Here is a 55,844-nt window from a genome sequence, read left to right as displayed (position 1 = left end):
GCGCGGTAACCGCGCAGGTTTCCGATCTTTGGCACTTCGCGTTTCGCCCCTTCCTGCAGGCTCTCGGCGAACTGCCACGTGACCCATTCCAGCACAACAAAGTCATCGCGGAACCGGTCGACACCGCGCATTGCATACTCGACGGTGTTGATCCAGTTCTCCTCCAGATAACCGAGACGGTAGCCGTAAGGCTGGGCCGCCGTCCCGTCTCCGCCCGAAAAGGCGAGCAGCCCGAAGGCGTCACGCGGATAATTCGGAATCGGAGAACCTGTCAGCACGTATCGACGTCGCGCCGAAAGCTGCCAGAGCGCCCTGCTTTGATCGCTTGTCGGATTGGCCAACCGCTCGCCTTCGTCCGCGACCAGCAGACCGATGCGGCGCCGAAGTCGGTGGGCATACGTCACACGCTTTGACAGCGCCTTGTCGACCGGCATGCGCAAGCGCTCGTACGAGATCAGGTTGATACGTCGCAGATCATTGAGATCCGCAGCGCAACTGATGACCTTCACGTCGCCGGCGTCGATCGGCAATAGCGCGATCTCCTTCATCATTTCGTCGATCAGGCGGGACTCAACAACGATGAGACCGTGCCTGACGCCCGAGACGAGAATGAGCGCGAGCGCAAGACGGGACTTGCCGCAACCCTGCTCCCATGCAATCACGCAACCCGATGGCTTCATGAGCGTCTCGACCAGATCCTCGGTCTGAAACTCCCAGGTGAGCCATTGATCGACGCCTGAAGCGCTCACTCTTGCCCGAAGCGCTGCGGCCTGCTGCGGATACTTTGCCGCAAGCCCCTCATGCACCACTTCCCAGCCCTCAGCGACGTTATCGACCGCAAACCGCGCGTTCAACTCGTCGACTGACAGATGATAGGTAGCGCCTTTGACCTCGTAGCGGTATCGGCCATCGTCTTCCCGTGTGAAGCAGACGTCCTCGCCCGCCATGACAAGCGGACCGGCCCAGCGCGTCGCATCGACCTTGTGAGTCTCGCGAGCCTTGCCGGTGACAACATCCGAAGATCCGGCGCCTGTGGTCCACGCAACATGCCTGAGCGGCATCGCCTGGCGCCGACTGCGTCTCGCACGACGCTCGAGGTGTTCGAGGAAGCCTGGCGCGAACCGCGGCTCACCACCAACGCTACGGATGCGATCGAGCAGCCTGTCCAGCGCCGCACGCGGATCAGCCTGCATCAGATACGTTTCCAGATCGAGCAGACCCTGACCCGCATAGCGGAAGCCTCGCGGCAACCGGTGGCCGTCGCGCGAATAGATGCGCTCAACGAAAACCCGGTTAAGCACCATTGCCTCGTTGAAACCACACGCGAAGCCGAAACGGATGAGTCGGCCGTCATGCGAGATGACGACAGACTTGTCGCCCGTTACAGGCCGAGTGATGGCCGGTACGCTGTCATCGAGCTTCTGGAAGCACAAGCGCGGTTCGCCAAAGCTTCGATCCTCGTAATGCAAACCGAGGTCGGGCCCCGGCAGCGCGAGGTTTTCGACTTTCGTTCGAACGAAGTCTGAAGGCCTTGAGCGGTAGCGGTCGAACACCACAACAGCCGTCCGTACATTCGCGCCTTCCGACCTGAACGCATCGGGCGGCAACTCGAACAGACCCGCTGCGCGGCGTCGCGCCGAGTCACCCAACCCGCCGGTCATTACAGCTTCCGCCGTCGTGATTGGCAGCAACGCAACAACGATGTGCGCCGCGTTCAGCGCCTGATGCACCGAATACTCATGACTCAGTGCGCTGGTGTTGGCCCCGTATCTGCCCCACGTGGTGCAGGGAAAAGGCTTCAGATGCGGCGACTCCAGATGAACTGAAAACGGCGGATTGATGATCGCGATGTCGAAGTTCGTGGGCTGGATGTCCTCCATGCCTGCGTGCCTGAATTCGCAGTCGAACCCTGCGTCCTCAAACACCTTCTGACATTGCGTGATCACCTCCGCATGGACGTCGACGCCATACACCGCATATCGTTCCGGGTCAGCGTACTGAAAAAGCCGACCAGAGCCGACCGAGTTATCGAGCAGACGGATGCGACGGTTGAGACGCCAGCCACTGATGAAACTCCACATGAAGGCGGCGATCGCGTCCGGCGTGAAAAACTGGCCGAGGTGCTGCCGTCGCGCCGCGGCCAGTTCGCCTTGGTGAGCGACCGGTGCAGCCTGTGAGCCGAGACTGATGAGCGAGCGCAAAGGCTCGTACCAGTCGGGCTCGAAAGAAAACAGATCTCTCTGCATGATTGCATCCATAAAAAGAAAAAGGCCCGCGTAAAAGCGAGCCGAAGAGAGAACGCCGACGTACTGCGCGGCGGGACGAAAACTACAACTGATAGAACCTGCGAACAGCTCGCCGGCGTGCGGCGAACGGCTGGCCGCCCGTCACGTGCAACGGAGCCTGCAGCACAAGGTGACGCAACGCCGCGGCGCGAAACATCGGTGAATAGCAGTCACGCGCGCGCACGATGGTGATGAGATGTTCGGAAGGCACGCCGTACGTCCGGGCGACATAGCGTGAGAACAGATAGATGCGTTGACGAGACATGTCGCCCCCGATCAGTAACGGTCACGGGAGGCGAGGTACTCAGCGCCAAACTCGCTGATGAACAGCGACAGCGCGTCGCCCACCTGATGTGAGAACTTGAACAGCCATTTCTCGCTGTACATCACGATGTCAAGGCCATTGAGACAGACCTTTTCGCGAGTCTCGAACTGGTAGTCCACCAGTCGCCCGTGGGCCAACTCCGACGCAAGTACGTCGAAGCCAGCATGTCCCGCGAAAGCAGCCAGACCGCGCGTTATGTTCACGACGGTCTGCTGTGAGTGGTAGGTCGGCTTCCGGGCGCTTGACCGATGGCACGGCTCGCTCCAGATGCGCCCCTCAAGCACGATTGCGCTCGACGTCCGCTTGATCTCGGAGTTCGGACGAATGTTGAACCCGTCAATGATCAGCTTCGCGGCCTGGATCAAAGCGATACGCTTTCCAGCGTCGCCGCTGTACGTGCGTTCGAGATGGGCCCAGAAAGCATCGAAGTCAGGACACTTCCCTGCTTCGAGCGCCCCGCTAATATCGACGGAAGCCTTCTGGAGTTCCTTGCTGTCGTCGATCTCCAGCCGTCCTCCGGGCGGCGAAAAGCGTCGCACCGCCTCTCTGACGAGTACATGCGACAGTCGATTGCAGAAGTCGCTCAGTTCGCGATCCGTTTTGTATTCGGACCGCGTCTCCGCGGCGCGGTAGCAGTACTGACCGTCGCCCGGGAAAAGCGCGGTTTCTGCTGCCCTTACGTCAAGATAGGCAGCGGCCGCCTTCGTTTGTGCGTCCTTGAACTGCTGAACAAGTGCTGTGTACATGGTGTTTCCCTCGATGAAATTGACGGGACACACCACGCCAGAGCGGGATGGTTCCCGTCTGGTTGAATGAGCGGCCTAAGAGCGGCCGTCAGGTGAATTTGCGCATATGCGCAGTCAGTCGATGCGCGTATGCGCGGGTGATGGGTAAACAATACGACGCGCGAAGCTGTCGGCACGGTCGAATGACGGCAATTTCGCCTCGCCTCTTTCCGCGGCCCGCCCAGAGTTATCCCCACTTTCGGGGGACAAACTTGTGGATAACTGCGACTCTGGGCTAGACCGAGGCCCATACCTCTGACGCTGCGGAGCAACCGCCATGAGATGACAGGTCCGCCGCCCATTAACGCGTTACGGACCAATCCCGAGAATGGTGGCGGTTTTGCTATCTCTTTCCGGCCACGCACTTACATGACGCTTTCGAACTATCGCCACTGAAAAGGGGAATGCTCCAGTTTTTCCGCTCTCTTTGTGCGCCCATGAGAAAGGTGTTCGCTCGAAAATAGGGAGCAGCGCTTCCCTTGCGGCCAACAACATCGGTCAACATGAAATTTAGTCAACGCGCCACGCTGTCCATCCTCGCCATCGCCGTGCTCACGTCGACGGTCACGATCGGCCTTGCTGGAATCCAGTTGCAACCACAACGCGCAGCCGTCGGTGTCGTGATCGACACCGCAATCGTCTCGGAACTGACGGGTGTCTCGGATGCGATCAAAGACTTGCCGCCTGACCTTCGCTCCGGCGTTCTGGCACGTCACGGAGTGCACTCTGAAGATGCGCTGAGCCAATCACTAAGCGCGCAGCGCGCCAATCTTGCGATCGCCGAGCGGGAGCGCGCTCAAGAGATCGCGGCGCACGACCGGCGCGCAGCGTGGCTGATAGCCCTAGCCCTGTTCAACGCGTTTGCTACAGCGATCGGTGCAATTTCACTCCTCGATGCTTATCGGCTAAAGCACAAGCCCCCGCGGCCCTGAGCGCAATGCAACAGGCTACCGAACAACTATTGCCCGCTACGGGCTACTGCATTGAGACACGCGCGATCGCGCTGTCTAACGGTTATTTCCCCGGTTTTTTGCTGGAACGCACTTTCATCGGCAAGCACGTCGTTGACGGCCTGACCTTCCTCGAGTTTCAGAATGCAACAGGCGCGCGCCACGTCATCGACGCCTCGACCATCGAGCGCATCATCCCGCTCGGGAGGATGGCCAGGCTCGGCGACGCGCTCCGTACCGCAAAGGTCCAAGCTTGATCACGATCGTCTTTGAATTCCTCGATACAACGCGTGAGCAAGGCGCCAGCAGCGCCGCCGCATTAGGACTTCCGGACTGCTGGATGGACGCCCTGATTGGCGACGGCTATATCGAACAGCGGGACTACATCGCTCCCGGCATACTGCGACGCATCGTTGCACGCTTCCCAACACAACACCACCTCGACCAGTTTGCCATTAGCGTTCGCCAGGTGAGCAAGCTACTCGGGACGTATGCGTTTCGCGCGAGCAACGGCATTTCGATAGCAGACTTCCTACGGAACTGACCGATGACAAACGTCCGCTTCGATGGCCTGGTGACGTCCCTCGAAGACGTGCAGGACAATCCCGCGCGTTTCGCGACACGGCTCGAACGGGCGAAGCGCTCGCCCGGCTATGCCGAGTGTCTCTGCCAGAGCGCCGGCGGCGGCAAGCCACTACGACTCGTCGTTCGCCGCTATGGCGCACTCTTCCATCTCGCGCGCTGGCCCGACGAAGGGATGCATCACAATCGGGACCTCTGCTCTTTCTTCGCCGATACCACCGACGCTGGCTCGTCTTCCGTCACAGGGCAGGAAGCTATACGGAACACGGCAGCGGGCCTCGATGCGCGGCTGGACGTCTCTCTAACTGTGCGCACCGTCGAGAAGGCACGCCGCGAAAACTCAGAGAACGCCACTCTGCGCGCCGAGTCACGCCGGTCCGCCCCCCTTCTTGGATTTCTGCGACGCGTATGGCAGGACGCTCGCCTTAACCATTGGTCTGCAGAAGCGCAGCGCAACTGGGGCACGTGCAGCGCGCGGATCCTTGCTGTGCTCGGCGATGGGAAGATGAACGGGAAGCAGATTCAGGATGTCGTTCACGTCATGCGGCGTTACGAAGAGAGTGAGCTCCCGATAATCAAGGCCGAGTTCGACGCCTTCCTCGGCCGCATTCACACGACGCCCACAACCTCGGATCGCGGAGTGATCATCGCGGAGATCAAGGCGATCGACCCATCGAAATACGGTTTCGTCATTCGTCTGCGCCAGACGTTTGAAACGTTCTACGCATCGAAGACGTTGATCGAGAACGCGGCCCGGTCTTTCCGGCATGCGTGGCCGATGATCGGCAAGCCGGAAGCACGCATCGTCGCTGTGCTCGTCGTTGAACGCACGAAGGACGGCAATCTGCGGGCGATCGATCTCGCGCTGCAGCTTTGCAGCCGCTCGTTCATCGCCTGCGACTCGAGCTACGAGGTCGAGATGGCGAATCGTCTCGTCGGAGAACGCCGGCGGTTCGACAAACCACTACGCCGCGACCAGTCGGACGACATGCTGCCAGACTTTCGCCTGACTGACACGGCGCGCCCAACCGCCATCGAGGTCTACGGCATGGAATCAAACGATGCCTACCGTGCGCGCAAGTCGGAGAAGCAGGCGCTGTACGCTTCACGCAATGAGCCATGTGTTGAATGGATACCGCCGTCGCCGCTCTCCTCGGTCGCGCTGCCGTCGCCGACTTGACTTGCTGGCAATGTCGATAGGGTGAGCAGACATAGCTCAAAACAGGACCGTCACAGTGGAATCCAACTCTTTCTTTCTTCAACGCGCAGTTGCGCGTGGTGCAGACTGGCACGTCAGTTACCCGGCACTCTGCATGGCAAGCTCGACGGACCCCGTCGACGAACGGCGCAAACAGATCGTCGTCGCGGCCGCGGACGACAATGGCGTGCGGATGGCCTTCTTCAGCTCACTCGGCGCCATTCTCGACTTTCAGGCGTCCTGGGTAGAAATGGATGCGGCCACGCGCGGCTGGTTGAACTTCACGACGCGCTGGAATCGCTGGTGGTTACCGGATGTGGCGGCACTTGGCAGCATCGAGCGCCACGCCAACGCGCCAACCGACGTGCGGTTCGCTGCGAGCAACGGGCGCGTCGCTCCTCTCGAAACGGACGGGTTCCGTCGTTACCTCGACATCATCGAGCAGCATTACCGCCGCGACGAAACGATCTCCCGCATCCTTTTTCCACCCGACGCCGCTTCCGCGGTACAGTCGCGGCCCACCGCCCCATAAACCACTACCTTTGCCAACCGGACGTGCATGAGCAGTGTCATACCGTTCGCGCGCCTGCGCGTCACCACCGACGAACGCACTCACCGGCCCGGTGAGTGCGATCATCACAACATCCGCCTGGACCCTCGCGGCGGAATCGTCACCTGCCGGGATTGCTCGGCCGCGCTCACGCCGTTTTGGGCGCTCACTATGCTCGCCGACCAGTACGCCGTCGCTCTGGCTCACATAGAGCGGCTGGAAAGACGGCTCGCTGGTGCAGACGCGCGCATTCTCGACCTGTCGGCCGAGCTCGACAGCAATCACGCGAAAGAGCCATTAAAACCAGCTCCAACCTTCCCTTGACTGCGAGAGCCTTCATGGTCGAATGGTGTATCAGCTATCCCAAGGACGACACCACCATGAAGCGCAATTTCCCCTGCGGCCACTCGGGCAAAGGCAAGTACTGCCATACCTGCGCCGCCACCTCCAAAGCCAAAGAAGCCGAGATGCTCGCAAGGCAGCATAAGCGTCTCGCCAAGGCAGAACTATCCGCCGCCGATCCGATCGACCTGTCGTGCGTTGCGCATCTTCCATCGATTCAGAAAGAGGCTCGAATGGTCCTGGCGAAGGTGCGGGACGGCACCCACCCCTGTGCGCTGAAGGGGAAACAGATCCGGTCCTCAAATGGCCAGGTCCTCTCTGTGCCCGTTGGATATGCCTACCGCCTGATGTTCGACTGCGAATCGTTGCGCCCGATACGTCTGCTATCTCACGAGGCATACAACCGGGCCGCTGACGCCCTGCGATTGTGATCTGGCCGCAATTGGTGCTTTTTCCTGTCGTTTTGTGCAGTGACGCCCGTCGGCGAATATTACAATCCAATACAAATACACTGACCTGCGGAAGGCGCCATGACTGATGAACTATTCCCCTGCGCACACTGCGGCGGCAACTGGGCGTTCGGCTGGTCCCAACGAGTGATTGGGGACCGCATTAGGCCTTCCACGGATTTCCTGCAAATCAACTCCAGCACCGCCCCCGTGATGAACGATATGGAGGCGCGATCGCTATCGGAGCCGCCAACCGAGAAGCTCTGCTGCATCTTGTGTGAAGACTGTGGAATGCAGACGCCGTGGATCCCCTTCACCGACAACAAGCACGCCGCGCTCGATGAAGCCGGAAAAATCTGGAACACGAGATTGAATCGACCAGCCGCTACGGAAGGCGACCTGCTTGATCTTGTCCGCAAGGAGATCTCGCCGGTCGACGCGCCGTACGTTCTTGATCTGCTCGCGCGGACAGCGGAGGACTGGGAGAAGCGCGGCCCGGTCTTTTCAATGCTCGCTCAGAAGATCGTCGACGGGAAAATCACAACGCGCGACTTCTGGCCGGTCGACCCGGTGCTGGAGGATGCCGCGCGTTACCGCACGCTGCAGCAGATGGCGCGCTTCGTCTACATCGATGGTGTGGCGTCCGTGCAGTTTCCGCGCATTCCGGCGACCGGCGATGACGAGGAGTGCTCGTTCGAGACACGCGTCTCGGCGGCCGTCGACGATCTCCCGGATCGCAACCGCTGGTGACTTGACTTCATGAGAGCGGCGTCATACTGGAATCAACTCTCGCCGCACCGGTGAGCGAACGACCTTCCGGAAAAAATATGTCACCTGTCGATTACATCCGCGCCGCGTACCGCCACCGTGAGAAGCTGATGCCTCAACTGCTTACGCTTCTCGCGATCAGCGTAATCATTACCTACCATGCGCTGACCAGCCCGCTTCTGAAGTGGCTTTTCTAGCGGCAACTCTCCTCCTGAGCTTCACGTACACGTAAAACGCGTTAAATTTCGCGCGTTAGTAAACCTTTGATTTTCCAAGGTTTGCAAGTGTGACGTTTATAGACCACCCCAATAAACGTCACACTTACGTGTACGTCCTTCTACATCTGCGGGGAGGTAGCCCACCGAAAGTATCGGCGTCGCGAGCACTTGCCGGCCTGCCAGTGAGATCGCCGCTCGCCCTTTAACGCTCGAGGAGCCGGTAGAGCGCCTGTCGTGAAACTCCTAAAGCTGCGGCCGCCCGAGACTTTATACCGCCGGCCTGAGCGAGCGCTTCCACTGCCATTTCCCGCGTGATCGAGCGTTTCTTTCGCGCATCCCTCGCCGCATGCGTTGACAGATAAGCGTTCGCCTTAGTCGCGCGGCTGTGTCCAGCTGCCTGAACAATGCGCTGCATCGCAGCCTTGTGCGCCTCACGGTCTACCCGTTCCGTGGGTTGCTTGATCGGAGCCTGGACGCCAGTGATCCGCTCGTACATTTGCTGTAGGTACTGATGGCGGAGACCGTGGCTCGTTACGCCTATACCCGCCTGCGTGACGCCGTGCTTTTTGAGCACGTGATAGTAGTGTTCACGCCATTGTTTTTTCGTGTATCCATGCGGGATTGTTGACCCGGTATAAGGGTTTGCAAGCGTCGCCGCTTCCTCTAGCACGGTGAGTTTGATTTCTATCGGCACGATGCGCTCCCGGCCGCCTTTCGTGCCGCGGGTGACATTGAGCAAACTATCGTCACGCACAGCTTCCTCGGGCCGAAGAAGGAAGCTCTCTTCAACGCGCAGACCAAACGCCGCCTGGAGTTTCAGTTGCACCGCCACGTTCGGGTGAGTGACGGCGATCTCGTTGATCTTGGCTTCAGCGTCGATTCCATTTCCTTCCCACGATTTGTCTTGCAGCGCGACGTACGAGCGCACGAGGTTGTGCTGCTCGCGGTCGACATAATCGGCCAGCGTGCCGATCAGATTCGGCTTCTTCATCCACTCGCAGAGCGCCCGCAGATAGGTCAGCTTGTTCTCGATTGTCCCCCCGGTCTGTTTCGCATCGACCCAGAACTTGACGAGAAACTCGACATGCTTGTGCTTCAATGAGTACGGGGATTGCAGCGCGAAGCCATTCCGGCGCAACTCTTCAAACGACTTGCAAATCGCCAATGTCCGGCGCTCCTGCGTTTTTATCGAAAGCGGCTTCGCGCTGATTCTCGTCCGGCTATGGACGCGATTCACGTTATCCAGAAGCAGCTGTTCCAATGCAGCCTTGAAGTCGGCAGCCAACCAGTAGTCGCGCAGCACCGCGCGCACGTTCAATATCGCTGACACCCTGATGTCCCCATGCATATAGCGCCGTGCAGCCATCGTTGCACAGCTACCTGTCCGCAAGCCGCGGCGCCGGATACCGTTTTCGACCTGACCGCTTCTCACGGTCGTCGTCGTTCGCACTGCGGGCGGGACGCCGGGAGCCTATCCCCTGCATCAACCTGACCGCGCTGCGCGTTGCGTTCCCCGCCGGGTACTGCCTTCCTTTCCTTTAGCGATTCCATTCGATCAGCCCCGCACGTGGAAGAGACGTGCATCGACCGTCCATCTGCTGCCTGCTGCGAGACGCCGCGCTCGCGCGCGATGCCTGCCTGCGATACCTGCTTACCCTGCCATCACCGCACCGGATCTGCCTTTGCAGAGTCCATCGTCGTTGATCGGGGCCGCTGTCTCACAGGTCGGGCCGCAGCGCTCTTTCGTTCCGCGATCCCGACTCCGCCGACTGCTCTGGCTACCGTGCCGGCCTATGACACGCTTCGCGTGCCCGTGTGCGTCTGTCTATCGACTCGCACGACTCTGGCCAAATGCCCGGCAATACTTTTTGCGCGCTTCTTTCTCCGGCTGCGCCCGCCGTTCGTCTTCCGTACAGGGATGTGTTCGCTTTGACCGCGACTACATACCCCCACCCCCAAGTCCGTTCAATCTGCCGCTTTGTGTCGGGCTTCATGTAACGGTCCCAGCTCCGTGTGCTGAAAGGGTGTGTCCATGCGTGTCTGAGTCGTCGCGCGCAGTGTCGGTAGTGTCCGACTGTCCGCTTTACACGTCGCCTCATCGCGCAAATCTGGGCAAAACCGCCCGCTAACCCAATGGATATCGCGTGTCCGGGGTCCTCAGTGTGGACCATGGTGCACTTGATTTGATTCAGAAAAAGGCCGCGTCAGAATGCGGCCTGTGACAGGAGGGGTTTTCGCCAGGCAAAGCGATCCCTTCAATGGTGAAACTCGGAGGTCGATGCGCTGATCGCGCGGTGGGTAACAAAGAGAATAGCTGCGCTCGCCGCTCCCGGAATTGCTAAAGCTCCCTAAATGTTGCGAGCTTTAGCTTCCTTGACTTTGATCCTCAGCCGATAGAGTTGGAACGTCACTCGCGGTTTTTGGGGCCAACGTTGGCCCCAACTCGGCCCCAAGGGCAGAAGACGTCATTGCGGCAGCGACCCTTCGGCCCGTACTTGGCCCCTGCTGGGGCCGAACGCGCAGTGAACATTGATAAACAACTCTGGAGAGAGCCCAATGAAGGTATCGGTATTTGCAGTCGACGTCGGTTACGGCAATACGAAAAGCGCATTCCGTATGGGGTCGGACATTGCCACCCAAATGTTTCCCTCGGTGACGCCGATTGCGGTGAGCGAGGCAGTTTCGAGCTATGGACAAGGCGTGCTGCACGCGCGCAAGGTATTGCCGATTGAAGTGGACGGCGCGACATACGAGATTGGCCCAGGCGTTGAACTGTCCTCCGCATACGGCAATGCAGGTCGAACGCTATCGGAAGACTTCTGCCTCACGTCGAACTATGCGGCGCTACTCGGGGGATCTCTCCAATTCGCGGGCGTCACCGAGGTCGACCGCATGGTGCTGGGGCTACCTGTTCACACCATCAACAAATATTCGGCGCATCTGCGCGATGCGTTCACCGGGACGCTCAACTTTGGCCATGGCGATATCCGTGTCCACTCCGTAAAGGTAGTGCCGCAACCCCTAGGGTCGCTCGTATCGTTTTCCGAGTACGGCGGTAGCCGCTTCGATCGCGAAAACGCCCATCTGGTGATCGATGTGGGCTACTTCACGACTGACTGGGTGGTCGCTCACGGCTTCACGATGAATGACCGCCGCAGCGGCGGCGCTCCGGGCGGTGCGTCACAGGTCTACAAGAGCATTGCGTCGTTGATCGCAAAGAGCGAGAAGGAACCGGTCGATGATATCGAACGTATCGACAAATGCCTGCGCGAGAAAAAGCCGCTCCTGTTCTACGGGAAAGATGTTGACCTTATCCCCTATCTGGAACAGTCGCAGGCCATCATCAATGCAACGGTCAAGGAAATGCAAAACCGTGTCGGCCGGACAGCGGATTTGCGCTCGATCGTCCTCACCGGTGGTGGCGCAGCTCTGTACGAAGCCTCGATACGCGCCGCGTTTCCGCGCGTCCAACTCGACGTGCTCGACGCTCCCTGCTATGCCAACGCAAAGGGCTTCCTGATCGTTGGTGAGGCAACGCTTGCTCGCGAACGCAAACCGGTGGGAGTCGCTGCATGATTGGAAAGGCCGTGGTCAAAGTCACGCTCAATGAAGCGACGGACCCTGATCTTTTCGCCTTCATCAAACAGTTCGACAACGAGCGCATGCGCGCGGGCGCACTCAGGGCGCTCGCGCGAGCGGCGCTCAACGGGGGCGAGGCCGCGAAACGTGTTGCATCCGGCGTTTCCGTGGAGCCGGTCATGCGCATGACTGAACCGGCGACGCCCCAGCCGAAAACAGAAGTAGCAGATATGGTTGAGAGCGATCCCACACCGATCTTCTCTATCGATGCTGCCCCGGCCACGGCGCCAGAACCGCTCGAGTCGCGCGCTGCCGAGCCGGCGATCACCGGCACACGGCGTTTTAACACGGACGCTATCGCCGACCAGTTCGCCGACTTCTAGTCGCGGCCGATGTCCTTGACTTCGCGCCACATTTGCGAAGATAGGTCATCGGCCCGCAATAGAGGGCTTCACTAACGGAGTAGAAACGATGGATCTCCTGCACGTACTCACTAACGCGGACTGGACTCGGGCCGCGCGCTTTTGGCTCCTCGTCGCAGTCGGTGTTGCCCTGTGGGAATCGGCGTATCACCTTCGCAGCGCGGTGCTTTTGTGGCTTCGAAAGGATCGCGACCATGCTTGAGAGATTCTGGGCTCTCGATCCGCTCGCACGGCGCGCGGTTATCGCCGTCGGCCTTTCGGGATTGATGTTTATCGACCTTCTCTTTCCGACCTGCGATGTCACGGTATGGGTCTTTTTCACCTGCGGCACCGCCTTTCTTTGGGCGATCGGAATTCTTCGCCCATTCCTTATCATGATGTACTACCTTCTGCGGACGGTTATCCGAGTCAAGACGCGGCCGTGGTGGTGGTGATAGAAGGACGAGCGTCCGTACAGGCCAAAAAAAACCCGGCCATCGGCCGGGTTTGTCTTTATCGGGTTGAGTCAATGCAACAAGGCAATAGCGTGAGCTCGACCCTGATGGCGAACGCAATAGGTCCACGCGTCATCCAGATCCAGGCCGACCTTTTCAGGTTTCGTATTCACTGCTTGACGCCGGTCGATCACATCGTAGGCCTGCGCCTGCGACTTGCCGACCCGCACCGAACCGTTTTCAACACCCGAGTAGCGACAATCTCAAACCGGCCAACAATCATCTTGAACATGCTTCTCTCCATGAGAAAGGCCCAGACGGATTGCGGCCCCGGCGGGGACGAATCCCCACTGGGCGGTTAAGAACAACTACTGAGCGGACAAAGCCGCTGTCAATCAGATGTGCAGCGCCTCGCGCGTGCTGCCGAGCCGCACAGGGACGGCTGGACCGCGAGGCTTGTTACATGACGTCATCCATTCGTCCGCGAAGTCAGTCCCGCGAACCTTCGGGCGGTGAACGATGGCGGTATAGCCGTCGGCGCGAAGCCGTTTCGCAAGCGCCAGCGCATCAGCCATCCCAGGAGACTTTCGCGTCTTCGGATCAACCGCATCAAAATCCGCGAAGATGTGCACTACGCGAATTCCATAGCCTTCAGGAACAACGAAGTCGGAAAGCAGCACACGGTTGAGGCAGTACCACACCGGCACGCCGAAAAGCATGTGCGCGCCGAGCACCGATTCCAGCCCTTCTCCCACGCCGATCTCGCCGTTGACCGGATCCATCAGCCGGACTGCGCCGCCGTTGAGTTTGTGCAGCGTCACGTCATTCATCTTTGAAGGCAGGACTTCGCCATCGTTAGTGATGATCGTTGCCTTCGCAGGCTTAGACCGATCAAGGAACGTCCGGTGAAGTGTGCCGAGGCGTCCATCAGGCAACGTGAATCTGGCGAGAATGCCGGGCCATTTTCCAATGACCTTTTTTTCGTGCCGACATTCGAGCATTGCCAGACGCAGCGCCGGCGACGACGGAAGGTCGAGACCGGGCACTCGCGCACGTAGATACCTCGACACGAGATCGTCGTGCCCGTGCACCACGGCGCTGTTCCACATCGACTCCAGCCGCTTTCGGGCCCATGCCGGATCGGCCTTTCGACCGGGCGAAGGCGCAGTACCAGAAAATCGCGGCGTATCGCGCGCCGTCAGCGGACCGCCCTCGAGCTCAAGCATCAACTCTCGAAAAGTGATCCCCGCTGCCTTGCAGATTAGCTCGAAGCCGTCGCCGGCCTTCATGCTTCCTTCATTGCACTTGCGGCACACCCAGTCGCCGCGGCCGCGCTTGTTGTCATATGTGAAGCGGTCGTTACCGCCGCAGATCGGACAAGGCGCGCCTTTTCCGGTCAATGAGGTTGCGGGCACTCCGTACTTCTGGAGCAACGCTACCCACTGTTCCGGGGACAGCTTCAGGTCCTTAACATTCATATGTCACTCCAGTAGTGGTGTGGTTGAGGTCGATGCCTTTACAGGCGGTGAAACCGTTGCTCAGAAAAGCCGTCCGTTACGCGTACGTCACGCGGAACGGCTTTTCTCAGCAAGGACGGGCGCTGCCGGTTGGAGTTACTGAAGAATGCGAGGAAGAAAAACCCACACTTCGCGCCCGGCCATCCGTGAGGGATGGTCAAGGCAGCGAAGGTGAGCAGATACAGGAACAAAGGTGAGAGAGTTCGGGATCACAAGTGCTGGATGTTCACCACGACTTCTTTTTGATAGACCACAGCCACTTGTCCCACAGGACCTGAGCGCCCGTTCCGTCAAGAATGGGCTCCCCGCGCGAATTGACTGCGGGCACTTTCGTCTTGCCAAGTCGCCGGACTTCGACGCGATCACCAATGCGGCAGTGCGTCTCGGCGATTGCGTCACGCAGGCCTTCGCCCTGCAACAGGCGGGTCTGTCCACGGTTCTCCAGCGTCAGGCAGAACGACTCGTAGGTCTTGCCGGGACGCTTTCCATCGGGGAACTCGCGCTCGCCCCACTCCGTTACGACGCCGTAGTGCGAACGCTCCGTGCGATGCGGCCCCGACGCTTTCGTGGACGACGCCAACGCTGGCGCCGCATTCTCGATCACGACCGGCCTGGTAGCTGGCTTGACTTGCACAGGTGCACGAGGACGCTCTGCCTCTGCGGCCTCACGCTCCCGGGCGACCGGCGATGCCGCTGCCTTGATCGCCGCAGCGATCGCGTCCCTCAGCGGGCCGGGATGTTCGTCAACGACGGCCCAGTGAGGTTCGAGTGACGGTACGAGCTTCATGCCGACAGGCGTGTCGCGCAACTGGTAATCGAAGGCCGGGCGAAACTGAACGACTACATCGCCTTCGTCGCGGAACAGCCGCACCTCGCCTGCGATAACGACCTGACGCTCATTGCGGCCCCCTTGCCCTACCACTACCGGTGCGGGCGCTGCCGCCTCTGATACTGGCTCCCGAAGGCCAAAGAGTCCGCTCAGGACTTTGCCGAATGTCGTTGCTGTCATCTCCGGCTCTCCTACAGCAAGGAGCCGAAGCAGCTACGACGAACCTCTTCCATGTCCCGCCTGAGCAGCGGATTTTCCATGATGATGTCCTGCAGCGTATCGGCAGGGTAACCACTGATCTCACATACGTAACGGTACGGCAGGGCGCCGTCCCAGAATTCCATCACCCAGCCAAGGGTTGCGCGATAGTCCTCCAAGTCGATCTTTTTACAGTTTCGAATTCTCTCGCTGATCAGCGCACAGCAGTCCACCAATGACTCGGGCATGTTGTCGCCCCGACGGCTGTCCCTCGCAAGGCTTACCAGTGCATCGACCATCTTCTCGCGCACCGCTTCGCTCCAAAACTGTGGATCGGGCAACGGATCGGGCTTGAGGGGCGATCTAACAATGACCGGCAATTCGCCGCCGAACATGTCGAGCTGCCATGCCGCGATTTCTGTTTCCATGGGATTTCTCCGAGAAGCGGGAAACCCATGCCCCGCAACGGGAAGGGTTCCCGTTGGGGTGAATTGCAAAGACGCCCTGGAGGGGCGTCCGTGCTGTTGAGGCGACTCGACTATTCGTCGGTGCCGGTCTTAAGAGGAACAACGACAGGCGATTTCGCGTACTGTCGTTTGATAGGTGTTACAGCCGCCGTCGGGACCGCTTCGGCCTGAGGCTTGGCAGTCGCCGGCGTTGCCGGTGTTGTATCGCTCGTCTCGTTCTCGTCTTTCAACGCGTCGCGAATCGCTGATCTGATCCATTTAATCGCGAGGAAGCCGACAAAGAGTGCAGCGAAAAATGAATGTGCCGCGAGCCAAAGCGCAAAGCACACAGCGAGAAACGATATGGGCGAACGAGTCGCCTTCATCAAGAACTGCTTCGGCATTTTTCTCTCCAGAAAAATTAACGCACTAGGGGATGTCCAGGCTGGAAGGCACTGGACCGTTTCGATGCTCTTGTGAGCAGGGAAATCGGGCGCGCGGAGAGACGCTTTCCTCACGGCTCGGTTAAGACGTGACAAAAGCAGCTATCGGCGGAAGCGAACAGGGGATAGAGCGCGGCCGCATTACGTCACAGGGCCAACAGACTCGAGTCGATGCGTCCAAGACGCGGGGATAAGAGTGACTTTACGCATCGCCAGTCGACCCGGCGGCGGAAAAGCTTCAGAAAACAGGTGTGCTTTCGGCTTTGAAATACGAATCTGGCGTCTTTCGCTTCCTTGACTTCGAAATAGCCATGTCAAGCTGATCTCATCATCAACGCATGGGGCAGCAATGTTTCTTGAGATTCTTCTGGGAGTAGCCGCGTGGCAATTCATCGCTCGAAAAAAACGTCCGTCGTTTGGCGACCTGTTCCGGCGAAAACCCGCGGACCGCAGCTCGGCGCTCGGAGAAGCAGGCGAAGCGAAAGCGCAGGCCGCGTTGCGTAACAGCCTGACCGCTCTCTGCGGCGCTGACTACCATCTTTTCAACGGGCCGATCATTATTGAGCACGCGCCTGGCGCGGACTTCCCCACCGCCGAGATTGATCACCTCGCCGTTACCCCGTTCGGCATCTTCGTGTTCGAGACCAAGAATTGGTCGGGCTATATCAGCCCTGCCGAGGTTCCCGGCTTCCTGACGAGGACAGATCGCGACGGCAAGGCAGAGGACCGCCGATCGCCGCTGGAGCAGAACCGGACGAAGGTTGCCTTTTTCCGCAGCCGCCTTCCCTCGCTATGGCTCGTCGCCGGTGCAGGTTTGCTCGTCTCTGACGATGCACATCTCAGCCCCGCGCTCCATTCCGACCTTTTGTCCCTCAGCGACTTGCCGCACTGGCTGCGCGCGCGACGCGACAGCTACGCTGGGATGCAATCCGTCGACGTGCAGAAGGCTGCCGAGGGAATCGCGATTTTGATCGAAACGTCCCCTGCTGCAATGGACGCCCACCGCGCTCGGGTTGCGAGCTAACAATTACCGCTTGTTCGGCAATAGAGTAATCGTTTTACAAATATCACTAAATGTTTCCGAAATGTGACCGATATTTATGTCTTCGGTTCCTGAAAACAGGGAGAGCCTGACCCGCACTCCGGCAAAAGACGGTATGAAAACGCCGCCTTTTACAGTTTGAGCGCGAATCCAACGCGTTACTCTCTCTTACAAATTGCATCAACGGGTGGTCTATGCGCGCAGCAAACGACGACGAGTTCAAGGCCATTTATGCACTGCTCGAGGCCCGTGACGCGGATCGCTTGTCACGCCCTACGAAAGCAGAAGAACTGGTGCGTCTTGGCGAAAACCTCCAGCAAATGATGAAGAAGTCCATTGAGCTCCAGGTTAGCCGGCTTGGTGATACACCGGGCAATAGACGAGCTGCCGTCTCTTTCTGTTACCGGTTTTTTCGGGAAGCGATGGGCATTTCGACGGCGAGCGCCAGAGCATATATCCGCTGCTATGAAAAGTTCGGCGACAACTTTGCGGCGACACGGATTCTGACGTATGGAGAGCTAAACGCCCTCGCCGGAAAGAATGTCAGTGCGGACCATATCAACGCAATTGTTCGTGCAAAGGAGGAAAACCCCGACATGACGCGCGAAGAATTGATGGTCCTCTTCCGGTCCCTCACAAAGAGTGACCGCGAGGACGGATGTGACGAGCCGTAACAGCGGCAAGGCCCCGGCAACCGGCTCGGGAAAACAACAGTCCGAGCGATAGCGTCAATAAGTGAGGTAGCGAAGCCACGCTTTGATTTTGGGGCGAAAGCTCTTTTCAACGACGACAACGAGGGTGGTCGTCCTTTCAACTTCTGGAGAGAAGAATGCAAAATGGCAAGACTTCCAGAACTGACCTGAGGCTTTCGAGCCGGGCTCCAGTTCACAGGATGGTTCCGACAAACACGTACCAGGACGATGACACGGCCTCAGCCGCGGATCTGGTCTCGTTCGATCCGATGACTGAGTTTGTCTTCAGTGTGCAAGACCCGAACGCGGTGACGCGCGACAGGATCGCGGCGGCCGCGCGCGAGATCTTTGGCACGGCGGAAGGCAGCGACTTCATCGCGAAGCTCGTTGAGCACATGCTGTCGGTTGCAGAGTCACGCGCGAAGATCGTTCAGGAACTGATCATCCTCGGCGGCAACCTTCAGCAAATGGTCAACATGGCCATCACTCATCACACCGGTAAGGTCGGTGACACACTCACTGCGCGCCGGAAGGCAGCGCAACTCTGCTTTGACTTCTTCAAGGCGGTGCTGGGTATCACACAGCCCAGCGCTCGTGGCTACATTCGCTGCCACCAACGATTTGCGGACGATGCTGAAGCGATCCGTATCTTCAGCTATGGGGAACTGAACCTGCTAGCCGCCAAAGACGTTACGGACGAGCAGATCGACGCCATCAAGCTCAAGAAACGGGAAGCCGAAGAGCTTAAGGACCCCAGCAAGAAGATGACACGGGATGACGTCGAAAGGCTGCTGCGAGAGTTGCAGCTCAAGGACGAGCAAGTCGAAGACGCCAACCGCGAACTGGAGAACATCCACGAAATACTTGAGGACCACAAGACGCAACTTGAGGTCACTGAGCGCGAGAGCCAGCACCTCAGGGAGCAGCTTGCCACTTACGAGCGTCATCTTGCCGAAAAAGAAAGCAGCATCGCCAACCTTCGCACCGCACTGACCGAGCGCACTTCCGGCTATCCGGCGATGGAGCAGGAACTGGCTGCCAAAAACAAAAAGCTCGAGGAGCTTTCGCAGCAACTTGTTGCTGCCCAGAATGCGCCAGCGAAAGTGGAAAAGGTCGAAGTTCCCGTTGAAACGCTTCCCGCAGGCTATCAAACAACCAAGCAAGCGGTGATGGCAGCGCTCGAGGAACTCGAAGAGGCAAAGAGCAGGACGCAGGCTCTCAAAGATGAACAAGTCAACATCGAGGCGGAACTCAGGCGTCAGCAAGCGGAACTGATTGCCAACAAGGCAGTGCACACTTCTCTTGAAGCGCTGACCGCCGCCTGGGAGGACGTCAGCGGCAAGATGAGCTCGTTCCAACTGGCTGTGCTGGCATCCACGGATCCGAAGTTGTACGACCCCGCGCTCGAGGCCCTGGCTGCGCAACTGCGCAAGTATGTCGCCGAAATCGAAGCGGCATTGCAACGGTAACAGACCGATGCGATAACGAATGGCGCCTTGGACCGCGCGCCGGATCAACACGAAGAAGAATGAACAAAAATGTCTACTGATAAAGCTCTCAGCACCGAAGCACGCAACGTACCGCTCACCCCGTGGTTGGCTGAAAAGATCCAACGTACGAACTTTTCGCTTACCGACTTCATGTTCCTCGCGCTCGCCGGACATTCCGAGCTCGAAAGCATCTTTGGCGTCTCGCTCGCCAACATGGACACCTTCCGGCAGCATGCCGCCGCGAAGGCAACGCTGATGAACCTCCCGTTTGTCGCGCTTGCCCCGGTGCTTGAAGATCCACGCGACTGGGAGACTTTCGTCGACGGCGCAATGGACTCACATAACGTCGAGAGGCTAACCAGAGAGATGCCGCGGGTGGATCACATCACTAGCCGCGACATCTATCACTACAATCAGGCGTACGTCCAACTGCTCAAGGACGTGTTGCACATGAACGTCGCCGCGATCCCTTTGCTCGGCATTTCCAGGGAACTTGCTTCGTATCTCAAAGGGCTGCCGATGGCGCGACTCGACAACGCGATCGGCGCAATCAAGTTCCCGTTGTTCCGGTGGCGCTTCCACGACGCGAATTTCTGGATGGAATTTAGCGCTGGCTGGCTTACCGAAGAGACCGTTGCGCACTACCTGATGCACACGTCGCCCCTCAGCACCGCATCGCTGCCCTATCAGCACGCCTGGACGGATCTGCGGCTTGAACGCAGTGACAAGGAAGTATTCGCCCGAATGATGATGGCACAAGGCTGCCGAGCTTCGACTGCGACAAATCTTTTCAACCTCAATCCGGGCAAGGCTCGAGCCACATATAAGCACATCCACGGCGTTAGCTCTCCCTGCGGATGCAACCCAACGTCGCTCACTTGGTATGTCGAACAATCGGTTCATCGGCTCCAGGCGACGACATACGTGTGGCTGTACCGCAGCGCCCTGGACAACGGCGGGAATATTCCCGAAGCGCTGATTGCGGCGAACGACATCATGGCCAAGACGTTCGGCAAGAGTCTTGTGATTACCGCAGATCGTGGAAACCATCTGACGCGAGCGATGGCGCTCGACTCTCGCCTCACGATGGCGGCCTGTCGCGGTTGCGGCACCGATTATGTCCTGTCCAACGGCGAGGGAAAGATCGAACTGGCGAAAGACTTTAGCTGCCCCGGCTGCAACTACCTTCTCTCGCCAAAGAATCAGGTGAGCAAGCGCAAGCAACCACATTAAGGGAGGTCGCGCCATGCATCAGGATTTCGCGGTTCAGACTGGGTTGGTGGTCTTTTCGCACGATGGCCGCGTCCAGTTTGGCTGGCGCGATATTGAAACTGGCGAATTCCACGCCGAAGCCGACGGCCAGTGCATCCCGGGTGTGATCGGTGTAGTGGAGTTCACAGCGGACGTAATGCACTGATATGCAGGACTTCGCTTATCTTTTTGGCGACAGCGCCGCGGCTTGGCTCAGAGGCCGTGGCGACGCTCGCTTCCCGCACTACGAGCGCCATTACAGAGCCGAGCGCCAGGCGAAGCCCGAGACGTTCGACCTCGAAACAGCCAACGAACAATATGCGAAGCGGTGTGAGCGACGATCCGGCGCCCGATTATTGCGCGTACTGGACAGCAAGGCGTTCAAACATCTGGTGTTCTTCCTCATTATGGCGTGGGGAGGATCACTGCTGCTCACAACGGTCGGCAAACAGCAACCCGCGATCGCGGGCACGGTGCTCGCCGCGCTTTTTATTGCGATCCGCATAACCCGACGGAAAAACCGCTCGGCACGCCAGTAGCAAACGGTTGCGCCTACGCAACGACACTCTCGCCGCAACCGCTTACCGCTCTTTACCTCTTTACAATGCCTTCGCACGCAAAATCTGCGGTAAGTATTCGCGCCTTCGAAGGTCTCGGCCGACGCTGCCTTGACTTTGGATTGCGCTCGATAAGATGAAATCAAGGTTGCGCGGGGGCGCGGCCACATTAAACACGAGGACCTAAATATGAAAAGCAGCAAACTCGCATTGACGGCGGTTTCTATCGCGGCAGCTTTGGCTCTTGCAGCGTGCGGCGGCGGTGGCGGCGGGGGCAGCACTGGCGCGGCACCGTCGACGCCGGCGAGCAGCCCGACGACTGGTAATCTGACTACGCCGCAATACGCCGCCGACAGCGCCCAGCTCGCCGCTTTCAATCTGTTGAACCAGCAACGACAGCAGTGCGGGTTCCCGGCCCTGCAGGACAACAGCCTGCTCGATCAGGCGGCTGTCGGACATGCGCAATATATGGGTCAAAATGGAGTGACCGATGATGAAGTTTCCGGTAAGCCGGGCTTCATCGGTGTCACGTATGCCGACCGTGCGACCCATTTCGGCTATTCCGACTCGTTCATTGGGGGCGTAAGCGCAGGCTATTACACGAACGCTAAGCTAACCGAAGCGCAATACGGTCAGCAGTTGGTCTATGGCTGGCTGTCGGGTGTCTATCACATCGGCGTCGGTGTGTGGCCCGCGTCGGCTATCGGCATCGGCACGAACGAAACGACGTTCAACGGATTTCCGGTCGTTCAAGGTTCGATGACACTCGCACATCAGCAAACGATCCCGGGCAATATGCCGCTGACCTATCCCTGCCAGGGAATCACAGGCGTTGCATATAGCAGCGGCGGCGAAACCCCGACACCGCCGAATACATCCGGCAACTGGGGCACGCCGATCGCGGTTGCGGGCAATGTCACTGACAAGGTGGTGCTGACCGCGGGGACAGTCGCTGATACGTCCGGAACGGTCACGACGTTGCAGCTCCTGAATTCGTCGACGGACCCGAATCACCTGATTCTGCCGTACGAAGCAGTTGCGTACCCTGCAACGCCGTTGCTGCCGAACACGACGTACACGGTATCGCTTACCGGAACGATCAACGGGACGGCCTTCTCGCGTAGCTTTTCGTTCACCACTGGCAACATCATCGGCTGATCGGTCAACTGGCACACAGAAAAAGCGCCTTCGGGGCGCTTTTTTATTTGGCGCTTTTCAGTGATTACATTGGCCGCTCGATGGTGTGTTGTGCCACGCGACCAATGCGTCAAATGATCCGTCGCCACGAACGTAACAATAGAGTCCCCATGTCGTGTTGTCCTGATTCGGGCACGGAACATCGTATTGCGGCCCTTTCGCTTGCCAGCCGTAGACCACATCGGATGGGTCAGGATTCATGAAGCCGGTATAAGCAGCGACGTTTCGCAACGGCAAATCCATTGGTATTGGTCCGGTCGCCCCGCTCGTAAGCGTATATCCTGCGGGCACCGCCGCGATGCATGAGCTCGTTGGATCCTTTGGAGCGCTCGGCTGACATGAAAGTCCTACCCACGAACTGCCATTCCACGACGGAGACCCAACCTGGTCATATCCTGCCGGGCACGACGGCGGAGGTTGATAGTTACACTGTGGCGCTGTCCATTGCGACCCGATCCAACGAGACGCGCCGATGGTGGTCCATCCAGCCGCCGCCGAACACTGTGGCTGAGGTTGCCATGCGGTGACGACTGGCGTTGTACAGGTCGAATCCTGATTGCCATACGAGCAACGCGCTGGCCCGGCGAATGCGCTCCGCGCAAAGAGAAGGATGCATATTGGCAACAAAAACCGCGTTAGCGCCTTCGCAAATTTCACCTTTATTTTTCTCCTTTAGTATGCGCAGTATGTCGAAGCAATCGCCTGACCGGGTATCCCTGAACCACTGCCATCGACGATCCAGACCGTCCACGGTCCGGATCCACTCACGCTGTAACTGAAAGACGCCGTGGGATCGACATACACGCTCTGAGCGGTAACGAGCAGCTCCGGTGTGCCACCTCCCGGGCAGGTCGGTGCAGGCACGCCCCAGCCGTTCTGCACGACGTAATACCCGTAACGCTGCCATCGTCCCCCAACCGGCAGCCACTGCCCGTACTGACATGACAGGATCAGGCCCGAGCCGTCGGCCGCCGCGGCAATGCCAGTGCCGGAACAGGCATTGCGTGCCCACGCGACATTGCCAGCCTGCACAAAGCCTGACACCGTTGCGTTGCCCGTGATATTCGCGGCGCCCGTATTGATCGGGGCCGGGCCCGTACCCGCCTGGTTCTGAACGTAGAGCGCACCGTTGGTCCGAACAGCCGCGTTAGTCGAATCACCGTAATAAACCGCACCCCCGCCGATGTTCAGCGAATTACCGGCCTGAAGATTAGCCGTTGCAGCACTGATATTCCCCGTCGCATCAAGGTTTTTGACATTGTGCAGACTGACCCCGTTCACGTTCTGGTCGCCAGTCCACGTCAGACTTCCGTCGCGCCGGATGTAGACCGAACTGCCATCGTCGCTCGGACCGTTCGTCGCCAGGATTGTCGCCGCCTTTGCGCCAAGTGGATTGGCTGTTGTGAACGATCCATTGATGCCACCGATCACGGCAGGATTCTGGGAGTTCGAATAGCCAAACTGGCTCGTCCCGGCCAGTTTTGCGCCAGCCTGAGCTACCTGCGCGGCGCCCCCTACGTCAGGTTGACCACCCTTCAGCAACGGCTTCGTCGGATACATCGTGAAAGCAACGCGACAGTTGCCAGCCGCCTGTGTACAGCCGGCTGGCACCATCGTCATGGAAGTCGCATATGATCCGCCCCAGAACGGGCCAGCGCCATGCGCCTGCTTCAGATTGCCCGCAGCGACGAGTTGCGCGATTGTTGGCGGCGTCAACGTCGACACATTGCCTGACGCGGTGTACTGCGAGAGGATCGCCCCGAAGTTGTCCGAGATCCAGCCTTCAAATGCACTGACCAGCGTCGCTTCGTTCTGGCCTTCGATCGTCAGCATCGTCGCACGCTGATTTGCGACATCTGCCTTGATCGCCTGCACGGTCAGAATAGCCGAACCAAGCAGGACGAACATCATCTCCAGCAAGCTACCCATAGCTGCCCCGGATTACGTGCGCGACGTATAAAGCTGCAACGTCGCGTATGCGCCCCCCGCTTCACAGGCTGTACCCGCCGTGTTGCTGCTGAATGTCGTCGTGGGGCCTGCGAGGGTTGTGCCATTCGCGGCTACCTGCGAATATGTATTCGTCAGTGCGGCAATACTCATCGAACACACTGCTGCGGGAACCTGATACGACATGATCAGTGAGTCGTTGGCCGTGCTCAGTGTGCCGACGGCGATCGTCACCGGCTGGTTGAAAATGCCCTTCAACGAAGACTTGTCCGCAGCCAGGCGTGCACCCGCCGAGTCGAACGCGCGGTTCGTGGCAAGCGTCGTCAGCGTCTCAGCGGAGAAGTCAGCGTCGTTCTGTGTGGCGTTCAGAATGCCCGTATGGAACATCTGCGCCTCGCTCGTGAACTGCTGCGACTTGATCAGGGTGTAGACGTAAGCCCCGCCCTTGATGACCGCGATCGCGAGAAGCGCCGCGCCCGCCATGTAGGCGCCCGCCTCGATCAGCGACAGCTCGCCCGACTGCTTTCTGCGACGGCCCATCTGTAGCAAACGCAAACGACGGGCGGAGTTATTCTCTTTGTGTTGCATAAAATTCTCCAAGTTCACGCCTGCGGCGCGACGAAAAAATTAATGGAAGAGTGCTTACTGCGCGCCTGCAACCGGAATGCCGCCGCTCATATTCACTGCGCCAGTGATGACGTAGGAACCCACACCAATGGCCAGAAAGAGGACCACTGCAAAGCCGAGCAACACGTAGTGCGTCAGACGCGCGTTTCGCTTCACGGCCTCCACCACGCGCGCAAGCGAGTCGCGACCAAGCGACTTGATCGCCGCTTCGAACTGATCGCGCCCCGCTGCATCGGTGATTGTGTCTACAATCATTTCCGAGAAGATGCCCGTGTCAAGGGCCCGCATCGGCTGATCGGGACGCTGCGTCAGGCGCTTGCTCATCGTGTCCAGATGCCAGCGCATCCACGGATCCGACGACTTGGCTACCCGATTGATCGCGGCGCGCAGCGTGAGGTTCGAGTCGAACAGACCGGCCAGCGAGACGATCAGTAGCGCTGCTCGCATGTCGCGACGGTTGCGCCACATGAGCGGGAACCGGTCGAAGCGGTTGCGCAGCGGACCGACCCAGCGCTTCAACGTATAGAAGTACAGCGCGATCGTTCCGATGACCAGCGAAGCAGAGATCCACCAGTACTCGTAGGCGAACGTGTCGATATGAAACAGCAGACGCCCCGCGTCAGGCCACTGCTCCAGCGGCTTGATCTCAACGACCTGCGGATAGATCATGCCGCCGAACATCATGCAAAAGCCGTACAGATAGACCAGCAGAAACGTCGGGTAAGCGACCTGCAGTGTCGTTTGGGATGACAGCGTGCGTTTTGCGAACGCCGCCATCTCGGCAAGCTCGAAGCCCCTGACCACCGCGTCTTTCTGTGTCGACTCGTCTGCGATATCGAACAGCGTGTACTCGTCGCCCGGGATGAACGGCTTGATCGCGGCGGAAAACGAGTCTCCCTTCACGAGACGCTCGCGCACTCGCGCAAAGACCTTCCACTCGATGCGGTCGCGCTTCCGATTACGGCTCTCGTAGGTTTCGAGACGTTCACGCAGGGTCTCCACGTCCCGGAGGCCCTTCTTCTCGATATCCAGACGCGTTTCCTTGTAGAAGGTCTCGCGCACGCTCTGGAAGCGCCACCGTGCGATACGCATCTGCGCTGCTTCGGGAAGCATGGCGATCAACGAACTCAACATGACCTAGGACCCTCGTTACAGTTTTCCGTCTGCACCCGGCATCACGCGGTATTGCGCGAACGACTGCATGGAACGGTTGATGAATTGTGGGTCGATTTCGCCGCGCGAGGCCTTGAAAAGAGCGTGTTCATATAGCGTCTTTCCAGTCATGTCCTCGTTAGCGAAGCCGGTTTTGCGCTCGCCGCGCCACACCGCGCGCGCGCCGCTCCAGTCGCGTGCCGCGACCCGCTCTCGAAATTCCGGCGTCGGGCGGTACAGCTCGGCCACCAGCGTTGGCCGCCGCGTGCCGCCGGCAACCTTACCGTCGCGCGAAAACAGTCCTTCGAGGCGGCATGTCGGACATCCGGCATGGTTCCGGCAAGCCATCTTCGACGTATCAAGGCCGAACTTCGAACGCAACAGTTCGAGGTCGCTCTTGTGCATCACATCTTCGGCCGACAGCTTGCAGTCGTCGCACAACGTCGGAACCAGCTTCTGGTTGCCGACGGCATTGATGAACCCCTCTGCCGCCAGTTCGTCGATCGGCAACTGGAGTCGGCCGCCCGCCATACGCATCACCGCCGAGATGACGTCGCCCGCATGCAGCGAGAGACGCACCGGATGGCCAGTCAGCGCGAGTTCAGACACAAGTCCCATCACGACGCGATCGCGAACTTCGGAGATGGTCACGTCGTCCGGATCCAAACGCATGAGCGTTCGAATCACTTCCGCGTATTTGCGGTTCGCCTCGTCGTCCGATTCGTCCGGGCGACGAATGATCGAAATCTCCGACAGCCATGGAAGTGGATATTCGGACGGCTCACTGACGGCGAACTGCTTCTTGAGTTCGCGATCCGGCAGCATGTAGCTCAACGCGCGCAACAGGGTTGTCTTGCCAGAACCTGTTTCTCCCGTCAGAACTGTGATGCCGCCGCTCACGTAGTTGAGTGTGTCGATCAAGGCAAGCTGGCTCGGCGACAGTCCCATCTGGTCGGGCATCAGCACCGAGTAGTTCTTGAAGTTGCCATCGAGCAACCGCAGTCCTACGTCATAGCCGCCAACCGTCGGCGCCGATTGCCAGCGCAGGTTGACGGTATCCCGTCCGAGAACCAGCGGGATCATTGCCGATTGCGGTGCACTCGGCTGGAAGGAATTGCCCGAGTTGGTGTTTTTCTGGACGAGGTCCGAATACGCTGCCGAGAGGGCGCGGCGTACGATGTTCTTCGGCAGGCGACGGTAGGTGTACAGGTCACCGTTCACGCGAAAGCGCACCTCGACTTCGCCGAGAAAATCGCGCGGCTCAATGTGAACGTCGCTCGCACCGTAGGCGTGGGCTGCCTCGATGATGTCGCGGAAATTGCCGATGGCGCGCGATGCTTCCCGTTCGCCTTTGACAGCAACATCGCGTTTTCCTTCGTAGATCGACGCGATCACTTCCTCGGTCGCGATCATCTCTTCCTGAACGAGCAGATCGTGCGCAGCCAGATCCTTTAGGAACGTCGCAAACTGCGCGCGCTCGCTGAAGCGAGCGGTGGCCGCAACGATAGCAATCCCAGGCTGGATCTCGACAGCGACAAACTCTTTGCGCACCGCTGCCGAAATCCGCAGCGTCGAATCGGCCTCGACGCCTGTGATGACACGCTTGAAATCGGGCAGCGCTTCCGCCGACACCAGAGCAGGCCTTCCGCTCGTTGTGCTGGTCGGTTCAGGTTCCTGGTCATCATCCTCGTCGTTTCCCCGTATCGCCGACGAATGAGGCGGCACTGCTTGAGGTCGCGCGCCTGCCGGGGTACGGAGGCGAGCGGAGGTCGGCACCGTCGAATGCGTGGGTGTCGGTGCTGCATCAGCCTGTTGAGAAAACGTGGTCGCGTTTTCGTTCGCAATCGCCACGGTTTCCGCGACTGCCCCGGGCGGGGCACACTCAGCCACGTGCGCTGCGGCCGTGCCATGCGTACGTTCCATGGGGCGTGACTGTGCTGCGATCATCGCATCCAGCTCGCGCAGAGCCTTTTCACCCTTAGCGTACGCGTCGCCAAGAGCCGCGGTCACGTCGACGGTAGCAGATTCCGCAGCGGGTTCTGGTATCGGTGCCGTGGCAACGCTTTCCGCTAGGGACGTGGGCGTCCCGGACGTTACGGGCTCACGTGTCTCGACGAGGTTGTGCGACTCTGACGTCGCCGTCGCGACATGCACAGCAGTCACGGAGCCGTCTGATTCCGTGAATTCCTCGACGTCCGTGATATCGTCACCGGACAGCTTCCGACCGAGAAACGACACGGTCGGATTGATCGCGTTTGTCCGGTCGCTGAAGCGTGGTTCCTGCACGGCCCGGGTCGCGGCTCCCCCAGATTGCACAAATGCCGCCGGCCTGATCCCTCGCAACCGCTTCAAAAAGCCGCCGCCGGGCTGATCTTCGTCCGTCTCGATACCCGAAAAGAGACTCATCGGTTCACCTCCCGTTCATACCGAACGAACCCACGCTGGTACCCATTGGAAGCGGGCCGCTGAGGTCCGTGATCGCCCGAACAGCCGGGCTGTCTCCCGATGGAAGCGGCATTGACGGTGCCGAAATGACTTCAGACCATGTCCGCTTACCTTCGGAAACCGAAACGTGGAAGCCGTCGACGCGTGTGACGACCCAGCCGTTCATCAGCTTTTCACCGCGTGCAGCGGAGTAGATGCCGCCCTGATAGTCGTACAGCACGTGTGCTCCGCTCATGTCGCTGTAGGCACCAACGAAACTGACGGGCGTTGTGCGATGCGCGGGCGTGCTCGCAGGCTTCGACGCTTTCTGAATCGCCGCCGTTGCGGTGACAGGAGGTGCCGGCGGTGCCGAGAGCGGGGCATTCAGAACGACACCTTGCGCAGGTGCCTGGGCCGCGTCCGTCTTGCGCATCGAGTTGACGAGGTTCTGGCGTGCAAGACCGTCAATATCGTCGAGCGTCAGGTGCTTCTCATCCGCGTGCGCGAGGCTCGCGATGCAGAGCGCAAATAGCGATGCCGCCGCGACGCGGGCGGTGTTATTGGAGAACATAGTATTTACCCTTCGCCGTGAAATGAACGCCGGTGCCGTCTTCCCTCAGTTCGAGCTCAAGCGTGTCGAGAGACATGTTTTCCGGCAGATTTGCGAGCAGCCGGCTTTGCCACATATAGCCGTCGATCGTCCAGTCACCCGCCTGAACAATTGGCCCGCTCACGTCCCCCGCGTTCGGCTGGCGAGCAAGAAGGCGCTGGGGTGGCCTCAGCGTCACGACATAACCATGACTCATCAACTGGTCTGGCTTCGTCGACAGACGCTGCGGATCGGTCTGCAGCTGCTTGATGAGCGCCTGCGCGGTAGGCCATTGCCGCTCCTGCGCGAGCGCCACTTTCTGGATATGAGGAACAGCGGGCCCTTTTGTCTTTAGATGCAGACCATCAGGGTCATATACGATGGGACGCAATTCTGCGGGCGCGCGAGCATCGAATTCCTTGAACGTGCCACCCTCCCGCCTGAAGGTGATCGAGCAGGAACCGGCAACACCGCAGAACGCCTTCTGAAACTGCCATCCGGCCACGTTCGTTTCCTGGTGGCCAAAAGTGTTCAGCAGCGCCGGCGCAAGTTGCGATGCGAGCGGCACGGGGCCCGCAAACATGCGCGCGACCGCAGTCTGATATTCCTGCATGTAGGTGGGTGGCGGTGCCGGTGGCGGAGGTGGCGGATCGATATAGCTGACCGCTTCGCTCCCACCGTAGATCAGCGCCACCGCGATGACAGTCAGCGGTACGACCTTCGGCACCTTGACGGGCAGCTTCCGGATGAGGCCGACGTTTTTCCCGCGGAGCAGTTCGCTGGCGGCAAACGGCTCGTCGAGGTCGATAAGATCCGCGCCGTAGCCGATTGTGACCAGATCGACGCGATCGCGCTCACACTCTTCTTCAAGCGCGATGCGGCGCGTTTCGAGCGCACTCAGTGCGACGGTTTCGTCGGTACGAACTGCGCCACGCACGACCAGTATTGCGTGAACACGCTGTCCGTCCTGGATAAGAACCAGCACGGCGGGCCTGGACCGCACGCGCTCGAGTTCGGCGACGCGCGCGGCTGCGGAATAGAGCTTCACCCCCTTCCGATCAGCGGGCTCCGGCGCACAAAAACCAGCTACCGTCTCCTCCTTGCCCTTGATCTCGACGAAGTGTGTCGCGTCGAGTTCCTGTGCATAGCGTCGCCGCTCAGCCGCTGCGCCCTTCGTCGCATAAGCACGCCACTCAAGGCCGAAAACGAGGCGTGCCTTCTTTCCGTTGGGAATATTCTCGAAATGCATCGCGCCACTCACATCGACGGCACGACGTTCGCGGTCAGCATGATCACCTGGAACGTCTTGGCCTTATTCCACGCGCCGCTAAAGCCAAGGATGCCGGTATTGCTGGCCCCGTCGTAGTTGTTCGTCACCGCGCCATACATGACAACCGTCTGTCCGTCGGACAGGGCGATGGTCTGGTCATCCTTGCTACCCACGATGTCCGGCAACTGGATCTGTTGTGACGATGCACCGGACCCTGTGCCAATCGTCGTGAAAGGCCCGTTCAGTTTGGAACTGTCGCTCCAGTAAGAAAGGATGATCTGATTGTGATCGTTGACAGACGGCAAAATGTTCACGAAATCCCCCACCGTCACCGAACCTGGCGTCAAGCCCGGGAGGCCCGCGCCGCCGCTGAGCGTGCCAGTCGCCGGGGTCGTCGCTGCCAGGTACCCCTTGGTCTCGAACGAACCGATAGACATCGGCAGGCCGTTGAGGGTCATCTTGGTCTGGGTGTTGTCCATGACCGTTTTGCCATACGTGTTCAGCGCGTTGATCACGGCGTTCGTGCCTGTGAGCGGCGCGTTCGGCTTCAGGATAGAAAGTCCGACCGAACCTGCAGAGGTCGCGAGGGATGTGGGTGACACGACGCTGATCGTGTACTTCAAAAGACCATCGGAGATCCGGTTGAACACGACATCTGCGCTTGCACCTGCCTGCGACCCATCGTTCAACGCGATCTGTACAGTGCGCACGCGGATGGACACCTGACGCGTCGATATCGCGTTCTCGCGGGTGAGCAGTTCGCTCATGCGATCGACAGCTTCCTTCGTGTCCCGAACCATGACAAGCCGGCTGTGCGGATTAACCGTGATCTTGCCGAGAGGCGATTTCAGGCTTTCCAGTTCCTTCGTGATCAGGTCGATCTGATCGAACTTGCCGTCGCGGCCCGTCGATGTGACGGCGGCGAATGAGCCGGTGTTGGCACTGGTTGTACCATTGGCGGTGGACTGCGTACCGGTGGAGGTGTCCGTGCCTTTCGACATGGACGACTTGATGCTAACGGCGCCGGGTACTGCGGCGATCTGGAAAGTGCGGGTCACGAAGCGTGAGATGTTAATCGTCGATCCGTCAAAGTTCCAGGCGAGACCCAGATCCTCCGTCATGCCATGGAGGTACCGGCCGAGTTTTGCGTTACCCGGCTGTCGGTAGATCGGGTCGAAATTGGTCGCAGCCTGTGCCTGTCCCGGGACGACGTTCACCTTTCCGGCTCCGTTCCCACCGTTGCCAGCAGCTGTCTCGATCAACGCGTCACGTGGAATGAACACGTCTGGGCTCAGATGAACGGGATAACCAGAAGCATCAGAGATCAGTGTCGCGATCTTCGAGACCGGCAGATTCGCCGGCAGCGTGACCGTTTTTTCGCGGAAAATCGCGGGCAATGTCGCTTCATAGGCGACGGGCACAAGCCGGTCGCCGAGAAACGCGGTCGGAACGTGTTCGACGAGTGACATCGAGTCGCCCATGCCGGCCATCGCGTTCGTCGCGTCCTGCTTCGCCGAGTCGTACGCTTTATTCACGTCGTTTTGAGAAACAACGCAACCCGTAAGCATTGAAGCAACGAGGAGGGAAACAGCGGCCTGATATCGGTTTGCACGCATCGGTTTAGTCCTGGCAGTTGGCCGCGCGAGCGACCACGCGAATGACGTTGTTGGTGTGTTCACAAATGCGCGTTGGCGTACGCATATGGTTGGTGGCCCGCATCACCTGCGTGAGGACCGAGTCAAAGTCGCCGCTAAACGTCGCGTTAAATTCGAGTGGCAGGTCATCGTCGATCTTCCAGGCCAGTTGCCACCCCTGCTGCTGTAACCAGCGATCGAGGGCGTTGCGCAGATTGATGTCTTGTGGGGTGATCGCGAACGACGGGGCGCTAGCGGGTGCAGGCGCCGGCGCTCCCGGCAGGACAACCGGCGTAACCGCGATGGATGCGGGCGCTGGCGGCAGCGATGCGTGCGATGACGTAGCGTGAGCGGCAGCGGGACCGACCATCGCTAGCGAAGCAGCAGGCGCCGCCGGCGCGCTGGGTGCTCCAAGCATCTGCCAGCCGTCACCGGAAGGCGGGGACAGGTGCGACTGTGAGAATGATGCGGTCGTAAATGCCGTCATTGCAAGCAGTGCCAGTAACTGCGCGACCAGCGACGCACGACGACGGGGGGGCATGATGATCATTTGCTTCATGAGTTTTCAGTGGGCCGCGCGCTGGATGCGCCGATAAATGTTGTTCGCGTACACCAGTTGCTTGTTCGTCGAGACGGCGTTGTACGCACCAACCGCCTTCCACGTCGGGCCGAACTGCCTGATGTTCGCCGCAAGGATCCATGTGCCGACGTATGCGTTGACGCACGGGTTAAACAAAGATTCGCGCGTAATGCCGTAGCGCCTGAGCTTGGGCAGCCACGACGAATTGATCTGCATCAGGCCAATGTCTTCCGACCCGTCCGTATTGACGTTGATCGCCTTGGAGCGCATCCCTGACTCCTGTTGCGCGATCGCGCGCACTAGCACCACGTTGACGTGGTGGAACTGCGCGGCGTCATCGAGGCAATCGGCGAACGCCGGTTGACCGCACATCAGGACAGGCATAACGAGCTTCCAGACCGATCGGACATTCATGATTTAGGACGGTCGAAGAAGCGCACGTCATGCTTGCGCGTCACATTCACGACGTTGCCGTCCGCGTTGACGATGAACTGGTCGGCCGTGCCGTTGAACTTGTAGTAGCGCCCTTTTTGCTCGCCCGAGCCCATGTGAGCGACGTCCGACACTTTCACGTTGCCGACCGTATCCGCGAACTTGAAATAGGTCGATCCTTCCTTATCAAACACGCCCTCGAGGCCTGCGCTGTTTTTCGGCTCGAACACGTACACGAGCCCGGCGACGCGCGCGACCTCAACGCTCTCCGAACCGTTCGACACCACGAACCGCTCTGCCCGGTTAAACGTCACGACATTGCTTGAGTCGTCCCATTTTGGCTTGAGGGAATGGCCGTCCATGTCCCGAAAGACGAGCTCTTTTGCAGGCCTTTGTGAAAAGCGGATCTGGATGTGCGTGTCGTCGCCATCGCGGATCGCAATAGCCCCGAACTTCACCGCCAGTCCGTCCTGGGATTGTGCCTTGTCGGAGACCGCGGTCGCACCAGTCGCGACTGCGCCCGCGGCAGAATCCGGCACTACGCTCGCCGTCCGCGTTTCGCCATCGATGGGATCAGCGGGCATGGCGCTAGCGACGTAGTTAACACCGGTCGACTTGACGACAGCACGACGCAGCGTGACGTGGTGCGCGGTGAAATCGACGTCCGCATAGAGGTCCACAGCGCCGAGCAGGCGGTCGAGCGACTGCATCCAGTTCTCGCCATCGCGCGTTGCGAAGCTCTGCGCGTTCGTGAGGTCCACGTCCTTCTGCGCGGACCCGGTCCACCCCTGCGGCACGAGTGCCTTGACCATCTGGGCGAGCGGCAACGTTGCGCTCATCGCGCGCGTCGTCTCCAGCCGCGGGCGTGCGCCGATAAGCGCAAGGCGGTTCGAGAAGCCCGCGAAACCAGCGGGCATGTCACCGCTACGGTTGCCCCGCTCGGACGTAAAACTGTTGGCCTTCTTCCAGCGCGCCGTTGCACTGGACCCGCTGACCGAATATGAAATGACCTCGGGCGTGCCAGACACGACGATGTACGGGCCTTCAGTATGGCCGCCCTCAACCTTCAGGACCTGGCCCGCACGCGGTTGCAGGTATGTGTCGGTGCCATCGTTGAACACAAGCGCCGGGCGCTCGGTCATGTTGCCGTTGATCTGGTAGTCGAAGTCGAGCGGATCGGTGCTCGCAGCCGACGCGGAGAGTGACAACACTGCCAGCGCGATAAAGGATAGCGTCTGCTTCATAAGCCGCGGTCGAGTTGGGTGAGACGCTGGATGAAGCGCGCGAGATACTCGCGGCCCGGTTGGGGATTGGCACTGTGGTAGTAAGCCACCGCCCTCACCGCCGAATTTGTCTTGCGATAGTTTTCGTTGAGAATGTCTTCGGCAGCTCGGACGTTGGTGGCAGGTGCGAGCGCATCCCACGGCGACGCGAATCGCTGCCGGTGATAGCACCAGTTGATCTGCATGAGGCCTACATCGAAATCGCAGCGGCCGTCGGCGATGAGGAAGCGCACGGCCTTGTAAGCGTCCTCGCGCGTGCGAAAGAAAAAGCCGCGGCCTGCGACGTTCAATGTCCATGGCCAGGCGCGACCGTTGTAGGCCGACTCATTGAGCGCGACGCCCGCAAGGATCTTCGCGTCGACGCTTGTATGCATGACGTCGAATGGTGTCTGCGCAGACGCACAGGCCCAGCCGCCACGGCGCTCTGTCAACGCGGCTTGCGCTTCGTCGTCAAGCACTGCTGGCTGCAGCCACCCATTGCGCACCAGTAACGCCTGCAGGCTTTCTGGCGTGCCATCAACGAGAACAGTTGCGAAGCCGCGTGACCCAGGCGTGATGCTTTGCCCTCTCAGCGGTTGAGCCCATGTAAGGAAGCGCTGGAGGCCGCATGCGTACACGGGCCTGCCGGGAAGCTCCAGCACGGACCGCTCGCCGTTTTCTTCAATGACAAAGCGCGTTGGGCTGATCACCGTCTCGATCACTGTGGCACCCGCCGACGAGCACGCGGCCGTCAGCAGCAGCGCAGCGATGGCGCGCCTAGTCATGGTACGGCTCCATCACGATGTCCTGCGTGACCTGCACCAGGAACTTCTCGCCTGGCTTGACCGTGATCGTCGGCGGGATGTTCTGGTTGCGTTGAAGCACGGCCTGGGCCGTCGTCGCAGCCACCTGCCCTGCAGTGCTCCCGGTGGTCGTTATGCCGATCGGGCTTGCCGTCGTGGAGGTCGTTGACCCATTGTCGAAGCTTTTCAGCAGTGCAGCGGTAATGAAGCCTGCGCCAAAGATCGCCAGGAAGTGGTTGTTGACATCGCCCGAAAAACCGGCCGCGCCATTCTGATCCGCACCCTGCATGCCGTTCATCGGCACGCTCTTGCCGTTGGGCAGCCGCAGGCTGGTCGACGCGACAAGCAGACGCTCCTGTCCGACCTTGATGTCCGCGCTATACGCGCCGTTGATGAACGAACCCTTCGGGATCATCAGGCAGTCGCCACGCAGGCTGTCGTAGATGTCCTCGTCGACCATCAGCGCAACGCGGCCAGGCTTGTCCGAGTTCAGGCCTTCGACGGTCTTTACATGAATGTTGTGCGGAGGCGTGAGCGTGCAACCGCGCGACCGGCCGTTGAACGTCGTCTGCTCGATGCCGCCCTGCCCTGCCGTTTCTTTCAGGAACGCCTTATCGCGGTCTTCTGGTGCCTGGCCCTGTTTGCCCAGCGCGAGCGCCATCGCGTCTGCCGGGTTTTGCGCAGCGGAAGCCGCTGCGGCGCGCGCCGCACGAAAATCGTCCAGCGTGGGAACGCCCGCAGGCGTTGCGGTTGCTGGCTGATTTGAATTACGGGAGGCGCCAGACTGCTTGAAAACCGAGGAGATATAGATCGCATCCTGCTTGTTGCTGGCGGCGAGAGCTTCTGTGTCGCCACCGCCCGACCCCACCTCGCGCTGGAAATCATTGCCGATCAGCATCGGCTTTACCGTCGGACGCTGCGCTGCTGCTGCATCCGACGCGGCGCGCGCGGCCGCCTCAGCTGCAGCCGCCTCCTGCTGCTGCTTGATCACCTTTTCGATGTCAGCGGTGCCTGCAGCCGGTGCCTCCGTGCTGCTTTTAAGAGCCGTTGCCTTTTTCAGACGCGCTTCTTCCGCAGCCTGATCGCTCGCTTTCAGCTCGTAGTAGAAGCCTAGCGCGCCGATGATCAGTGCGGCCAGAAGCCCAATGCTCATGATGGCGTTGCGGGGCGTCTTGCCTTTAACGATCGCGGCCTGCTCGGCGTTAGGCGTCGCCTGTTCCGTTTTTTTGGCCACGATCAGAACACTCCGAACACGCGCCGGCGCCCACGCACCACAGTCACCTCATCCTTGCCGGAAACGAGGACGATTTCGTCAGCGAGGCGCTGGAACACAAGGAAGTCGCCGCGGCGGATAAAGTTGCCGACGACGCGATCGCCGTGATCCTTGTACATCGGAACCGGCCACGTCTGCGCCCCGGCAGGCATGCGCATCCAGATCGAATGGCCGTCATCGAACACGACCTCAGGCTTGAACTCCGCATTGCCGTCGACGGAGTAGTCCCAGTTCAGCTTGTCGGGCGCGACGCTGATGCTGCCGGAGTCACCGCCCCGGTCGCCAGCGGCAGCCGCCGGGCCCACTCCACCAATGTCATCGCGCGTAGCAGCCCGAGCCATCGGTGCACGCGGATACTGGAAGCGCACGGTCTGATAGAAGAAGCCGCCGGCGGGCGACGCGATCAGCGTGAGGTCGTATTCGCGCCTGTTTGTCGTCAGGTGAAGCGTGTTGACCAGATCCGCCTTGTGGGGCTTGATGAAGACATGGTTCATCTTGTCGTCGTCAACCTCCCACTGGATGCTGTCGCCCATAGCCGGATCGGCTATTAACTTCTCGCCCGGCTCGAGCTCGATCGTCGTGAGTTTGAGCGGCGCGGTGAGTACGCGAAAAATCTGGTCGCGGCTATATGGAAAGACGCCGATACGAGCGTCGCCTGGCATCGTGAGCGGGTCTGACCCACCGTTGAATGGATTAACCGGACTCATCGGGTCACCGGCAATCATCGCGGCGTTGAACGAACCGTTGTCCGTAGGCTTTTTCGCGTTCGCCGCGGTCATCGGCAACGCTGTTGCCGCGAGCAGAACGAGGCCGAGCGCCGGCCGCTGAAGTCTGGAAGTCATGCTGTTCAAGCTCCACCGGTCCGCTCAAGGCGGAAAAACGGAATATAGATGCCGAAGGGATTGGCGGTGAGTGCTGCGTCGGCCGTTGGCGCGACGATCTGATAGCGCAGGGTCAGTGCATACGACTTGACCTCTGGCTTGCCGGAAGCGCCTGCCTGAGAGGTCGTCGTTGTGAATTCAACGAGGACCGTCTGGTCCTCCAGCAGCGCGATGTTGCGCACGTTCACTTCGCGGATCAGCTTGGGATTGGCCGAGATCTGCTGGAAAGGAGCGTCGTCGCGCAGCCAGCTTTTGAACTGGTCTGTGGCCGCGCCGATCATCTGTGCCTTCACTGAGTTGATGTTCAGCGACATACGCGACGTCTGAAGGCTGTCGGTCAGCACCGGCTCGATAGTGAACCAGCGCACGGCCATGTCACGCATGCTCGTGCGCAAGGCCTGCGAGTCCGGCTTGTACGCAACAAGTTCGGTCACCACCGGATGACCGCTGACGTCGGCCGAGACCCCGACCACGCGAGTAACGGAAGGCGGTGGCTGACGCGTCCAGACCGCTCCGGCCGCGACGGCAGCGCAGGCGAAAGCGATGAGCATCCAGCGGTTGCTCTCGACCTTGAGCCGCGTGCTCGTCTCGAAGATGACTTTCGATGGATCTTCCTCGGCATACATGCCGGGGGCCGTGGATAGCGCGGCCTGCCGCTTGTTCCTGAAAATGCGCATGGCAACCCTTGATGAATGGCTACCATTGAAGCAATTTCCAACAGGCGATTTGTGGCAAAAGGCACTGAGTTTTAGCCGCCTTTCATTTCCGCTCTTTTGCCGATTGATCCGGCCGAATTAAGGCGCGTAACGCGTTACAGATCAAACCGCGGAAAGACCACCTTTTTTGATAGCCTTTTCGGATCCGCTGGCTGCGACGTTGCGCTATTGTACGTACAGGTAATGTATCGTTTATTGCGGTGGTCTATAAACGATACACAAACCATAGCTGCATAATCAACGACTTAGACACAAACAATGAAAAACGCGTTATACGTGTACGCGATCAGGAGAATTGCGTCACCTTCAAGGTGGCATTGGTCTCCTCCAAGACCTCTCTCGCTGGCGTACGGCTTGACGAGGCATAGTGTCCAGGCGCTAGCCGGCAAGAAACCGACAAACGAAAGGCAACAGATTGGCACGAGTTTTGGCTTCTTTTTTTCCGGAGACCTGAAGTTGCGTGCACTAACCGACGATCATGAGATTGAATGACCGAAATGAGTAACGCGGCTATTAGTAGGACCAACAGCTTAGGTGACGATCCGCTGGCGCTCGCGGCTCTGTATCGTGCAGGGCTTGGGCTAAAGTGGGGAAGCCAAGCGGAGGCAGCAGAGAGACTAACGAGCTTGGGCCCCAAACCCGTTCGCCGGGCACAGATTCAACAAGCGCTAGCTGTTTCGGCATTTCCTCACGAGATTTTGGCGCTGTTTTCCGACGTTGGCATAGTGCACGAGACAGCCCGTCTACTCGTTCGCGCGAGGAACAAGAACGGTATTGCTTATCTAGCGAGTCGTGCTGCCCTGATTGATCCGGCTGGGAAGTCGCGTACTGAAATTTTGGCGCATCTATGCGGCACCCATCGCGCTTCTGGCTTTCGTGGAACATACAAGAGGGATAGCCCCTTGGCGCTGTACAGGCGCTATCTCGAAGGCGTTCAGCTGAAAACATGGGCATCGATGCGCGAAGCTGCCGAGGTGATGGGCATCGCGCATTCGCGAATCGCGTCGGCATCGGCCGTGGCCAATCTACCCAATGAGCTAACGAGTGTTCTCCCGGCGGATTGCCTGACCTTCGAAATGGGGCGCGCCATTGCAGACTTGGTAGCCGTGCGAGGGGTCGAGGCAATCCGCAAAGAGGCGGTAGCTGCCCGGAAGCTGGTACCACAGCCGAGCCCGCAACGTATGCTGGCGCGTCTTATGGGAATCGACGCCTCACAATTCCTTGCCAAGGTGCGGCGTGCGCCCGAGAGGCGCGGCCGACCGGGCCGTATATTCGTGGAGATACATCTCGACGCGCTGGATCCAGACAGTGAATCGCGCCTTGAAACGCTCGTGGGCTGTCTGAACGTGGAGTTCGTAGGCCGCGTGGCGAACGCGAATAGCGTGGCAGGATTCAGTAGCGGCATCGTTAAGCCGCGCGTAGATCCGCGCCGGCCGTATCTCGCTACGCAGCAGCAACGGCTTAACAGGCCAGTTCCTCTTTCCCGCCTTTCAACACCTCCGCACCTGTCCGGCTCTGTAGGATCGAACCGTGGCACTGCCATGCCTCCTGTTGGCGTTCACGACGATCGATCTGCGCTGGAGCATTGGCTGTCTGATTACCAGAACCCAACGACTAGGAACAGATATCAAAACGAAGTCGAACGTTTGTTGTTGTGGGCCATTATCGCGAAGGGAAAGCCGCTGTCGAGCATTGATGTCACCGACGCCGACGAATACATCAACCAGTTTGCCGTCGATCCTCAACCGCGATCTGTCTGGATAATGAAGGGGCGGCGCTCGCGCAATGAACCGACTTGGCGTCCCTTCCGTGGACCGCTCTCGTACGAGAGTCGGCGGAAAGCGCTCGAAACGGTGAGGAAGTGCTTCGACGATCTGGTTTCGTATCAATACCTTGCTGCGAACCCGTTCGAAACCGTTAGGATCGGTGCATCGTGCAGAACTACCTGAGCGCCTCGAGCTATGCCGTGGCCGCAGAATTGATCTGCATCGTTGCAGCAACTGTAGACGGTCGCCATCAAATCCATGAGACGGCAGCCGAGCCGCTGCCGGCTGCGTGACGCCAAGGCTGTCGCGAGTACTTTGAAGCACTGTGGGCGAGGTAACGGTCGGAAAATGCTCCCAGAATTGCCTACCTTTCTTCGGGAGCGCGGTTCAACAGTCATTCGTGGGTTCGTGCGCCGTTCGTGGGCCGATCAGTTTCTAAGATATACAACACCGTTCCACATCGTTCCGGCGGATCTCAATCTTGCTCGATTAGACACGATGCTCGAGGGAGGACTCGATTGAAGGTCGCAAAGCCGACCTTATTCTTGCGACACTACTGAAAGAAGGCCCCGCGAAAAGAGATCGACAGTTTGACGTTTCTGACTATGACATCATCCTGTTTGTGCCCTTCCTCCGAGCCCCTGAAGATCTTGACGGTTGCTGCGGAGCTTCCCGGCAACGTGAGGCGCGCGTCGACTGAGGTTGACCCGCAAAAACGGACATGTACTTCCATCATTTCGCGTAGCCACAAAAGTAGTGAAGGCGCAGGAATGGCTACAGCTTTGTCGCGTGCGTTCCTTTTTAAATTCATACACTTAGAACGAGCCGCAATTTGCACAAGCCATTACACGTAAAAAGACGGCGCGCTCAGTCTCGCAAGTTCGTAGGGCTGGGTCAGATTGTGCATGTTCGCACGCCCTTATCGGACCCGTTAGGGTCTACGAGGTGTGCGGCCGAGTGCTCGCGCGAAGCTTAAACCTTGGCGGCGGCTTTCGCTTTCGTGCGCAGGAACACGAAGGAGTAGAGCGCAAAGGAAAGGTCCTTATGCGCCAGCACTTCCGACTCTTGGATCGTCGCTGGGTTGAGCTTTACCCGCTTGATGGCCAGCTTGCCAGCCGCGGAGGCGATAAAGGCACGCATGAAGTCCTTTTGCGTCCTACCGTCCGCCTTGTGATACGCCTCACGCCCAAGGTCGGCATTCTCGACGGTCTTAGTTTTACTGCGCTCCTCTGCCGCTGCAGCGCTTGCGGCGACGGCTGCTGTGGCCAGTTCCTTAGCGCTGGACTCCGCCCTCCCCCGTTCCTGCTGCCGTTGCTGGACGGTTAGCATTTTTCGGTCAGCGTCGGATAGCTTGTAGCCATCAGTGATAGCTTTTAGCAGGTAGGCGCCCGGACTCTTCTTGATTTGGCCGGAGTCGACCTTGGCGCGCGTGTATTCGATTGCCTGGAGAATACGCTCATCCGACCAAACAGCGCGGTTTTGCGAGATGGTATTGAACTGCTTTTCAGTGAAGCCGAATTCGTTCTTCAGCGTCGTATATATCTCTTGCGCGCCAAGTAGGCTCGCTCGAATGGCCCCAGCAGTTTCCTTGCGCGTCAGCCGGAAACGAATTCGGTCGATCTTCTTCGACTTCGGGCTCACGGTGCGAGTCTCGTAGCTCAACTCGATGTCGGAGACTGCGTTAATCTGCTTAACCGCCTTGTCGAGGTTGTCGCGTTTGAAATACTTGAACTCGGTCGCGGGAGACGCAGCTTTTCCGGGCCAGCCACGTACTACGTCGACTTCGAACCATTCGGTTATCCCTTCTGCTACGTAACCGATGACGTGGTCGTAGATAGCTCTAGCATAGGTAAGCGTGAAAGCGGAGGTGATCCGCAGGCTCAGCCAGTGGGACTTCACCGGATCCTTGATGTGCGGAATGAGCGGCTCCGGAACAGCAAACGTGATTCGCCCTTTGTCGATACCGACGATACCAATGAGCTGCACTGACACCCACTTTTCATCCTCTCCGGACGTGCTGCCCGTGGGCGAGGACGAAACTTGAATCAGAGCCTTTTGCGCCTCAGAGACCACCGCGCGCAGGTGCTTATAGTTGTAACTGTCGTAACGCATGAGCCATCGGAAGTAGCTCAGCTCAACATCGTAAACCTTCGGGGTGGTTGGCTCCTGCGCCACGATAAAATGCGCCGCGTCTAAAAATCGCCTGGCTGTGATGCCCACATCGGTGATGTCGATGAAAACGTTGTTACGTTGATAGCCAATTTCCTTCGTCGATTCGTTGATCGGCGTGTCTGTCGCGAGCATCTCCTCGAACAGCTCTAACGACAGCTGGCGCGAGGTTGCGCGTGTCGTGATGTTGTTGTTTGCCATCGAAGAACGCGTCCTTGGTTACCGGTCGCGCAGAATCTAACACGTGTAGGTGAGATGTCAAAACAAAAAGGCTCACCATGAAATCAGCGTGTCGGTACCGTGCTTACTCACTGGCCGCCGAGGCTAGCGTGAACTGCCTGGACGCTGATGGGTTGTTGGTTTTTTAAGTCTAAGAAAAATCAAAACCAACAAGCCAACTACAGAAAATCGACAAGTTTCGAAAAAACAACGGGTTAGCATCATGTAGGTGAGAACTTTTGTGCTTTAGGTGAGAGCTTTTGTTGGGCGAAGGTGAGCGGAAATTCTTGTGAAGGTGAGAAGTTTACCGGCGCAAGGTGAGCGATATTGTAAGCAAGCAGAGATGGTGAGTAATTTTGTTGAGTCTCCTTTCCACCTGTGGAGACCCTTGCAAGCCAAGGGTCTCGGGGAAAATCACCGTTTGTGGGTGAGTAGTTTTGTTGAACGATGGTGAGTGATTTTGTGCTTTGCCGTAGTTGGGGCGCTCAATTTTTTGGGCTTGATCCGCGCCAGCTCGCCCGAACGCTGTTCTTCTTCGATGGCTCCTGTGGATAAAGCGTTGGGCGGTGCCCTGATGGTGAGTAATTTTGTAGAGGCGTGGCCTCCGCGGCCTTCGACGGCAGTGGCTCGTTTCGGTTTGAGAGAAGGCTGGATGAAGTGCGCCCGAAGCAGAAGTGCCTTCACGCTGCGAAGCGGCGATGCTGGGTGAGTAGAATTGTTGAAATAGCCAAGGGGACGCGTCGCTGGCCAACTCTCCCATCTGCCCCACGCCACCGCGTCGACCTATTTCCACAATTCTTCTCACCATGAAGCACACCCGATGGCTTTGCTTCGACAGGGGCGGCTAACGGCCAATTCGGTACGGCCTTGTGGTTTTTTCGTTGCGTATCAGCCGTTTAGGCTACAAATTTCAGAAGCCAGCTAAGGGAAAAGGGTATTTGTCAAAGTTTTCGAGTATTCTACGCTTTGTCGCGATTTCTGGTGAAACTGTAAAAATGACGAATAAAGCCGAATTCCCTGCAATAACACGTAAGGTCCCTCTCGCGAAAATCGCTAGATTTGCGAAAAAGCTGGACGGACTGACAGCCGAGCTGCGCGAGCAAATCCTTACGCCAAGGCCGCGAAAGGCGCCGCCGAACTTTACGACTGCCGAAGTAGCAGACTTGTGCGGGCTGGACCGGACCAGAGTCCACTATCAGGCAACGCGTGAAGGCAGCACCTTGCCGCGGGGCGTTGCGCACGGCACGGGCCGTAGCCGCCTCTTCAGCCTGGCGGAGGCACGCACCTACGTACAACAATTGTCGGAAATTTATCAATCGCCGCTCGTGACTGGTCGCGAGGCCGACGGTAAGATCGTTCTAGTTGCAAACTTCAAGGGTGGGTCGACGAAGACTACGACCACCATGTGCATTTCTCAGGGTTTGTCATTGCGCGGGCGGAAGGTACTCGTGGTTGACTTGGACCCGCAGGCCTCACTGTCCGAACTCTGCGGACTTTACGCTGAGAAGGAGGTCGACGAGGATTCGACAGTTCTCCCTTTTATCTACAACGAAGAGATGGAAGGAGGTCTGGAATATGCCATCAAGGAAACTTATTGGGATGGCTTGGATGTGATCCCTGCGCATCCATCGCTGTTCAGTGCAGAGTTCTTCATCCCCTCGATGCTTAAGACTCGCCCGAGCTATCAGTTTTGGGCAATCCTGCGGAAAGGCCTGGAGCCGCTGCGCAAGAAATACGACTACATCATCCTTGACACTGCGCCGTCCCTCTCCTATCTCACTTTAAACGCATTGATGGCAGCTGATTCAATGGTCATGCCCTTGGTGCCAGAGAGCCTTGACTTCATCAGCTCGGTGTCGTTCTGGGGCCTTTTTTCGGATATTGCGGCGAACTTCATGGAGAAGGAGTCAGACAAGGTCTACGACTTTATCTCCGTCATTCTGTCCAAGGTAGATACAAGCCCGACTTCATCTGCGCCCATTGTTCGTTCGTGGACGCAGCGCGCCTACGAAGACTGGCTGACTACGACCGAGATTCCCGCAAGTTCGGTCATGAGCAATGGGGCGCTAGCGTTATCGACAGTGTTTGATCTCAGCAAATCCGACGGAGTTTCCAAGACGGTGCAGCGTGTACGGCAACCGCTGGTCGATTACTGCAGGTGGATTGACAACATGTACGTCGATGAATGGAGTCTCGCGCAATGAGCAGCATTCGTGATCGCATGGCTCAACAAACTGCCAACCTCCGGAAGACGTCCTCAATCGCTGATGAGGAGATGGAAACGACCAAACAGGTTGTTGAGAAGCCGAAGACGGGACCTGGGATGGCGGGGGCGTTGGCGGCCGCACAACTCAAAATTCAAGAGTTGGAAGCGCGTGGCGGCCAGGCCACGATTCCGGTTGCGGAGGTGGTGCCCAACCCATGGCAACCTCGGCGGGTTTTTGTGGAGGCCGAGCTTTCAGATCTTGCCGAATCGATTCGTGAAAAGGGATTGGTTCAGCCGGTGGCGGTGAGGCGCGTCGAGTCTGGCTACCAGCTCATCGCTGGCGAGCGGCGATTGCGTGCGCACAAGATCTTGGGCCTGGAGCAGATCAAGGCGGTAATAGTTGAATGCTCCGATGAGGACATGGTCGTTCTCGCGTTGGTAGAGAACATCGGGCGTGCCAACCTGACCGACTATGAAGTTGCGATTTCGCTTCGTCGGGCGGAAGCAGAATTCCCGAATCGAAAACGGCTCGCCGAGTCCCTCGGTATGTCGCGCTCCGGGCTGTATCAATTTTTGGCGTTCGACAAGCTACCCGATTTCATCAAAGAGCATTTGGATTTGCAACCGGCGTTGCTCGGGTGCAACGCGGCGGAGGAAATTGTCTCGGCTATTAAGAAGCATGGCGCCGCAGGCTTGGCTGCTGCGAAGGATCTGTGGCCGGAAGTCGTTAAAGGAGAAATTCTGCAGGGCCGTTATGCTGCTGCAATCGTCGCACAGGTCACACGACAAGGCTCACGAGCAGAGGCGCGTGAGCGGAGTATTGCGAAGTTCTTTTCGGGCAAGGAGCAGGCTGGAAGCATTACGAAAGACGTCAACTCCTTCACGGTTAAGATCAAGACGGGGTCTCTTAGCGAAGCTCAAGAGACTCGTATCCGGCAACTGATCAGCGAGCTCTACCGGGAAGAACCAAGCGCGCAGCAGTGATGCAGCCATCAAGGGGAAGCCCGCAACCGCGGGCTTTTTTCATGGCTACGTCAAAGACGGTGGTGCCGGCGAGGCCGTCAGCTATGAGCTCGGTGTCAATATTACGGACACTTGGTCTGCGCGACGGAGCGACGCGGATGTAGCGCCGCAGTGTCAGTATTACTGACACTGCGGCGACGGGTGCCGCAGTGAGCTCGTGAAAGGGAGGAGTGTCGGTAATACCGACACTCGCACCGAAGCAAGTGATCGGCGCATCGCGCTAGTCGCCTCGCGCTTGCTGGAGGATTCTTTGGCCCATGGTGGGCCCCAAATACTAGCTTGAGACAAAGTTGTGCCAAGTTCGGGCCAAGAAAACGCGTGGGAAATTCGCTTGGCCCCTACACGGGCCAAACACGGGCCAAAGCGCGGCGTGATGCGGCACCGCGTCACGAGAAGAAGCACGCTCTCTACGTCCGTACGAACCACGGCTTCAATTCTCCGCAACGGACGAGATCTCAGTGCGCCCTAGAACCGCCATCGGCGCGACTGCAAGGCTCAGTGAACTTGACTGGTCGGCCAATGGTATCTAAGGAATCGTCGGCTTTGGACGCCCGGAAACAAGCTACGTTTAGTGGCCCTTTTGGGCGGTTGCTTCGACTGACCTTGCCAGATACTTCTTCGCGCACTAGCGCACATCAATATGCACAAGGAACTTACTCATGCGGCAGACCCACTTCGGTTGGCTGCGCTCTACCGCGCCGGCAACGGTATTCACTGGTCCTCATACAGACAAGCGGCAGCGGTGCTCACCGAGAAACTGAAGATCAAAGTGGGATTCGCCGGGATTCGTGAAGCCGTAGCGGTATCCGAACTTCCTACAGAGATCCTCGCAATATTCAGCGAAGTGGGAGTCGTCAACAAAACCGCGCGGGAACTGTTGAAAGCCGCAAAGGCGCACGGTGTCTCTTCCCTGGTTGATCGCGCGAGAACATTGGATCCTCGGGGGAAGTCGCGCGCTCAGTTATCCGCGCATGTCTGCGGGAAACATGTTCTTGTCGGTTCGAAGCAGCAGTATTCCAACCCACTATTGCTGGCCGATACATAGGGGAGGGGGCTCGCGGAGGGCCGCTGCCTCTCTATGACAGGGGCCGCTGCACATCTCGGGGTCACAGGCAAACGCCTGAGGAGCCTAGGGATTGCGCGTCCTGCCTCTCGAGTCGCTCTCCCATTTCGGTTCCGATCGCGGGAAAGAGGTCCAGCAGTTCGCTTGGGAGAGAAGCGATCGCGTTTGCCCTTGCTATCGCGGATGAACTGGTTGGCCACCTGGTTGGATTGGCCCGCAACACGGCTTCTGTCAAACTGGGGGCAACCTGTTTTGACCTACAACCTCGGACCCGTCGGCGAAGATGCCGAAACTAGGCTTGCCACGATGGCCGCGATTCTGAATGCTGGGGGCGGTATCAAATTCAGATGAAGCTATATACTGAAGTGAGCGACGCGCACGGATAGCGCCATTCGGCCATTACCGAGAGGGAGTCAGCTCGTCCGTTGCGTTTCTGAAAAAGGACTCTGCCTCCCCAATGCTGGCGGGCTAAGTTCGGCGGTTGCATAGGTTGATGTTATGTCGAGCGCATCGTCCCCAGCAAATTCACCCTCTCAAGAGTCATACCGTCCGCGACCGCGTGCGACACGAAGGAGCAGCGGCCGAGAATGTGCTGGTCGACGATGTGTGGCGCGCGGCTCGTGCACGCGTCGCGAACGTATCGCGCTGGACATGAGGTACGAAGACGACTCGCCGGTTCAAAATCGCCTGGGCCGACACCAACGCCGCGGGCCACAGCCCCTGCGTCGACGCTGCTACTTGCTGGTCGGCTTTATGGTGTCGGCGCTACAGTCGCGCGAATGCGATCGTCTCCGGCGTTCGGTCGACCGGTGCCATCGCCTGATGCAACCCCACCGTTCCATTTACCTTTGCCACGCGTTCAGAGTGCAGCAGCCAGGGAAGGGCAGAAAACAGGCACGTCACTCACGTTCAGATCGAACGGAGCGGTCCCGTCGAGCATGGCAGCGAACGCTCTCCGAAGTGCAAACCCTGGTCCGCGCGAACAGGTCCACGACGAACCCCATCACGTCCATTCGCCGATCGCCCTAGTCGCGCAGCGATTGCCTCCGGAAGTAGGCCAGGTGCGCGCTCTGCGGAAATCGCCCGTCGCTTGGCTGGACAGGCACTGCGTGCGCGCAAGCCGGGACCCAGGCGCGGCCGCCCAGAGACATCGTGAGTTGAGTTCAGTTGACATTATGTCCCGGATGTCAAATCCATCCTGCAGCCTCGACGCAAAGCAAACGGCGTCCTGCGAAGCGCAAGTAGTGGCCAGGCGACAGACGACGGGGTGCACGCCCCAGCATGTCTTATCTCAAGCAGATTATCAGGTTCGTGAAACATTCCGAATAAAAATGCTGCTCGACTAACTACTTGATATTTATAGAATAAGTTAACGTATGGCGACATTGTTTCACGAACCCTGCACCGCAGTTTGCGTCAGGCCGCGTGAACCGGCGATTCAGCGCCGCAATCGCAGGTACCGCTCGCGGATTTGTAGCAGATACTACGTTTTCTGTATGTCGGTCGTATGGCCGGGTGGGCCAACGCGAAGCATGTTTCGGGGGAGGCGGCTGCGGGCATCAAGCGGCGCAGAACAGCCGACGGCCGGCAATAACCGGCTTTTCTCTACTCACGCCTAAGCGGAATCCGGCACCCCTGACATCAGACAGATGCAGCATGTCATCGCGCCGCATTCGTGGACCGCTTTGTCACATGCGCGCACTGTGTCGATAGCGACCACGAGCGGTTTGGGCTCGGGCAGTCGTCCGACTCGACGTACCCGCCTAGCTTCACGCGCGCGCTAAGCGCAACGGTAGGGCGGAGCGCGGCGGCAGACCCGCTGCGTTCCATTGATCTGAACAAGGTGACGCGAAGCGGGCTGAACATGTACACGCTGATCCGCATGTCCCCGTTCAACCATCGACACCGAAATCCGCCGCAGCCCTCGGCCCCGCATTCGACCCGCACGATATCGCTGCCGGCACAAAGGACCTCGCTGAGATCTCGTAACGCGTGACGTCCCGCGAGATTGGCGCATCCGGGAGCGCGCTCTTCAACTCGCGGATCCATCGGATCAAGCGCGTCAGCTCTGTACCCGGCTTATCCACTTCCAGCGTGTTGGCGACCAGGACTCGCAGGAAAACGCCGACTGCATCGTCTGGCGGAGGGCATGGAACAACAAACAGGACGACGGGCAACACGCCCAGGACAGACCACAGTCCTCGGCCCGTTCTCTGCCTCTTCGTGGTGCCGCCTGCGGAAAAGCATTCTTTCTGCAGGACTTCCGCTTAGTGGAGGTTCCGATGTCCTCGCAGCTGTTTCAGATCCGGTGGACGTGACGCGGGGGAATCCGTAACCCACGACTGTGCGCAGGCGCGCACGTCTGCCCGAGCCGGGTCGAGTGGGGGCAGACCGTGACTTTCGACATCGCATCCGTTCAATCAGGAATGCGGAGTACGGGTGACAGCCTGTCGGTACTCTACTCCGACGCGCAATGCCAGACGGGCGTTCCAGGCTGCGGCCCTGAGGCAGTTGATTTCAGCCGTCATCACGCGCCGGACGCCAGCGTCCAGACACCAACGTCCATCCCGCACCCACGGACCGGCCTATCCGCCAGCGCGCATGCCACCGGCGGTCGGGCTGCTGCGCCTCTGGCTCAGCCTTGCAGCGTGAAGATTTTCCAGGTCTTTTTCTGCGTCGCGGCGTCGGCCGTTTCGTGCACGGGACAGTCCAGACGGAGATCAGTGTCCGCCATCGACAGATCAAGCAGCATGCAGCGATGCGGCGTCTTCTTCGGGTTTCTGCTCGCATCGAGGTGCGTACAGGTCACGCACATCCGGTGCGGCGGAATGTGGCCTTGCACTTCCAGCTGGCGCACGGTCTTCAGCAGCGTGCGATAGAACGTCGATTGTTCTTCGTCGCGCAGCGTGCCGACCGCCTTCGCGAGAAAGTCTGGCCATTGCGTAGCGCGCCTGGCCGCAGTGCGTCCCTTGGCCGTCAGGCGCAAGGCGAGCGCGCGGCCGTCGTCGAGGGCGCGGCGCTTTTCCACCAGGCCCTTGCTTTCCAGCGTGCTCACGGCATCGCTCGTGGTCGCGGCCGTCAGCGCCGTTTCACGCGCGATTTCGCCGAGACGCATCGGCCCCTTGCGCTGCATCAGCAGCACGAGGATCTCGCCTTGAGTCGGCGTCAAACCTGCGCCTTCCGCCCACTCCCATGCCTGGCTTCGCATAGCCGTGCTGAGTCGCAGCAGGCTGTGGGTCACCCGCCCGGTTGCCTGCTCTCCATATACACTTTCGCTCATGATTTTCCGTTCGTGGTCGACAGCATGCCGTGGTGTCCGTCCACATCCGATATCCGATGACGCCGCGCTGGCGGTCTATGGAGTCGGTGAAGTCCGTACATTCGCTACGCCGGCTCACTTATCTCAAAAATGATCGTGAATCGGCCCAGCTACGCCAGGAACATCTCAACTCTCGTTTCGCAATCTGTGAGAACCGCGAGCTATGACTGACATCGCATGCGCGCCGCGCCTTGCGAGCAGATACGCGAACGCCAGCGTCGGCGAGTATGACCCAAAAACCACAATTGCTAAATACTACTACGTTTATCGACACAAGCGGGGAGGCGCTTCGATACGGTATTCGACGCTCGTCTCATCAACGACGCGCAGCTTCTCGACCGTGGTCTGCTGTGCCTTGATCACGCGCTGGAGCTTTGACGGCAGGATCACGAGGTTGCGGGAGTCCGATTCGAGGCAATCCAGACGCATCCAGTCGAGCGGCGTCTCCCTGCACGGCTCGACGCTGGCGCAGCCGCCCAGCACCGTCTCGCGGTACGCCAGTTCGCCCTTCTCGAACATCCGGATCGTCTGCTTGCGCGAATAGACCGACACAGGAGACGCCTGCACGGCGCGGCTCTGCGTCCACGCTGCGTGCCCGCCGAACAGCCGCTCGTCAGCGAACTGCACTTGCTCGGCGTATGCAAGGTACTCGGAGAGGCCCTGCGCCTCAACCTATTCCTTCGCAAAGTGAGTATTGCCGGTGTCGATGAAGCCCTTCGCGAAGGCGGATCCGCAAGCGTAGTACAACGACATTTCTTGCGTGATGTGCTGCAGCTGACGCTTGAGCGTCGGTAGCGTTACGAGACCGCTTCTATGGGCATAGAGGGCCAGGGTCCTGCGAAGCTGATGGCGAGTGGATGGCCACTGCTGCCCGAGTGCGTACTTTGGCTCGCCTTCCCACGCGGGGTGCATGTCGACACGCTTCAGTTCAGCGATGTCCTCGGCCGTGATCGTCGGGAAGACGCGCTCACGAAAGGCTTCGATATCGTTATGTACGGTACTCGCTGCCCGGTTTGCCGCGTACCCATAAGGCAGACCCATCCGGCAGAACAGCAGGTGCGAACCGTCCGTCGATTCGGCGTAGCCTTGCGCGCCGTGTGCACCGTGCGTCTCGCCAGAAAGCCGCTGCGCGAGCCTGACGGCGCGGGCAGCGAACGGGCTGGTCACCCAGCGTGCGCGCCTGGGACGACCGCCCGACAGCTTGGTCGTGACGCCCTCGATGGTGTAGTGCGTCACGCCATCCAGAGGGGTCTCGCTCAGGCAGTCGTACGGCAGGTCCTCCGCTTCCTTCGCGCGCATGCCGGTGAACGACAGGATGACAAGCTGGCATAGCGCGTTGATCGACGCCACAAGCGATGACACGACGTAAGGGGAGTCCTTGCACCCGAAGTGCGCGGCAACCGTTGCGAGCGCCGCAGAGACGCCTGGACTCTCGCCGGCGTACACGCGTGCGAGGTGGTCCGACAGAGCGTCGGCGACGCCCTCAGCGACGCCGAGGTCATGCTCGCAGGTCGACAGGAAGTGCTGGTAGATCCGTGTCGGCATGACAGGGTACTGTGAGTATCCAGCGCGTTGCCCGAAGCGTTCGAGCAGAGGCTCGTGCAGTTGGGCCAGCGGTACGCGCAGCCCTGTGGTCTCGACGCCCAGACGGTGAAGCTTCACCAGAATCGAATGAAGGCGCTGGGCCTTCGACTCCATCCCGGCTTGCGCCACATAGTCCAGAACAACGGCGACGCTGGACAGCCCCTCGTAGAGCGTAAGCTGACGTTCGGCGGCAAAGAACGTGAATTCCTTCAAGTAAACTGAACCTGCTTGAAGCGTACTGGACGCCGGTATCGTATCCGCCGCTTCGTGCATCAGAAGGTATATGACCTTCTTCCACTGACGAGTAGATGCATCCGAAAGGGCGCGGCTCGCGCCGTCAGGCAGGTGACCCCTAAAAAACATATAGTTGCGGCGCGGTCCAATCGTATATGCACGGATGTCCAAGACGTCGTCACCAAACAGCGAAACAGCGTTCCCAGCCTTGTCGCGGGTAACGACCGTATCGTCCTCGACCCGATACCAGTCGGGGCGCTCAGCGATCAGCGTGTTGTTCATGCGACTCCCAGTTCGTAAAGCTGGTCGAGCTTGGCCGACCAGAAAGCGTCCAGATTCCCTTCGATATCAACGTTGTGCTCGATCTGATCGACTAGTGCGGCGTCGCGCTTGCGCAGTTCGTCGAGCAGGAAGTCAACGCGGCGCAGCACCGCGCCGAACGCTCTGTCGTATTGCGCGATCGACCCAGCACGTCCGCTCACGAGCCTGACGCAGTGACGGCAACTCAGCAGCTTGCGGATGTCGGCACGCGTCTGCGTGCACGCGGTACTGTTCGCAGAAGAGACACCCTGCGGTCGAGCGGCAGTCAGGCTGTACGGTGACCGAAGCCGCGATCGGGGCCGGCTTGTGAAACTCGATGCAGACGCCCACCGCGCTCCTGATGCTGCCCGTCGGGTCGCTGCCGGGCTTCAGTACGGTCTTCTCGACCGAAGCGAGGAACGCGCCCATCTCAGCCTTGTGTGCGGCGTCCGTGCCGTTCGAGTACGAGCGCAGCGCCGTGGCCAGCGAGTGCCCCATCAGCCTGGCTGCGACGACAGGGTCGTGGTTGCTCACTGCCCAATCCTGCTTCGCCGCACGCCACTGACGTGCGGTAATGCGCGACAGCATGATGCCGAGCGTGTCGAGTCGCTTGTAAAGGTGAACCAGAAATTGGCCTGGAAGACCTGTTAGCCGTCGTTGCCGTGCAGAATGCCCGACGATGAACAACGCGTCGCAGTCTGCGTCCTGCACCACATACTTCTCGCGCAACGCCAGATACGTCTTGAGCTTCGGCATGAAGCCCAGCGAAACGGTGAACGTGACTTCCTTCCCGCCTGCACGGTACTTGATCTCGCGAAACGTCTGACGTACAACTGACGTATCCTGCAGGCTCGCGGCAAGCCCCGGGCTCCACTTCATGCCCAGCAGTTGCGCAAGGCTGACGCCTGTTTCGGCCAGAAACAGCGCGGCGAAGCAAAAGTTGCCATCGAAGCGTGCGAGCGACGGATCGCTGACTGCGCGTCCTCATTCGCAGCTCTAAGATGTTTAGCCGCAAACGAGGAGATCATCCACGCACGCGCACGAGGATCTTTAGCGCCTGCCCCAGCCATGTGCGTCGCGATTTCTTCCCGCGTGCGCAGCTCTCCGGTCTCCAGATTCCAGCCAAGCAGGTGGCCGTGCAAGTTGTCGTCTTCACGACGGTGGTGTCTGTGCGGAACCAGGCAAAGACCCTCGCCCCGCGCCGTCGTCACGCGCACCGGGTACGGCTTGAAGTCGAGCACCAGCGTGCTGATGCAGATGAAGAGCGCGTCAGCCCACGCGAGCAGGGCGGCTTGTGCCTCGGCGTCAGGCACAGCAGTCGGCACAGAGGTATCCAGTTGGCGGCGCAGCACCCTCGCGTCGGTGCAGAAGTCGTCGTTTCCGAAGAACTCACGGAGCATCGACAACAGATTACGCTGATCGTGGCCGACGGAATTGCGGTTCAGATTGCCCAGCGAAACCTGTTCGCGTTTCTCGCGGAAGTAGCGATGAACTGCCTCCGCCGTAGCCTTCTCGTCACAGAGCACCTGATGCAAGCCCTGTCTGTCGGCCCAGTTGACGAAATCGAGCACGACGCGCAGAGCTATCGAGATCGTCGCCGGACGCATCGCGCCAAGTGTCATACGCCCGGAAAGCTGCGCCACCAGCAGGCGTACGACCCAGGCGCGTTCGCTGCTGAAGCTCAGGATATCGAAAGTTCGTCGCGGCGGTGCGAGCTTGACGTGTCGCGCCTCAGGTAGCAGATCTGCCCAATATCGGAACGGCTGTTAATGCCTTCCAACCTGAGCAGCGCGCGCTCGGGGTGCAGCAGCGTCGCGCCCTCCGTGAGCGGCATGCGCACTTCCTCGTACTGGCGGCTCATGCTGTCACCGCAATATCGAGCGTGCGCGTGACCAGCGTCGACAGGTGTGCGCCCCAGCCGTCCTGCACAGCGTCGAACAGCTTGCGGTTCTGGCGATAGCTGACGTAAATCTCGGTTGTTGACATCGGCGAGTGCCACATCAGCTGCCGCAACTGATCGAGCGCCCGCGTGTAGCTCGTCCTGCTCGCTGTCATCGCGTCGACCGTATTGAGCCCAAAGGTCGCTCGCAGGTCGTGGTAGCCGAACTCATACCTGGGGTTGGCGAGATGCAGGCGCATCATGGGCAACAGTTCGTCCCTGATGAACTGGCGCACGGCCTGCCCGGTCTTGACGTGGCGGCGTACCTGCGGGCCAGCGCTGATCAGATCGCGCGACGCGCGATCCTCGTAGAGCGGCGCACCGCGATGGCTCAGAAAGAGCAAAGAGCGGCTGGTCGAAGTGATCGCCGCCGTCTGTCGTCTGGCGACGCTTGCGCGCCCGATCGCTGTGCACGTAGATGTACAGCCGCTCATAGAAACCGCGCGGCAGGTGCAACACGCCCTTGACGCCGCCCTTCGTGTCGATGCCCGTACCTGGTCCGCAGGCGAGACGGATGTCGTCGCCGTGAAAATCGCCCGGCTTGCGCATCACGTGTTTCGCGCGCACGGTCAGTACCGTCTGGATACGAGTGCCCGTCAACAGCGCGAACAGATGAACGAGCGTCATCTCGGTGTTGCCGAGAGCGGCTAACGATTCAAGCAGCACCAACTGCTCGGAGGTGGGGAGCGGGCGCAGGCGACCGCCATCCTGGATGTGATCGTCCCACGGGTCATCTGCGCGCCGGCCACTGATCGAAAGGTCAGTGATCTTGACCTCGATCACGCTGCTGAATCCCTTTAGGTCCTTGAACTCGATGAAACGGCCAGATTCGACCCACGGCGTGTTCGCAGGCTTGACGCCTGCTTCGGCCATGAGCCAGCGATAGAAACGCACCACCGCTCCCATACGACGCCTGGCGACGCCGGCAGACAGTTCACCTGCCTGCACAGCCAGCCTGATCGAAGCGCTGTAGCGGTAGGTCGGACGTTGCCGCCTGTTCGCGGGGAACGTTAGCCAGTCGACGCCCTCGTCATCCAGATAACGACGGAATGCGACCAGGTCGTCAGCGATGCTGGCGAACGTTTGAGCGACGACTTCGCCTCCATCATGTCGATGAGCCAAAGGTTCGTCTTGCCGTCATCGTCCCGATCCTCTGCAGTGTTTGTGTTGGTGTCCGCTTTAACAAAGCCTGCGAGTATCAGGAAATCGTTCTTGGCTTGTGCATACGTCATGGGAATTTAAGTCGGCCCGTTCCGGGACACTTGCAAAGGAGTAACTCCGTCGTCAACGGAATAGGCCGACCACGCCACGGCGTAGCGACGTTGTATGCCACCGAATGAGATCGCGTGGCTGCGTAACACGGACTTCCACTGGTATCCCCGGTACGGTTTTTCCGTGATCGGGGTGCTGCGCAACAAGGTGAAATGCCGCATCCACATCGTCATGTATTCCGAAATGATCGTGCCTCGCATGCAACGCATGCGTTCGCTTGTTCATGCAAAGAACCTTATACGGCCGCCACGCGGTTGCGGCCATGGCGTTTTGCGTGGTAGAGCCGCTGGTCGGCGGACCTGAGTAGGTCATCGATCGTGTTGCCGTCCCTGCCGTACTGCGAGATGCCGATACTGACCGTGATGGAAACGTTGCGGCCGATGTCACTGGCGAACGTGGTGCTGGCAATCGCGGTCCGGATACGCTCGCCGATCGCGAGGGCAGTATCCAGCGACGTGCGGGACAGCAGCACCATGAATTCTTCACCACCAACCCGCGCGACATTGTCATAAGGCCGGATCGCGTCGAGACATGCCTGTACGAAGCCCTTGAGGACCGTGTCGCCAACCTGGTGCCCGTAAGCGTCGTTGACCCACTTGAAATTGTCGAGG

The 55,844-nt window shown here is 59.4% G+C and carries 58 protein-coding genes (1 of these 58 running past the window's edge); 24 read left to right on the top strand and 34 right to left on the bottom strand.

All coding sequences use genetic code 11. From position 1 onward, the window contains the following. A protein-coding gene (locus BMW76_RS34995; protein ID WP_245763518.1) for an SNF2-related protein crosses the window boundary here: on the bottom strand, positions 1-1,304 show its 5' portion. Its footprint begins 874 nt before the window's first position; the window shows 1,304 of its 2,178 coding nt (coding positions 1-1,304); it begins with the start codon at positions 1,302-1,304; its stop codon lies beyond the left edge, outside the window. Between the two features lie 648 nt (positions 1,305-1,952). On the opposite strand from BMW76_RS34995, the gene BMW76_RS42240 reads away from it, so the two are divergent. Beyond that, the gene (locus BMW76_RS42240) at positions 1,953-2,177 is read left to right on the top strand and encodes a hypothetical protein (protein ID WP_245763519.1); all 225 of its coding nucleotides are present in this window, start codon (positions 1,953-1,955) and stop codon (positions 2,175-2,177) included. A 151-nt stretch (positions 2,178-2,328) separates the two neighbouring features. Here BMW76_RS42240 and BMW76_RS34990 read toward each other — a convergent pair whose 3' ends face one another. Together BMW76_RS34990 and BMW76_RS34985 are read right to left on the bottom strand one after the other, a co-directional pair. Then, positions 2,329-2,550 carry a hypothetical protein gene (locus BMW76_RS34990; RefSeq protein ID WP_090873403.1) on the bottom strand — a complete coding sequence of 74 codons (222 nt, stop codon included), beginning with the start codon at positions 2,548-2,550 and terminating at the stop codon, positions 2,329-2,331. 11 nt (positions 2,551-2,561) lie between these two features. Beyond that, positions 2,562-3,356 carry a hypothetical protein gene (locus tag BMW76_RS34985; RefSeq protein ID WP_090873402.1) on the bottom strand — a complete coding sequence of 265 codons (795 nt, stop codon included), beginning with the start codon at positions 3,354-3,356 and terminating at the stop codon, positions 2,562-2,564. A gap of 542 nt (positions 3,357-3,898) precedes the next feature. Here BMW76_RS34985 and BMW76_RS34980 point away from each other — a divergent pair. The 8 genes from BMW76_RS34980 (at position 3,899) to BMW76_RS34945 (ending at position 8,216) form a co-directional block, all read left to right on the top strand. Continuing rightward, the gene (locus tag BMW76_RS34980) at positions 3,899-4,327 is read left to right on the top strand and encodes a hypothetical protein (RefSeq protein WP_090873401.1); all 429 of its coding nucleotides are present in this window, start codon (positions 3,899-3,901) and stop codon (positions 4,325-4,327) included. A gap of 5 nt (positions 4,328-4,332) precedes the next feature. Then, entirely contained in the window at positions 4,333-4,602 is a 270-nt protein-coding gene (locus BMW76_RS34975) for a hypothetical protein (RefSeq protein ID WP_090873400.1), read from the top strand. Beyond that, positions 4,599-4,889 carry a hypothetical protein gene (locus BMW76_RS34970; RefSeq protein WP_090873399.1) on the top strand — a complete coding sequence of 97 codons (291 nt, stop codon included), beginning with the start codon at positions 4,599-4,601 and terminating at the stop codon, positions 4,887-4,889. The genes BMW76_RS34975 and BMW76_RS34970 overlap by 4 nt, the downstream gene beginning before the upstream one ends. A 3-nt stretch (positions 4,890-4,892) precedes the next feature. Further along, on the top strand, positions 4,893-6,107 hold the full coding sequence (locus BMW76_RS34965) for a DUF1173 family protein (RefSeq protein WP_090873398.1): 1,215 nt from the start codon (positions 4,893-4,895) through the stop codon (positions 6,105-6,107). A gap of 133 nt (positions 6,108-6,240) precedes the next feature. Then, positions 6,241-6,657 (top strand): hypothetical protein, encoded by a 417-nt coding sequence (locus tag BMW76_RS34960; RefSeq protein ID WP_090873397.1) that lies wholly within the window; start codon positions 6,241-6,243, stop codon positions 6,655-6,657. Positions 6,658-6,684: 27 nt separating this feature from the next. Then, positions 6,685-6,999: a hypothetical protein gene (locus tag BMW76_RS34955; protein WP_245763517.1), complete on the top strand. Its 315-nt coding sequence runs from the start codon at positions 6,685-6,687 to the stop codon at positions 6,997-6,999. Positions 7,000-7,013: 14 nt separating this feature from the next. After that, a complete protein-coding gene (locus tag BMW76_RS34950) occupies positions 7,014-7,448 on the top strand; it encodes a DUF7682 family zinc-binding protein (RefSeq protein ID WP_245763516.1) in 435 nt (144 codons plus the stop codon). Positions 7,449-7,547: 99 nt separating this feature from the next. Further along, positions 7,548-8,216, top strand: coding sequence for a Lar family restriction alleviation protein (locus tag BMW76_RS34945; RefSeq protein ID WP_090873396.1), 669 nt, complete (start codon positions 7,548-7,550; stop codon positions 8,214-8,216). 438 nt (positions 8,217-8,654) lie between these two features. On the opposite strand, the gene BMW76_RS34940 is transcribed toward BMW76_RS34945, so the two are convergent. Beyond that, the gene (locus BMW76_RS34940; protein ID WP_090873406.1) at positions 8,655-9,782 is read right to left on the bottom strand and encodes an integrase domain-containing protein; all 1,128 of its coding nucleotides are present in this window, start codon (positions 9,780-9,782) and stop codon (positions 8,655-8,657) included. Between the two features lie 1,226 nt (positions 9,783-11,008). Here BMW76_RS34940 and BMW76_RS34935 point away from each other — a divergent pair. The 3 genes from BMW76_RS34935 (at position 11,009) to BMW76_RS34925 (ending at position 12,887) form a co-directional block, all read left to right on the top strand. After that, on the top strand, positions 11,009-12,028 hold the full coding sequence (locus BMW76_RS34935; protein ID WP_090873395.1) for a PRTRC system protein D: 1,020 nt from the start codon (positions 11,009-11,011) through the stop codon (positions 12,026-12,028). Then, positions 12,025-12,414 (top strand): hypothetical protein, encoded by a 390-nt coding sequence (locus BMW76_RS34930; RefSeq protein ID WP_090873394.1) that lies wholly within the window; start codon positions 12,025-12,027, stop codon positions 12,412-12,414. The genes BMW76_RS34935 and BMW76_RS34930 overlap by 4 nt, the downstream gene beginning before the upstream one ends. A 233-nt stretch (positions 12,415-12,647) precedes the next feature. Beyond that, entirely contained in the window at positions 12,648-12,887 is a 240-nt protein-coding gene (locus tag BMW76_RS34925; protein ID WP_090873393.1) for a hypothetical protein, read from the top strand. A 395-nt stretch (positions 12,888-13,282) separates the two neighbouring features. On the opposite strand, the gene BMW76_RS34915 is transcribed toward BMW76_RS34925, so the two are convergent. From BMW76_RS34915 to BMW76_RS34900, 4 genes are all read right to left on the bottom strand, one after another. Further along, positions 13,283-14,365 (bottom strand): primase-helicase zinc-binding domain-containing protein, encoded by a 1,083-nt coding sequence (locus tag BMW76_RS34915; RefSeq protein ID WP_090873392.1) that lies wholly within the window; start codon positions 14,363-14,365, stop codon positions 13,283-13,285. 265 nt (positions 14,366-14,630) lie between these two features. Further along, on the bottom strand, positions 14,631-15,413 hold the full coding sequence (locus BMW76_RS34910) for a hypothetical protein (protein ID WP_090873391.1): 783 nt from the start codon (positions 15,411-15,413) through the stop codon (positions 14,631-14,633). An 11-nt stretch (positions 15,414-15,424) separates the two neighbouring features. Further along, complete coding sequence (locus BMW76_RS34905) at positions 15,425-15,859, bottom strand: hypothetical protein (protein ID WP_090873390.1); 435 nt, start codon at positions 15,857-15,859, stop codon at positions 15,425-15,427. Positions 15,860-15,969: 110 nt separating this feature from the next. Then, positions 15,970-16,281: a hypothetical protein gene (locus tag BMW76_RS34900; RefSeq protein ID WP_090873389.1), complete on the bottom strand. Its 312-nt coding sequence runs from the start codon at positions 16,279-16,281 to the stop codon at positions 15,970-15,972. Between the two features lie 388 nt (positions 16,282-16,669). On the opposite strand from BMW76_RS34900, the gene BMW76_RS34895 reads away from it, so the two are divergent. The 7 genes from BMW76_RS34895 (at position 16,670) to BMW76_RS34870 (ending at position 22,510) form a co-directional block, all read left to right on the top strand. Continuing rightward, positions 16,670-17,344 (top strand): nuclease-related domain-containing protein, encoded by a 675-nt coding sequence (locus BMW76_RS34895; protein WP_090873388.1) that lies wholly within the window; start codon positions 16,670-16,672, stop codon positions 17,342-17,344. Positions 17,345-17,556: 212 nt separating this feature from the next. After that, the gene (locus BMW76_RS34890; RefSeq protein ID WP_090873387.1) at positions 17,557-18,036 is read left to right on the top strand and encodes a hypothetical protein; all 480 of its coding nucleotides are present in this window, start codon (positions 17,557-17,559) and stop codon (positions 18,034-18,036) included. Positions 18,037-18,191: 155 nt separating this feature from the next. Beyond that, on the top strand, positions 18,192-19,523 hold the full coding sequence (locus BMW76_RS34885) for a coiled-coil domain-containing protein (RefSeq protein WP_090873386.1): 1,332 nt from the start codon (positions 18,192-18,194) through the stop codon (positions 19,521-19,523). Positions 19,524-19,592: 69 nt separating this feature from the next. Continuing rightward, positions 19,593-20,777: a FlhC family transcriptional regulator gene (locus tag BMW76_RS34880; protein WP_090873385.1), complete on the top strand. Its 1,185-nt coding sequence runs from the start codon at positions 19,593-19,595 to the stop codon at positions 20,775-20,777. A gap of 13 nt (positions 20,778-20,790) precedes the next feature. Beyond that, on the top strand, positions 20,791-20,961 hold the full coding sequence (locus BMW76_RS41450; RefSeq protein ID WP_177200578.1) for a hypothetical protein: 171 nt from the start codon (positions 20,791-20,793) through the stop codon (positions 20,959-20,961). 1 nt (position 20,962) lies between these two features. Then, positions 20,963-21,334: a hypothetical protein gene (locus BMW76_RS34875; RefSeq protein ID WP_090873384.1), complete on the top strand. Its 372-nt coding sequence runs from the start codon at positions 20,963-20,965 to the stop codon at positions 21,332-21,334. Between the two features lie 207 nt (positions 21,335-21,541). Continuing rightward, entirely contained in the window at positions 21,542-22,510 is a 969-nt protein-coding gene (locus tag BMW76_RS34870) for a CAP domain-containing protein (RefSeq protein ID WP_090873383.1), read from the top strand. Positions 22,511-23,221: 711 nt separating this feature from the next. Here the strand turns inward: BMW76_RS34870 and BMW76_RS34865 are convergent. The 14 genes from BMW76_RS34865 to BMW76_RS34800 form a co-directional block, all read right to left on the bottom strand. Further along, positions 23,222-24,478, bottom strand: a complete 1,257-nt coding sequence (locus BMW76_RS34865; RefSeq protein ID WP_090873382.1) for a hypothetical protein — start codon at positions 24,476-24,478, stop codon at positions 23,222-23,224. Positions 24,479-24,490: 12 nt separating this feature from the next. After that, positions 24,491-25,084 carry a type 4 pilus major pilin gene (locus BMW76_RS34860; protein WP_090873381.1) on the bottom strand — a complete coding sequence of 198 codons (594 nt, stop codon included), beginning with the start codon at positions 25,082-25,084 and terminating at the stop codon, positions 24,491-24,493. A 54-nt stretch (positions 25,085-25,138) separates the two neighbouring features. Continuing rightward, a complete protein-coding gene (locus BMW76_RS34855; protein WP_090873380.1) occupies positions 25,139-26,257 on the bottom strand; it encodes a type II secretion system F family protein in 1,119 nt (372 codons plus the stop codon). Between the two features lie 15 nt (positions 26,258-26,272). After that, the gene (locus BMW76_RS34850; protein WP_090873379.1) at positions 26,273-28,681 is read right to left on the bottom strand and encodes an ATPase, T2SS/T4P/T4SS family; all 2,409 of its coding nucleotides are present in this window, start codon (positions 28,679-28,681) and stop codon (positions 26,273-26,275) included. 4 nt (positions 28,682-28,685) lie between these two features. Further along, a complete protein-coding gene (locus BMW76_RS34845) occupies positions 28,686-29,270 on the bottom strand; it encodes a hypothetical protein (protein WP_090873378.1) in 585 nt (194 codons plus the stop codon). After that, complete coding sequence (locus BMW76_RS34840) at positions 29,257-30,537, bottom strand: hypothetical protein (protein WP_090873377.1); 1,281 nt, start codon at positions 30,535-30,537, stop codon at positions 29,257-29,259. The genes BMW76_RS34845 and BMW76_RS34840 overlap by 14 nt, the downstream gene beginning before the upstream one ends. 8 nt (positions 30,538-30,545) lie before the next feature. Further along, on the bottom strand, positions 30,546-32,174 hold the full coding sequence (locus BMW76_RS34835) for a type II secretory pathway protein (RefSeq protein WP_090873376.1): 1,629 nt from the start codon (positions 32,172-32,174) through the stop codon (positions 30,546-30,548). A 4-nt stretch (positions 32,175-32,178) separates the two neighbouring features. Continuing rightward, positions 32,179-32,751: a toxin co-regulated pilus biosynthesis Q family protein gene (locus BMW76_RS34830; protein ID WP_090873375.1), complete on the bottom strand. Its 573-nt coding sequence runs from the start codon at positions 32,749-32,751 to the stop codon at positions 32,179-32,181. Positions 32,752-32,757: 6 nt separating this feature from the next. Continuing rightward, positions 32,758-33,156, bottom strand: a complete 399-nt coding sequence (locus BMW76_RS34825) for a lytic transglycosylase domain-containing protein (RefSeq protein ID WP_090873374.1) — start codon at positions 33,154-33,156, stop codon at positions 32,758-32,760. A gap of 26 nt (positions 33,157-33,182) precedes the next feature. Continuing rightward, positions 33,183-34,448, bottom strand: a complete 1,266-nt coding sequence (locus BMW76_RS34820; RefSeq protein ID WP_090873373.1) for a TrbG/VirB9 family P-type conjugative transfer protein — start codon at positions 34,446-34,448, stop codon at positions 33,183-33,185. After that, positions 34,445-35,251, bottom strand: a complete 807-nt coding sequence (locus tag BMW76_RS34815; RefSeq protein ID WP_090873372.1) for a transglycosylase SLT domain-containing protein — start codon at positions 35,249-35,251, stop codon at positions 34,445-34,447. The genes BMW76_RS34820 and BMW76_RS34815 overlap by 4 nt, the downstream gene beginning before the upstream one ends. Beyond that, a complete protein-coding gene (locus tag BMW76_RS34810; protein ID WP_245763515.1) occupies positions 35,244-36,167 on the bottom strand; it encodes a TrbI/VirB10 family protein in 924 nt (307 codons plus the stop codon). Before BMW76_RS34810 ends, BMW76_RS34815 begins: the two co-directional genes overlap by 8 nt. 338 nt (positions 36,168-36,505) lie before the next feature. Next, entirely contained in the window at positions 36,506-37,384 is an 879-nt protein-coding gene (locus BMW76_RS34805; protein ID WP_090873370.1) for a TrbG/VirB9 family P-type conjugative transfer protein, read from the bottom strand. 5 nt (positions 37,385-37,389) lie between these two features. Continuing rightward, the gene (locus tag BMW76_RS34800; protein ID WP_090873369.1) at positions 37,390-38,100 is read right to left on the bottom strand and encodes a type IV secretion system protein; all 711 of its coding nucleotides are present in this window, start codon (positions 38,098-38,100) and stop codon (positions 37,390-37,392) included. A gap of 941 nt (positions 38,101-39,041) precedes the next feature. Here BMW76_RS34800 and BMW76_RS34795 point away from each other — a divergent pair. Both BMW76_RS34795 and BMW76_RS42545 read left to right on the top strand, forming a co-directional pair. Further along, positions 39,042-40,088 (top strand): hypothetical protein, encoded by a 1,047-nt coding sequence (locus BMW76_RS34795; protein WP_143062400.1) that lies wholly within the window; start codon positions 39,042-39,044, stop codon positions 40,086-40,088. Then, entirely contained in the window at positions 40,073-40,198 is a 126-nt protein-coding gene (locus BMW76_RS42545) for a hypothetical protein (RefSeq protein ID WP_281248584.1), read from the top strand. The genes BMW76_RS34795 and BMW76_RS42545 overlap by 16 nt, the downstream gene beginning before the upstream one ends. A 679-nt stretch (positions 40,199-40,877) precedes the next feature. Here BMW76_RS42545 and BMW76_RS34785 read toward each other — a convergent pair. Continuing rightward, positions 40,878-42,275, bottom strand: coding sequence for a replication initiation protein (locus BMW76_RS34785; protein ID WP_090873366.1), 1,398 nt, complete (start codon positions 42,273-42,275; stop codon positions 40,878-40,880). A gap of 432 nt (positions 42,276-42,707) precedes the next feature. Further along, positions 42,708-42,977: a hypothetical protein gene (locus tag BMW76_RS40690; RefSeq protein WP_143062399.1), complete on the bottom strand. Its 270-nt coding sequence runs from the start codon at positions 42,975-42,977 to the stop codon at positions 42,708-42,710. A gap of 311 nt (positions 42,978-43,288) precedes the next feature. Between BMW76_RS40690 and BMW76_RS34780 the strand changes: the two genes are divergently transcribed. The 3 genes from BMW76_RS34780 (at position 43,289) to BMW76_RS34770 (ending at position 46,567) form a co-directional block, all read left to right on the top strand. Then, positions 43,289-44,497: a ParA family protein gene (locus BMW76_RS34780; protein ID WP_090873365.1), complete on the top strand. Its 1,209-nt coding sequence runs from the start codon at positions 43,289-43,291 to the stop codon at positions 44,495-44,497. Then, positions 44,494-45,483: a ParB/RepB/Spo0J family partition protein gene (locus BMW76_RS34775; RefSeq protein ID WP_090873364.1), complete on the top strand. Its 990-nt coding sequence runs from the start codon at positions 44,494-44,496 to the stop codon at positions 45,481-45,483. Before BMW76_RS34780 ends, BMW76_RS34775 begins: the two co-directional genes overlap by 4 nt. A gap of 679 nt (positions 45,484-46,162) precedes the next feature. Then, positions 46,163-46,567 carry a hypothetical protein gene (locus tag BMW76_RS34770; RefSeq protein WP_090873363.1) on the top strand — a complete coding sequence of 135 codons (405 nt, stop codon included), beginning with the start codon at positions 46,163-46,165 and terminating at the stop codon, positions 46,565-46,567. A 2,653-nt stretch (positions 46,568-49,220) separates the two neighbouring features. Here BMW76_RS34770 and BMW76_RS34765 read toward each other — a convergent pair. The 10 genes from BMW76_RS34765 to BMW76_RS34735 form a co-directional block, all read right to left on the bottom strand. Further along, a complete protein-coding gene (locus BMW76_RS34765) occupies positions 49,221-49,865 on the bottom strand; it encodes a MarR family winged helix-turn-helix transcriptional regulator (RefSeq protein WP_090873362.1) in 645 nt (214 codons plus the stop codon). 303 nt (positions 49,866-50,168) lie between these two features. Further along, positions 50,169-50,531 carry a hypothetical protein gene (locus BMW76_RS42235; protein ID WP_245763514.1) on the bottom strand — a complete coding sequence of 121 codons (363 nt, stop codon included), beginning with the start codon at positions 50,529-50,531 and terminating at the stop codon, positions 50,169-50,171. Between the two features lie 45 nt (positions 50,532-50,576). Then, positions 50,577-52,004 (bottom strand): integrase, encoded by a 1,428-nt coding sequence (locus BMW76_RS34760; protein ID WP_245763513.1) that lies wholly within the window; start codon positions 52,002-52,004, stop codon positions 50,577-50,579. Next, a complete protein-coding gene (locus BMW76_RS42230) occupies positions 52,001-52,153 on the bottom strand; it encodes a hypothetical protein (protein ID WP_245763512.1) in 153 nt (50 codons plus the stop codon). Before BMW76_RS42230 ends, BMW76_RS34760 begins: the two co-directional genes overlap by 4 nt. Next, entirely contained in the window at positions 52,137-52,901 is a 765-nt protein-coding gene (locus tag BMW76_RS42225; RefSeq protein ID WP_245763511.1) for a hypothetical protein, read from the bottom strand. Before BMW76_RS42225 ends, BMW76_RS42230 begins: the two co-directional genes overlap by 17 nt. Next, positions 52,898-53,665 (bottom strand): hypothetical protein, encoded by a 768-nt coding sequence (locus tag BMW76_RS42220; RefSeq protein WP_245763510.1) that lies wholly within the window; start codon positions 53,663-53,665, stop codon positions 52,898-52,900. Before BMW76_RS42220 ends, BMW76_RS42225 begins: the two co-directional genes overlap by 4 nt. Before the next feature lie 38 nt (positions 53,666-53,703). Then, positions 53,704-53,883 carry a hypothetical protein gene (locus BMW76_RS42215; RefSeq protein WP_245763509.1) on the bottom strand — a complete coding sequence of 60 codons (180 nt, stop codon included), beginning with the start codon at positions 53,881-53,883 and terminating at the stop codon, positions 53,704-53,706. Then, entirely contained in the window at positions 53,880-54,164 is a 285-nt protein-coding gene (locus BMW76_RS42210) for a hypothetical protein (protein ID WP_245763508.1), read from the bottom strand. Before BMW76_RS42210 ends, BMW76_RS42215 begins: the two co-directional genes overlap by 4 nt. Further along, on the bottom strand, positions 54,130-55,083 hold the full coding sequence (locus BMW76_RS42205; RefSeq protein ID WP_245763507.1) for a hypothetical protein: 954 nt from the start codon (positions 55,081-55,083) through the stop codon (positions 54,130-54,132). The genes BMW76_RS42210 and BMW76_RS42205 overlap by 35 nt, the downstream gene beginning before the upstream one ends. A 385-nt stretch (positions 55,084-55,468) precedes the next feature. Continuing rightward, the coding region (locus tag BMW76_RS34735) for a GGDEF domain-containing protein (RefSeq protein WP_143062397.1) at positions 55,469-55,844 on the bottom strand (376 nt) is incomplete at its 5' end.

The sequence above is a fragment of the Paraburkholderia diazotrophica genome (genome assembly GCF_900108945.1).
GTDB lineage: Bacteria > Pseudomonadota > Gammaproteobacteria > Burkholderiales > Burkholderiaceae > Paraburkholderia > Paraburkholderia diazotrophica.
This window is presented reverse-complemented; position numbering and strand designations above follow the sequence as displayed.

What these genes read in the sequence shown, in the direction of transcription:
- BMW76_RS34975 (WP_090873400.1), top strand. Translation starts at nt 4,333, where the DNA reads ATGCAACAGGCTACCGAACAACTATTGCCCGCTACGGGCTACTGCATT.
- BMW76_RS34930 (WP_090873394.1), top strand. Translation starts at nt 12,025, where the DNA reads ATGATTGGAAAGGCCGTGGTCAAAGTCACGCTCAATGAAGCGACGGAC.
- BMW76_RS34840 (WP_090873377.1), bottom strand. Translation starts at nt 30,537, where the DNA reads ATGCATTTCGAGAATATTCCCAACGGAAAGAAGGCACGCCTCGTTTTC.
- BMW76_RS34955 (WP_245763517.1), top strand. Translation starts at nt 6,685, where the DNA reads ATGAGCAGTGTCATACCGTTCGCGCGCCTGCGCGTCACCACCGACGAA.
- BMW76_RS34880 (WP_090873385.1), top strand. Translation starts at nt 19,593, where the DNA reads ATGTCTACTGATAAAGCTCTCAGCACCGAAGCACGCAACGTACCGCTC.
- BMW76_RS34820 (WP_090873373.1), bottom strand. Translation starts at nt 34,448, where the DNA reads ATGAAGCAGACGCTATCCTTTATCGCGCTGGCAGTGTTGTCACTCTCC.
- BMW76_RS34845 (WP_090873378.1), bottom strand. Translation starts at nt 29,270, where the DNA reads ATGTTCTCCAATAACACCGCCCGCGTCGCGGCGGCATCGCTATTTGCG.
- BMW76_RS34925 (WP_090873393.1), top strand. Translation starts at nt 12,648, where the DNA reads ATGCTTGAGAGATTCTGGGCTCTCGATCCGCTCGCACGGCGCGCGGTT.
- BMW76_RS34905 (WP_090873390.1), bottom strand. Translation starts at nt 15,859, where the DNA reads ATGGAAACAGAAATCGCGGCATGGCAGCTCGACATGTTCGGCGGCGAA.
- BMW76_RS34890 (WP_090873387.1), top strand. Translation starts at nt 17,557, where the DNA reads ATGCGCGCAGCAAACGACGACGAGTTCAAGGCCATTTATGCACTGCTC.
- BMW76_RS34770 (WP_090873363.1), top strand. Translation starts at nt 46,163, where the DNA reads ATGCACAAGGAACTTACTCATGCGGCAGACCCACTTCGGTTGGCTGCG.
- BMW76_RS34835 (WP_090873376.1), bottom strand. Translation starts at nt 32,174, where the DNA reads ATGCGTGCAAACCGATATCAGGCCGCTGTTTCCCTCCTCGTTGCTTCA.
- BMW76_RS34870 (WP_090873383.1), top strand. Translation starts at nt 21,542, where the DNA reads ATGAAAAGCAGCAAACTCGCATTGACGGCGGTTTCTATCGCGGCAGCT.
- BMW76_RS34945 (WP_090873396.1), top strand. Translation starts at nt 7,548, where the DNA reads ATGACTGATGAACTATTCCCCTGCGCACACTGCGGCGGCAACTGGGCG.
- BMW76_RS34850 (WP_090873379.1), bottom strand. Translation starts at nt 28,681, where the DNA reads ATGAGTCTCTTTTCGGGTATCGAGACGGACGAAGATCAGCCCGGCGGC.
- BMW76_RS34860 (WP_090873381.1), bottom strand. Translation starts at nt 25,084, where the DNA reads ATGCAACACAAAGAGAATAACTCCGCCCGTCGTTTGCGTTTGCTACAG.
- BMW76_RS34780 (WP_090873365.1), top strand. Translation starts at nt 43,289, where the DNA reads ATGACGAATAAAGCCGAATTCCCTGCAATAACACGTAAGGTCCCTCTC.
- BMW76_RS34810 (WP_245763515.1), bottom strand. Translation starts at nt 36,167, where the DNA reads ATGCTGATCGGCAATGATTTCCAGCGCGAGGTGGGGTCGGGCGGTGGC.
- BMW76_RS34825 (WP_090873374.1), bottom strand. Translation starts at nt 33,156, where the DNA reads ATGCCTGTCCTGATGTGCGGTCAACCGGCGTTCGCCGATTGCCTCGAT.
- BMW76_RS34815 (WP_090873372.1), bottom strand. Translation starts at nt 35,251, where the DNA reads ATGACTAGGCGCGCCATCGCTGCGCTGCTGCTGACGGCCGCGTGCTCG.
- BMW76_RS34980 (WP_090873401.1), top strand. Translation starts at nt 3,899, where the DNA reads ATGAAATTTAGTCAACGCGCCACGCTGTCCATCCTCGCCATCGCCGTG.
- BMW76_RS34935 (WP_090873395.1), top strand. Translation starts at nt 11,009, where the DNA reads ATGAAGGTATCGGTATTTGCAGTCGACGTCGGTTACGGCAATACGAAA.
- BMW76_RS34990 (WP_090873403.1), bottom strand. Translation starts at nt 2,550, where the DNA reads ATGTCTCGTCAACGCATCTATCTGTTCTCACGCTATGTCGCCCGGACG.
- BMW76_RS34800 (WP_090873369.1), bottom strand. Translation starts at nt 38,100, where the DNA reads ATGCGCATTTTCAGGAACAAGCGGCAGGCCGCGCTATCCACGGCCCCC.
- BMW76_RS34915 (WP_090873392.1), bottom strand. Translation starts at nt 14,365, where the DNA reads ATGAATGTTAAGGACCTGAAGCTGTCCCCGGAACAGTGGGTAGCGTTG.
- BMW76_RS34965 (WP_090873398.1), top strand. Translation starts at nt 4,893, where the DNA reads ATGACAAACGTCCGCTTCGATGGCCTGGTGACGTCCCTCGAAGACGTG.
- BMW76_RS42215 (WP_245763509.1), bottom strand. Translation starts at nt 53,883, where the DNA reads ATGAGCCGCCAGTACGAGGAAGTGCGCATGCCGCTCACGGAGGGCGCG.
- BMW76_RS34900 (WP_090873389.1), bottom strand. Translation starts at nt 16,281, where the DNA reads ATGCCGAAGCAGTTCTTGATGAAGGCGACTCGTTCGCCCATATCGTTT.
- BMW76_RS42225 (WP_245763511.1), bottom strand. Translation starts at nt 52,901, where the DNA reads ATGAAGTGGAGCCCGGGGCTTGCCGCGAGCCTGCAGGATACGTCAGTT.
- BMW76_RS41450 (WP_177200578.1), top strand. Translation starts at nt 20,791, where the DNA reads ATGCATCAGGATTTCGCGGTTCAGACTGGGTTGGTGGTCTTTTCGCAC.
- BMW76_RS34865 (WP_090873382.1), bottom strand. Translation starts at nt 24,478, where the DNA reads ATGGGTAGCTTGCTGGAGATGATGTTCGTCCTGCTTGGTTCGGCTATT.
- BMW76_RS34855 (WP_090873380.1), bottom strand. Translation starts at nt 26,257, where the DNA reads ATGTTGAGTTCGTTGATCGCCATGCTTCCCGAAGCAGCGCAGATGCGT.
- BMW76_RS34950 (WP_245763516.1), top strand. Translation starts at nt 7,014, where the DNA reads ATGGTCGAATGGTGTATCAGCTATCCCAAGGACGACACCACCATGAAG.
- BMW76_RS34875 (WP_090873384.1), top strand. Translation starts at nt 20,963, where the DNA reads ATGCAGGACTTCGCTTATCTTTTTGGCGACAGCGCCGCGGCTTGGCTC.
- BMW76_RS34775 (WP_090873364.1), top strand. Translation starts at nt 44,494, where the DNA reads ATGAGCAGCATTCGTGATCGCATGGCTCAACAAACTGCCAACCTCCGG.
- BMW76_RS34805 (WP_090873370.1), bottom strand. Translation starts at nt 37,384, where the DNA reads ATGACTTCCAGACTTCAGCGGCCGGCGCTCGGCCTCGTTCTGCTCGCG.
- BMW76_RS34885 (WP_090873386.1), top strand. Translation starts at nt 18,192, where the DNA reads ATGCAAAATGGCAAGACTTCCAGAACTGACCTGAGGCTTTCGAGCCGG.
- BMW76_RS34760 (WP_245763513.1), bottom strand. Translation starts at nt 52,004, where the DNA reads ATGAACAACACGCTGATCGCTGAGCGCCCCGACTGGTATCGGGTCGAG.
- BMW76_RS34785 (WP_090873366.1), bottom strand. Translation starts at nt 42,275, where the DNA reads ATGGCAAACAACAACATCACGACACGCGCAACCTCGCGCCAGCTGTCG.
- BMW76_RS34830 (WP_090873375.1), bottom strand. Translation starts at nt 32,751, where the DNA reads ATGAAGCAAATGATCATCATGCCCCCCCGTCGTCGTGCGTCGCTGGTC.
- BMW76_RS42210 (WP_245763508.1), bottom strand. Translation starts at nt 54,164, where the DNA reads ATGATGCGCCTGCATCTCGCCAACCCCAGGTATGAGTTCGGCTACCAC.
- BMW76_RS34985 (WP_090873402.1), bottom strand. Translation starts at nt 3,356, where the DNA reads ATGTACACAGCACTTGTTCAGCAGTTCAAGGACGCACAAACGAAGGCG.
- BMW76_RS34960 (WP_090873397.1), top strand. Translation starts at nt 6,241, where the DNA reads ATGGCAAGCTCGACGGACCCCGTCGACGAACGGCGCAAACAGATCGTC.
- BMW76_RS42240 (WP_245763519.1), top strand. Translation starts at nt 1,953, where the DNA reads ATGGACGTCGACGCCATACACCGCATATCGTTCCGGGTCAGCGTACTG.
- BMW76_RS34765 (WP_090873362.1), bottom strand. Translation starts at nt 49,865, where the DNA reads ATGAGCGAAAGTGTATATGGAGAGCAGGCAACCGGGCGGGTGACCCAC.
- BMW76_RS34895 (WP_090873388.1), top strand. Translation starts at nt 16,670, where the DNA reads ATGTTTCTTGAGATTCTTCTGGGAGTAGCCGCGTGGCAATTCATCGCT.
- BMW76_RS34910 (WP_090873391.1), bottom strand. Translation starts at nt 15,413, where the DNA reads ATGACAGCAACGACATTCGGCAAAGTCCTGAGCGGACTCTTTGGCCTT.